The 57,671-nt window shown below is 47.6% G+C and carries 54 protein-coding genes and 1 other RNA gene (1 of these 55 running past the window's edge); 28 read left to right on the top strand and 27 right to left on the bottom strand.

All coding sequences use genetic code 11. The features are described 5' to 3' along the window. From Q4Q57_RS14550 to Q4Q57_RS14540, 3 genes are all read left to right on the top strand, one after another. Nucleotides 1-289: the 3' portion of a YifB family Mg chelatase-like AAA ATPase gene (locus Q4Q57_RS14550; RefSeq protein ID WP_006083468.1), read on the top strand. Its footprint begins 1,238 nt before the window's first position; the window shows 289 of its 1,527 coding nt (coding positions 1,239-1,527); its start codon lies off the left edge, out of view; the stop codon is at nt 287-289. A gap of 109 nt (nt 290-398) precedes the next feature. Next, on the top strand, nt 399-1,295 hold the full coding sequence (locus Q4Q57_RS14545; protein ID WP_311891217.1) for an acyltransferase: 897 nt from the start codon (nt 399-401) through the stop codon (nt 1,293-1,295). Between the two features lie 13 nt (nt 1,296-1,308). Beyond that, nucleotides 1,309-2,253 carry an acyltransferase gene (locus Q4Q57_RS14540; protein WP_012588763.1) on the top strand — a complete coding sequence of 315 codons (945 nt, stop codon included), beginning with the start codon at nt 1,309-1,311 and terminating at the stop codon, nt 2,251-2,253. A gap of 18 nt (nt 2,254-2,271) precedes the next feature. Here the strand turns inward: Q4Q57_RS14540 and Q4Q57_RS14535 are convergent, their stop codons facing one another. Next, nucleotides 2,272-2,766: a DUF523 domain-containing protein gene (locus Q4Q57_RS14535; protein WP_311891216.1), complete on the bottom strand. Its 495-nt coding sequence runs from the start codon at nt 2,764-2,766 to the stop codon at nt 2,272-2,274. A gap of 300 nt (nt 2,767-3,066) precedes the next feature. Here Q4Q57_RS14535 and Q4Q57_RS14530 point away from each other — a divergent pair, with 300 nt between their 5' ends. The 6 genes from Q4Q57_RS14530 (at nt 3,067) to Q4Q57_RS14505 (ending at nt 14,965) form a co-directional block, all read left to right on the top strand. Next, the gene (locus Q4Q57_RS14530) at nt 3,067-3,834 is read left to right on the top strand and encodes a GntR family transcriptional regulator (RefSeq protein WP_311891215.1); all 768 of its coding nucleotides are present in this window, start codon (nt 3,067-3,069) and stop codon (nt 3,832-3,834) included. 56 nt (nt 3,835-3,890) lie between these two features. Then, nucleotides 3,891-4,769, top strand: coding sequence for a methylisocitrate lyase (prpB, locus tag Q4Q57_RS14525; protein WP_311891214.1), 879 nt, complete (start codon nt 3,891-3,893; stop codon nt 4,767-4,769). Nucleotides 4,770-4,865: 96 nt separating this feature from the next. Further along, nucleotides 4,866-5,993 carry a 2-methylcitrate synthase gene (gene prpC, locus Q4Q57_RS14520; protein ID WP_220591338.1) on the top strand — a complete coding sequence of 376 codons (1,128 nt, stop codon included), beginning with the start codon at nt 4,866-4,868 and terminating at the stop codon, nt 5,991-5,993. Between the two features lie 80 nt (nt 5,994-6,073). Then, nucleotides 6,074-8,677: a Fe/S-dependent 2-methylisocitrate dehydratase AcnD gene (acnD, locus tag Q4Q57_RS14515; protein ID WP_311891213.1), complete on the top strand. Its 2,604-nt coding sequence runs from the start codon at nt 6,074-6,076 to the stop codon at nt 8,675-8,677. Between the two features lie 160 nt (nt 8,678-8,837). Beyond that, nucleotides 8,838-10,055 carry a 2-methylaconitate cis-trans isomerase PrpF gene (gene prpF / locus Q4Q57_RS14510; protein ID WP_311891212.1) on the top strand — a complete coding sequence of 406 codons (1,218 nt, stop codon included), beginning with the start codon at nt 8,838-8,840 and terminating at the stop codon, nt 10,053-10,055. 383 nt (nt 10,056-10,438) lie between these two features. Beyond that, a complete protein-coding gene (locus tag Q4Q57_RS14505; RefSeq protein WP_311891211.1) occupies nt 10,439-14,965 on the top strand; it encodes an EAL domain-containing protein in 4,527 nt (1,508 codons plus the stop codon). Nucleotides 14,966-15,050: 85 nt separating this feature from the next. Here the strand turns inward: Q4Q57_RS14505 and Q4Q57_RS14500 are convergent, their stop codons facing one another. After that, entirely contained in the window at nt 15,051-16,142 is a 1,092-nt protein-coding gene (locus Q4Q57_RS14500) for a branched-chain amino acid aminotransferase (protein ID WP_311891210.1), read from the bottom strand. A 553-nt stretch (nt 16,143-16,695) separates the two neighbouring features. On the opposite strand from Q4Q57_RS14500, the gene Q4Q57_RS14495 reads away from it, so the two are divergent. After that, complete coding sequence (locus Q4Q57_RS14495; RefSeq protein WP_259483672.1) at nt 16,696-16,968, top strand: Rho-binding antiterminator; 273 nt, start codon at nt 16,696-16,698, stop codon at nt 16,966-16,968. A 12-nt stretch (nt 16,969-16,980) separates the two neighbouring features. After that, nucleotides 16,981-17,322 (top strand): hypothetical protein, encoded by a 342-nt coding sequence (locus tag Q4Q57_RS14490; RefSeq protein WP_259483671.1) that lies wholly within the window; start codon nt 16,981-16,983, stop codon nt 17,320-17,322. 138 nt (nt 17,323-17,460) lie between these two features. Here Q4Q57_RS14490 and Q4Q57_RS14485 read toward each other — a convergent pair whose 3' ends face one another. Both Q4Q57_RS14485 and Q4Q57_RS14480 read right to left on the bottom strand, forming a co-directional pair. Next, nucleotides 17,461-17,814: a RidA family protein gene (locus tag Q4Q57_RS14485; RefSeq protein ID WP_311891209.1), complete on the bottom strand. Its 354-nt coding sequence runs from the start codon at nt 17,812-17,814 to the stop codon at nt 17,461-17,463. Nucleotides 17,815-17,894: 80 nt separating this feature from the next. Next, nucleotides 17,895-19,388, bottom strand: a complete 1,494-nt coding sequence (locus Q4Q57_RS14480; RefSeq protein ID WP_311891208.1) for a Na+/H+ antiporter NhaC family protein — start codon at nt 19,386-19,388, stop codon at nt 17,895-17,897. 179 nt (nt 19,389-19,567) lie between these two features. Between Q4Q57_RS14480 and Q4Q57_RS14475 the strand changes: the two genes are divergently transcribed. Next, a complete protein-coding gene (locus tag Q4Q57_RS14475) occupies nt 19,568-19,789 on the top strand; it encodes a cell division protein ZapB (RefSeq protein ID WP_006083484.1) in 222 nt (73 codons plus the stop codon). Here Q4Q57_RS14475 and Q4Q57_RS14470 read toward each other — a convergent pair. The 7 genes from Q4Q57_RS14470 to Q4Q57_RS14440 form a co-directional block, all read right to left on the bottom strand. Continuing rightward, complete coding sequence (locus Q4Q57_RS14470; RefSeq protein ID WP_106649149.1) at nt 19,786-19,998, bottom strand: DUF1107 domain-containing protein; 213 nt, start codon at nt 19,996-19,998, stop codon at nt 19,786-19,788. The genes Q4Q57_RS14475 and Q4Q57_RS14470 overlap by 4 nt on opposite strands. A gap of 462 nt (nt 19,999-20,460) precedes the next feature. Next, nucleotides 20,461-21,069 (bottom strand): thiol:disulfide interchange protein DsbA/DsbL, encoded by a 609-nt coding sequence (locus tag Q4Q57_RS14465; RefSeq protein WP_311891207.1) that lies wholly within the window; start codon nt 21,067-21,069, stop codon nt 20,461-20,463. A 130-nt stretch (nt 21,070-21,199) separates the two neighbouring features. Next, the gene (locus tag Q4Q57_RS14460; protein ID WP_311891206.1) at nt 21,200-22,222 is read right to left on the bottom strand and encodes a serine/threonine protein kinase; all 1,023 of its coding nucleotides are present in this window, start codon (nt 22,220-22,222) and stop codon (nt 21,200-21,202) included. A gap of 2 nt (nt 22,223-22,224) precedes the next feature. After that, complete coding sequence (locus Q4Q57_RS14455; RefSeq protein WP_071940629.1) at nt 22,225-22,557, bottom strand: DUF3630 family protein; 333 nt, start codon at nt 22,555-22,557, stop codon at nt 22,225-22,227. A gap of 13 nt (nt 22,558-22,570) precedes the next feature. Continuing rightward, on the bottom strand, nt 22,571-24,025 hold the full coding sequence (locus tag Q4Q57_RS14450; protein ID WP_311891205.1) for a protein adenylyltransferase SelO family protein: 1,455 nt from the start codon (nt 24,023-24,025) through the stop codon (nt 22,571-22,573). 9 nt (nt 24,026-24,034) lie between these two features. Then, nucleotides 24,035-24,346: a hypothetical protein gene (locus Q4Q57_RS14445; RefSeq protein ID WP_311891204.1), complete on the bottom strand. Its 312-nt coding sequence runs from the start codon at nt 24,344-24,346 to the stop codon at nt 24,035-24,037. Between the two features lie 144 nt (nt 24,347-24,490). Continuing rightward, a complete protein-coding gene (locus tag Q4Q57_RS14440) occupies nt 24,491-25,324 on the bottom strand; it encodes a hypothetical protein (protein ID WP_311891203.1) in 834 nt (277 codons plus the stop codon). A 274-nt stretch (nt 25,325-25,598) separates the two neighbouring features. Here Q4Q57_RS14440 and Q4Q57_RS14435 point away from each other — a divergent pair, with 274 nt between their 5' ends. The 4 genes from Q4Q57_RS14435 to Q4Q57_RS14420 all read left to right on the top strand — a co-directional run bounded on the left by Q4Q57_RS14435 (nt 25,599) and on the right by Q4Q57_RS14420 (nt 28,213). After that, nucleotides 25,599-25,958 (top strand): DsrE/DsrF/TusD sulfur relay family protein, encoded by a 360-nt coding sequence (locus Q4Q57_RS14435; protein ID WP_006083495.1) that lies wholly within the window; start codon nt 25,599-25,601, stop codon nt 25,956-25,958. Between the two features lie 147 nt (nt 25,959-26,105). Then, on the top strand, nt 26,106-26,504 hold the full coding sequence (locus Q4Q57_RS14430; protein ID WP_259579338.1) for a nitrous oxide-stimulated promoter family protein: 399 nt from the start codon (nt 26,106-26,108) through the stop codon (nt 26,502-26,504). Nucleotides 26,505-26,561: 57 nt separating this feature from the next. Beyond that, nucleotides 26,562-27,476 (top strand): hypothetical protein, encoded by a 915-nt coding sequence (locus tag Q4Q57_RS14425; protein WP_311891202.1) that lies wholly within the window; start codon nt 26,562-26,564, stop codon nt 27,474-27,476. Nucleotides 27,477-27,628: 152 nt separating this feature from the next. Continuing rightward, a complete protein-coding gene (locus Q4Q57_RS14420) occupies nt 27,629-28,213 on the top strand; it encodes a YSC84-related protein (protein ID WP_261273294.1) in 585 nt (194 codons plus the stop codon). A 95-nt stretch (nt 28,214-28,308) separates the two neighbouring features. Here the strand turns inward: Q4Q57_RS14420 and Q4Q57_RS14415 are convergent, their stop codons facing one another. The 6 genes from Q4Q57_RS14415 to Q4Q57_RS14390 all read right to left on the bottom strand — a co-directional run bounded on the left by Q4Q57_RS14415 (nt 28,309) and on the right by Q4Q57_RS14390 (nt 33,366). Continuing rightward, nucleotides 28,309-28,914 (bottom strand): hypothetical protein, encoded by a 606-nt coding sequence (locus Q4Q57_RS14415; RefSeq protein ID WP_311891201.1) that lies wholly within the window; start codon nt 28,912-28,914, stop codon nt 28,309-28,311. 95 nt (nt 28,915-29,009) lie between these two features. Then, the gene (locus Q4Q57_RS14410) at nt 29,010-30,047 is read right to left on the bottom strand and encodes an acyltransferase (protein WP_311891200.1); all 1,038 of its coding nucleotides are present in this window, start codon (nt 30,045-30,047) and stop codon (nt 29,010-29,012) included. Between the two features lie 2 nt (nt 30,048-30,049). Further along, nucleotides 30,050-31,447 (bottom strand): hypothetical protein, encoded by a 1,398-nt coding sequence (locus tag Q4Q57_RS14405; RefSeq protein WP_311891199.1) that lies wholly within the window; start codon nt 31,445-31,447, stop codon nt 30,050-30,052. Between the two features lie 193 nt (nt 31,448-31,640). Beyond that, a complete protein-coding gene (locus Q4Q57_RS14400; protein WP_220593088.1) occupies nt 31,641-31,991 on the bottom strand; it encodes a YkvA family protein in 351 nt (116 codons plus the stop codon). A 49-nt stretch (nt 31,992-32,040) separates the two neighbouring features. After that, nucleotides 32,041-32,799, bottom strand: a complete 759-nt coding sequence (locus Q4Q57_RS14395; RefSeq protein WP_311891198.1) for an AraC family transcriptional regulator — start codon at nt 32,797-32,799, stop codon at nt 32,041-32,043. Between the two features lie 24 nt (nt 32,800-32,823). Then, entirely contained in the window at nt 32,824-33,366 is a 543-nt protein-coding gene (locus tag Q4Q57_RS14390; RefSeq protein WP_113941436.1) for a YbhB/YbcL family Raf kinase inhibitor-like protein, read from the bottom strand. A 470-nt stretch (nt 33,367-33,836) separates the two neighbouring features. On the opposite strand from Q4Q57_RS14390, the gene speFL reads away from it, so the two are divergent. From speFL to Q4Q57_RS14375, 4 genes are all read left to right on the top strand, one after another. Further along, on the top strand, nt 33,837-33,953 hold the full coding sequence (gene speFL / locus Q4Q57_RS22110; protein WP_100199882.1) for a leader peptide SpeFL: 117 nt from the start codon (nt 33,837-33,839) through the stop codon (nt 33,951-33,953). Nucleotides 33,954-34,273: 320 nt separating this feature from the next. Continuing rightward, entirely contained in the window at nt 34,274-36,436 is a 2,163-nt protein-coding gene (gene speF / locus Q4Q57_RS14385) for an ornithine decarboxylase SpeF (protein ID WP_220776812.1), read from the top strand. Between the two features lie 86 nt (nt 36,437-36,522). Then, complete coding sequence (gene potE, locus Q4Q57_RS14380; protein ID WP_106649127.1) at nt 36,523-37,842, top strand: putrescine-ornithine antiporter; 1,320 nt, start codon at nt 36,523-36,525, stop codon at nt 37,840-37,842. A gap of 117 nt (nt 37,843-37,959) precedes the next feature. Continuing rightward, the gene (locus Q4Q57_RS14375) at nt 37,960-39,114 is read left to right on the top strand and encodes a porin (protein ID WP_311891197.1); all 1,155 of its coding nucleotides are present in this window, start codon (nt 37,960-37,962) and stop codon (nt 39,112-39,114) included. A 443-nt stretch (nt 39,115-39,557) separates the two neighbouring features. Here Q4Q57_RS14375 and Q4Q57_RS14370 read toward each other — a convergent pair whose 3' ends face one another. After that, complete coding sequence (locus tag Q4Q57_RS14370; RefSeq protein ID WP_409438194.1) at nt 39,558-40,133, bottom strand: gluconokinase; 576 nt, start codon at nt 40,131-40,133, stop codon at nt 39,558-39,560. 70 nt (nt 40,134-40,203) lie between these two features. On the opposite strand from Q4Q57_RS14370, the gene gntU reads away from it, so the two are divergent. Then, on the top strand, nt 40,204-41,547 hold the full coding sequence (gntU, locus tag Q4Q57_RS14365; RefSeq protein ID WP_006083518.1) for a gluconate transporter: 1,344 nt from the start codon (nt 40,204-40,206) through the stop codon (nt 41,545-41,547). Between the two features lie 60 nt (nt 41,548-41,607). On the opposite strand, the gene gntR is transcribed toward gntU, so the two are convergent. The 3 genes from gntR to Q4Q57_RS14350 all read right to left on the bottom strand — a co-directional run bounded on the left by gntR (nt 41,608) and on the right by Q4Q57_RS14350 (nt 46,081). Beyond that, entirely contained in the window at nt 41,608-42,606 is a 999-nt protein-coding gene (gene gntR, locus Q4Q57_RS14360; RefSeq protein ID WP_311891196.1) for a gluconate operon transcriptional repressor GntR, read from the bottom strand. A gap of 405 nt (nt 42,607-43,011) precedes the next feature. Further along, entirely contained in the window at nt 43,012-45,453 is a 2,442-nt protein-coding gene (locus Q4Q57_RS14355; protein ID WP_006083520.1) for a YgiQ family radical SAM protein, read from the bottom strand. A 217-nt stretch (nt 45,454-45,670) separates the two neighbouring features. Continuing rightward, nucleotides 45,671-46,081 carry an MAPEG family protein gene (locus Q4Q57_RS14350; protein WP_006083521.1) on the bottom strand — a complete coding sequence of 137 codons (411 nt, stop codon included), beginning with the start codon at nt 46,079-46,081 and terminating at the stop codon, nt 45,671-45,673. A 157-nt stretch (nt 46,082-46,238) separates the two neighbouring features. On the opposite strand from Q4Q57_RS14350, the gene Q4Q57_RS14345 reads away from it, so the two are divergent. Both Q4Q57_RS14345 and Q4Q57_RS14340 read left to right on the top strand, forming a co-directional pair. Continuing rightward, a complete protein-coding gene (locus tag Q4Q57_RS14345) occupies nt 46,239-47,459 on the top strand; it encodes a threonine/serine exporter family protein (RefSeq protein WP_311891195.1) in 1,221 nt (406 codons plus the stop codon). A gap of 191 nt (nt 47,460-47,650) precedes the next feature. Further along, nucleotides 47,651-49,294 (top strand): hypothetical protein, encoded by a 1,644-nt coding sequence (locus Q4Q57_RS14340; protein WP_311891194.1) that lies wholly within the window; start codon nt 47,651-47,653, stop codon nt 49,292-49,294. Between the two features lie 65 nt (nt 49,295-49,359). On the opposite strand, the gene Q4Q57_RS14335 is transcribed toward Q4Q57_RS14340, so the two are convergent. The 5 genes from Q4Q57_RS14335 to rsmI form a co-directional block, all read right to left on the bottom strand. Next, nucleotides 49,360-49,608, bottom strand: a complete 249-nt coding sequence (locus tag Q4Q57_RS14335; RefSeq protein ID WP_220776805.1) for a hypothetical protein — start codon at nt 49,606-49,608, stop codon at nt 49,360-49,362. After that, nucleotides 49,602-50,111, bottom strand: coding sequence for a hypothetical protein (locus Q4Q57_RS14330; RefSeq protein WP_311891193.1), 510 nt, complete (start codon nt 50,109-50,111; stop codon nt 49,602-49,604). Before Q4Q57_RS14330 ends, Q4Q57_RS14335 begins: the two co-directional genes overlap by 7 nt. Before the next feature lie 9 nt (nt 50,112-50,120). Beyond that, entirely contained in the window at nt 50,121-50,444 is a 324-nt protein-coding gene (locus tag Q4Q57_RS14325) for a DUF883 C-terminal domain-containing protein (RefSeq protein WP_311891192.1), read from the bottom strand. A gap of 361 nt (nt 50,445-50,805) precedes the next feature. Beyond that, an RNA gene (gene rnpB, locus Q4Q57_RS14320) (RNase P RNA component class A) lies at nt 50,806-51,157 on the bottom strand. Between the two features lie 65 nt (nt 51,158-51,222). Then, the gene (gene rsmI / locus Q4Q57_RS14315; RefSeq protein WP_006084494.1) at nt 51,223-52,065 is read right to left on the bottom strand and encodes a 16S rRNA (cytidine(1402)-2'-O)-methyltransferase; all 843 of its coding nucleotides are present in this window, start codon (nt 52,063-52,065) and stop codon (nt 51,223-51,225) included. Between the two features lie 88 nt (nt 52,066-52,153). Between rsmI and Q4Q57_RS14310 the strand changes: the two genes are divergently transcribed. The 4 genes from Q4Q57_RS14310 (at nt 52,154) to dolP (ending at nt 55,647) form a co-directional block, all read left to right on the top strand. After that, on the top strand, nt 52,154-54,058 hold the full coding sequence (locus tag Q4Q57_RS14310) for a penicillin-binding protein activator (protein WP_311891191.1): 1,905 nt from the start codon (nt 52,154-52,156) through the stop codon (nt 54,056-54,058). Continuing rightward, the gene (locus tag Q4Q57_RS14305; protein WP_006084496.1) at nt 54,055-54,381 is read left to right on the top strand and encodes a YraN family protein; all 327 of its coding nucleotides are present in this window, start codon (nt 54,055-54,057) and stop codon (nt 54,379-54,381) included. The genes Q4Q57_RS14310 and Q4Q57_RS14305 overlap by 4 nt, the downstream gene beginning before the upstream one ends. Nucleotides 54,382-54,490: 109 nt before the next feature. Next, on the top strand, nt 54,491-55,084 hold the full coding sequence (locus Q4Q57_RS14300; RefSeq protein WP_006083530.1) for a phosphoheptose isomerase: 594 nt from the start codon (nt 54,491-54,493) through the stop codon (nt 55,082-55,084). After that, nucleotides 55,081-55,647, top strand: a complete 567-nt coding sequence (dolP, locus tag Q4Q57_RS14295) for a division/outer membrane stress-associated lipid-binding lipoprotein (protein ID WP_106649115.1) — start codon at nt 55,081-55,083, stop codon at nt 55,645-55,647. Before Q4Q57_RS14300 ends, dolP begins: the two co-directional genes overlap by 4 nt. Nucleotides 55,648-55,739: 92 nt before the next feature. Here the strand turns inward: dolP and Q4Q57_RS14290 are convergent, their stop codons facing one another. Then, nucleotides 55,740-56,624, bottom strand: coding sequence for a DMT family transporter (locus tag Q4Q57_RS14290; RefSeq protein WP_261273279.1), 885 nt, complete (start codon nt 56,622-56,624; stop codon nt 55,740-55,742). A gap of 120 nt (nt 56,625-56,744) precedes the next feature. On the opposite strand from Q4Q57_RS14290, the gene Q4Q57_RS14285 reads away from it, so the two are divergent. Then, on the top strand, nt 56,745-57,617 hold the full coding sequence (locus Q4Q57_RS14285) for a LysR substrate-binding domain-containing protein (protein ID WP_172481227.1): 873 nt from the start codon (nt 56,745-56,747) through the stop codon (nt 57,615-57,617). Nucleotides 57,618-57,671 lie beyond the last annotated feature (54 nt).

Below are 57,671 nucleotides of genomic sequence, written 5' to 3'. Positions count from 1 at the left end.
GAAACTAGCGCGTGAGCTGCAACTCGCCCGCGCTGGCGTGCTCAATAGTGAACTCACAGGGAAACAATTGAAACGCTTTAGCGGACTCAGTGACGCTGATTTAGTGTTTTTGGAGCAAAGCGTGGTAAAGCTTGGCCTCTCGGTTCGCAGTTTTCATCGTATACAAAGAGTTGCGCGCACGATTGCCGATCTGGAACAAGTGCCTAACACAGAACGCCGCCATATTGCCCAAGCACTGGGTTATCGCGCTATGGATAGATTACTCGCCCGCTTATCCCAGCAATATTAAGTTTGCCCGGGAATAAATGTTAACAAATGCACCGACCAGCAGTGCCTAAGATTGAGCCAAACGCCGACACCGAGTAACATAGGCCTCCAATTTTTGTCAGGGGGCTCGGATGGGAACGCTGTTTTCACAGATAAAAGGCTGTATCGCATTTTTAGGCTACGTTATAAATACCGTCTTTTGGACAATCCCAATCCTGTTGGTCAGTTTTATAAAACTGATACCTATCAGTTCGTTAAGGACTGCAACTAGCCATGTACTCGACTTTTGTGCCAGCGCTTGGATCAGTGTTAATGGCGTAATTGAACGCTGCTTACATCCCGTTAAGATTGAACTGAGTGGTGACACCGACTTTTCCACTAAAGAGTGGTACATGGTGATAGCCAACCACCAGTCTTGGGTGGATATCCTGATCCTGCAGCGGATTTTTAATCGAAAAATCCCTTTCTTGAAGTTTTTCCTCAAGCAAGAACTGATTTTTGTGCCGATTTTAGGCCTAGCTTGGTGGGCGCTCGATTTTCCGTTTATGCGCCGTTATAGCACGGCACAGCTACGTAAAAACCCTAAGCTAAAGGGCAAAGACATTGAAATTACACGTAAAGCCTGTGCTAAGTTCAAGGCTAAACCGGTAAGTGTGATGAACTTTGTCGAAGGCACCCGCATCAGCAAGGCTAAGCATCAAAAGCAGAACTCACAGTTCCAACATTTGTTAAAACCTAAAGCAGGCGGCATGGCCTTCGCACTATCGGCCATGGGTGAACAGATCCACAAGCTCGTCGATGTCTCCATTTATTACCCAGACGCAGTGCCAAGCTATTGGGACTACCTGACAGGCAAGTTGCCAAGCGTTAAAGTACACATCAAGGTTTCTGATATTGATCCTGCGATGCGCGGCGATTATATGAATGACCGCGATTTTAAAATTGGCTTCCAAGAACAACTGAATCAACTCTGGCTCACTAAGGATCAAGTGTTAAGCCAACTCGCTAGCCAAGCGAATAAAGAATAAAGGTAACGCCACTATGTTGAATTTCCTGCCCGGGCCAGTGTTGTTTATGCTGAGCTTAAGCTTGCTGATCATTAATACCGCCGTTTGGGGCTCGCTTATCAGCATAGGCGGAGTCGTAAAACTCGTGATGCCAGCGCAAAGTGCACGTAATGCGGTGACTGCGGTTATGAATCGTTTTATGTGGGCGTGGGCCTGCTGCAACGGTGGCATCTTGTATTTGATCGCTAAAATTGAGTGGGACGTCGAAGGGCTCGAAGGACTCGATAAAAACAGCTGGTACTTGCTGATCAGCAACCACCTCAGTGGCTTCGATATCGCCGCGCAAACTTATGTGTTACGCAACCATATTCCTATGTTGAAGTTCTTCCTCAAAAAAGAACTCATCTATGTGCCGATTATGGGACTGGGTTGTTGGGCGCTGGATATGCCATTTATGAACAGAACCAGCCCAGCAAAACTCAAGAAGAATCCAAAGCTTAAGGGCAAAGATTTAGCGACCACACGCCGCGCCTGCGAAAAATTTAAAAATATGCCCACGTCAATCATTAACTATGTTGAAGGCAGCCGGTTTACCCGTGATAAACATCAACGCCAAAACTCGCCTTATCAACATTTGTTACGCCCTAAAGCAGGTGGAATCGCTTTTACCCTATCGGCCATGGGTGAGCAATTTACTAACCTGCTGGATATGACAATTGTCTACCCAGATGCGCCTGACGATATTCTGTTTGGGGTGATGAACGGCAAGGTCAGCAAGATTATCGTGCGGATCAACGCCCTGCCCGTACCTCAAGTCGATCCAACGCGTTACTTCTCTGAGTCTGAGTATCGCGTCGAGTTCCAACGCTGGTTAAACCAAGTGTGGGCGGAAAAAGATCAACAAATTCATGCGTTACTGCAAACAAATCAAAATGTCGCGGATAGCGCCACCAGCACTAATCACACTCAAGCGAGCTAGATCTGCTCTAGTTCTTTTCTAACTTTGCTCTAGTTCGGCAACCCATGCCGCTGCAGCGGATAACTCACATTCATTGAATACGGTTATCCCTGCGGCGCTGAGTTTTTCAGCCGTTAATTCTTGCCCCGCGATTAATTGTTTCGCAAATTGACCATCGTAAATCTGCCTATTACCGCAGGATGGACTGCGAGCTTTTAGAATCGCCACTTTAATCCCTTCTTGCTGTGCCAGCTTAAGGGCGATATCGGCTCCCAGACTAAAAACGTGGGTCACATCCTCACCCTGAGCGGTTAAGATACGCTGTCCAACTCGCTCCGCAGGTGGTCTGGGTGTCGGCAAACCGCCAGTACATTCAGGACAAATCGCCACAATCCGCCCTTGCTCAAGCCACGTCTGTACAAGTTTGCTCTCCATCAAGTTATGACCACCGTCGTAGCGCACCGCTTGCCCGAGTAAACAACTACTCACTAACACTTTTTCCACTGTCACCTCCAAGCGTGTCATTCCGCCCATAGCATAACGCGAAGGACAAACATGCAAAATGCATTTGGACGATTTCCCCCAAAGCCATCAACACCTGCAACAAGAATGGACGGCAAAAACCACTTCATTGTTGACAATTTAATATTTAAAAATTCATAATCTAAAATATTAAAAACGAACAAATTAAAATAAAACGATAAAAATCAATAATAAAATCAGAATCCCATTGAAATATAGACTTACGTCTAAGTAAACACATTGTTGACAATCTGTCGAAGGAGGGCTATTTTTTACCCATTGTCGACAATCCTATTAATAGTGATGCGCTCTATGTTGAAGCAAGACACGACGTTCGTTTCTGATGACACTCAAGTTCCCCACCTGCATAAGGTCAAATCGACCTCGGCAGATAAAACGTCGACCACACTCGCCGATCAAATTTTGGTGCAGATCCAAACCAGCATCATCAAGGGCGAACTGCCTGCTGGCAGTAAAATTAACGAGCAAGCGCTGGCCGAAAAATACGGCATCAGCCGCGGCCCGACCCGCGAAGCCCTGCAAACCTTAGAAAGACAACGCTTAGTAGTGCGCGCACCCCATGTTGGCGCCCGCGTCGCTCAGCTGACAGTTAGCGAACTTAACGATTTATATCAACTGCGTAGCGTGCTTGAAGGCATGGCCTGCGAACTCGCCGCTAGTCGTATCACCCCAGAACAATTAGCCAAGTTAGAAGATTTGCTCGCCATGCAGGAAGCAGCGCTCGCAAAAGGTGATACCTACTTCCAAGAGGAAGGCGATGTCGATTTTCACTACCAAATTATTCAAGCCAGCGGTAACAAACATCTGCAGGAAACCTTAGTCGGCGGCCTGTATCACCTGCTGCGCATGTACCGCTACCAGTGCACCAATAAAAATCGCCCCATTAAAGCCATTGCCGAACACAGACGCATAGTCGAAGCAATTGCCCAGCGCGATGGTGAACTCGCCAGTTTGTTGATGCGTCGCCATATCGAACAGGGGCGTAAAAATACAGAATTACGCTTAATTGAATTGCAAGCCAATGCAGCCGCAAAAGAAACCTTAGCCAATATCAGCTAAGTTGATACGGCTCAATATGTCACTTCCCATAAATGGAAAAGGATAAGGACAAAACCATGACCCAAAGCGCAGGATTACGTTTTCGCCAAGCTCTTGCTAAGGCTAAACCGTTACAAATCATTGGCACCACCAATGCCTATTTTGCCTTGATGGCAGAGCAAACTGGCTTCCAAGCCTTGTATCTTTCTGGCGCTGGCGTTGCCAATGCTTCATACGGTTTGCCTGACTTAGGTATGACCTCGATGAACGACGTGCTGATCGATGCAGGTCGTATCACCTCAGCCACACAAGTGCCTTTACTGGTCGATATCGATACTGGCTGGGGCGGCGCATTCAACATTGCTCGCACCATCAAAGAGTTTGAGAAAGTTGGCGTCGCCGCTGTGCACATGGAAGACCAAGTGTCGCAAAAGCGTTGCGGCCACAGACCTAACAAAGCGGTCGTGAGCATAGAAGAAATGGTCGATCGCATTAAAGCGGCCGTCGATGCCCGCACCGATCCTAACTTTGTGATCATGGCGCGTACGGATGCGGTTGCCGTTGAAGGCTTAGAAGCGGGTATCGAACGTGCGCAAGCGTATATTGCCGCCGGCGCTGACATGATCTTCGCCGAAGCCTTAACTGAGCTAGACCAATATCGCCACTTTAAAGCGCAAGTCAAAGCACCGATTTTGGCCAATATGACTGAATTTGGCCAAACTCAATTGTTCAATAAAGAAGAACTCGCCGAGGCGGGTGCCGACATGGTGCTCTATCCACTGGGTACGTTCCGTGCAGCCAACCAAGCGGCGCTGAACGTGATGCAAGCGCTGATGAATGATGGTCATCAACGTAACGTGCTCGACACTATGCAGACCCGTAAAGACTTGTATCAATACTTGGGCTACCACGCCTTTGAAGACAAGTTAGATCAACTGTTTAGCCAAGATAAATAACCGACAAGCTGCCGCCCTACATCAGCAGCCTTAACCAATAAACGCCAGTGCTCGGCGCTGGCAATAATCAAATAGCGTTAACGGAAGGATTACATTATGTCAGAAGGTAAAAAGTTAAGCGGCGCAGGACTACGTGGCCAGAGCGCAGGCGAAACCGCATTAAGCACAGTGGGCGTGTCAGGCTCGGGCCTCACTTACCGCGGTTATGATGTGAAAGATCTCGGTGAAAATGCCACCTTCGAAGAAGTCGCCTATCTCATTCTTTACGGCGAGTTGCCCACTCAAGCCCAGCTTGATGCCTACAAAACCAAACTCAAAGGCCTTCGCGGTCTGCCACAAGCCTTAAAAGAAGTGTTAGAGCGCATTCCTGCAGACACTCATCCTATGGATGTGATGCGTACTGGTTGCTCTATGCTGGGCAATTTAGAAGCCGAGCACAACTTTAGCGAACAGAGTGAAATCACCGATCGCCTATTAGCTGCCTTCCCATCAATCATCTGTTACTGGTATCGCTTTAGTCACGATGGTGTGCGTATCGACACTGAAACCGATGACGACCAAATTGGCGCGCACTTCCTGCATTTATTACACGGTAAAGCGCCGTCTGAACTGCATGCAAAAGTGATGGACGTATCCTTGATTCTTTATGCAGAACATGAGTTTAACGCATCAACCTTTACAGCGCGTGTCTGTGCTTCCACCCTGTCAGACATGCATTCGTGCGTCACTGGTGCCATTGGTTCACTGCGCGGCCCGCTGCATGGCGGCGCAAACGAAGCGGCGATGGAACTGATCCAAGACATGAAAGACGAAGCCGATGCGCGCGACATCTTAATGGGTAAACTCGAGCGTAAAGATAAGATCATGGGCTTCGGCCATGCGATTTACCGCGACAGCGATCCACGTAATGCCATCATCAAAGAATGGTCAGAAAAACTGGCGGCAGCCAACGGTGACGACCGTCTATACCGCGTATCAGTTGCCTGTGAAGCTCTGATGTGGGAACAGAAAAAACTCTTCTGTAATGCTGACTTTTTCCACGCCAGCGCGTACCACTACATGGATATTCCGACTAAATTGTTCACGCCTATCTTCGTGTGTTCACGGGTAACGGGCTGGGCGGCGCACGTGATGGAGCAACGCTCTAACAACCGCATCATCCGCCCGAGTGCCGATTATGTGGGCGTAGCGCCACGCAAAGTCGTCCCCATTGCCAACCGTTAAGCCAAGCTAACGACTCTGGCGCGAGACTTCTGTTAAAGGTCTGTCTCGCGCCAACTTCATTTTCCGAAATGGATGATGTTATGAACACAGCTATGAATACCCAATATCGCAAGCCCTTACCCGGCACCAAACTCGATTATTTCGACACCCGCGAAGCCATAGAAGCGATCGCTCCAGGCTCTTACGCTAAGCTACCTTATACCTCGCGCGTGCTGGCTGAAAACTTAGTCCGTCGCTGCGATCCGGCCGTTTTGACCGACTCGCTAAAACAAATTATCGAATTTAAGCAAGAACTTGATTTCCCTTGGTTTCCTGCCCGCGTGGTCTGCCACGACATTTTGGGGCAAACCGCCTTAGTTGACCTTGCAGGCCTGCGTGATGCGATTGCGGCAAAAGGTGGCGACCCCGCTAAAGTGAACCCAGTTGTGCCAACCCAGCTGATTGTGGATCACTCACTCGCTGTCGAATTTGGTGGTTTTGATAAAGACGCCTTCGCCAAAAACCGCGCCATTGAGGACAGACGCAACGAAGACAGATTCCACTTTATTGATTGGACGCAAAAAGCCTTTAAAAACATTGATGTTATCCCTCAGGGTAACGGCATCATGCACCAAATTAACTTAGAGCGTATGTCGCCTGTGGTGCATTCACGCAATGGCGTGGCCTTCCCTGATACCTTAGTTGGCACCGACAGCCACACGCCGCACGTTGATGCACTGGGCGTTATCGCCATAGGTGTCGGCGGCTTAGAAGCCGAAAGCGTCATGCTAGGGCGCGCATCCTATATGCGTCTACCGGACATTATCGGTGTCGAGCTCACGGGCAGACCGCAGCCTGGCATTACAGCTACCGATATCGTATTGGCCTTGACCGAATTTTTACGCGCACAAAAAGTTGTCTCTTCTTACTTAGAGTTCTTCGGTGAAGGCGCAGCGGCGCTGACACTCGGCGATCGCGCCACCATTTCGAACATGACGCCTGAATTTGGCGCCACCGCCGCCATGTTCTATATCGATCAGCAAACGCTGGATTATTTGACCTTAACCGGCCGCGAAGCCGAGCAAGTCAAACTGGTTGAAACCTATGCAAAAACTGCAGGTTTATGGGCCGACAGCTTGACCGAAGTGCACTATCCACGGGTACTGCGTTTTGATTTATCCTCGGTGGTGCGCACGATTGCAGGGCCATCAAACCCACATGCACGGGTGCCAACATCAGAGCTTGCTGAGCGCGGAATTAGCGGCGTAGTCGAAAACGAACCCGGCTTAATGCCCGATGGCGCAGTGATTATCGCGGCGATTACCAGCTGCACTAACACCAGTAACCCTCGCAACGTGATTGCCGCGGGTCTGATTGCCCGCAAAGCCAACGCCAAAGGCTTAAGTCGCAAACCTTGGGTCAAAACCTCACTCGCTCCCGGATCAAAAGCGGTGCAGTTGTATTTGGAAGAAGCCAAGTTATTGCCTGAGCTTGAACAGCTCGGTTTTGGCATTGTTGGTTTTGCCTGCACGACATGTAACGGCATGAGCGGCGCGCTGGATCCTGTGATTCAAAAAGAAGTGATCGACCGCGACTTGTACGCCACCGCTGTGTTATCGGGTAACCGCAACTTTGATGGCCGTATTCATCCCTATGCCAAACAAGCCTTTTTGGCCTCGCCGCCATTGGTCGTCGCCTACGCGATAGCTGGCACCATACGTTTCGATATCGAAAAGGATGTGCTGGGATTAGATCATGATGGCAATCCAGTCAAACTTATCGACATTTGGCCATCGGATGAAGAAATCGATGCCGTGATTGCGACCAGCGTTAAACCTGAGCAGTTCCGCAAAGTGTACGAGCCTATGTTCGATTTAGCCGTCGATTACGGCGAGCAAATTAGCCCGCTGTACGATTGGCGTCCGCAATCTACTTATATTCGCCGCCCTCCTTACTGGGAAGGCGCATTGGCGGGTGAACGCGCACTCAAGGGCATGCGACCACTAGCGGTGCTGGGTGACAACATCACCACAGACCATTTATCGCCGTCTAACGCCATTATGCTCGACAGCGCCGCGGGCGAATACCTGCACAAGATGGGCTTACCTGAGGAAGACTTTAACTCCTACGCCACCCACAGGGGCGATCACTTAACCGCCCAACGCGCAACCTTTGCCAATCCCAAGCTTAAAAACGAGATGGCAATCGTTGACGGTAAAGTGCAACAAGGTTCACTGACGCGTATCGAGCCCGAAGGCCAAGTGACCCGCATGTGGGAAGCGATTGAAACCTATATGGAACGTAAGCAGCCGCTGATCATCATAGCAGGCGCAGACTACGGCCAAGGTTCGTCCCGCGACTGGGCCGCCAAAGGCGTGCGTTTAGCGGGCGTTGAGGCCATTGTTGCCGAAGGTTTCGAGCGCATTCATCGCACTAACTTAGTGGGTATGGGCGTGTTACCGCTGGAATTTAAAGCCGGCGACAACCGCGCGACTTACACCATCGATGGCACCGAAGTGTTCGATGTCCTCGGCACGCCAGCACCACGAGCGGATTTGACCGTCGTTATCACCCGTAAAAACGGTGAGCGCATCGAAGTGCCAGTAACCTGTCGTCTCGATACCGCCGAAGAAGTCTCAATCTACGAGGCGGGCGGCGTATTGCAACGCTTCGCGCAGGACTTTCTCGAATCGAATCAGGCTTAAATCGAATCAGGCTTGAGTCGAGTCTTGAATCAAGGCTCGGCTCAAGTAAAACGCGAATATCAGCTAAAGATAAGCTAGCTAAACCGAGCGCCAATAACTTCCCCAATTAAGTTACTGGCGCTCATTTGGATTCCATTGGGAGTCCTTTTGGAGTCAATCTATGAATGCTTCAACAACCCACGCGCCACAAATCAAAATCGCTGCGACCTATATGCGCGGCGGCACCAGTAAAGGCGTGTTTTTCCGTCTGCAGGATTTGCCGAAAGCCGCACAAGTTGCTGGCCCTGCCCGTGATGCGCTACTGCTGCGAGTGATTGGCAGCCCAGACGCTTACGGCAAACAAATCGATGGCATGGGCGGCGCCACCTCAAGCACCAGTAAAACTGTGATCCTCTCCCCTAGCACTCAAACCGATCACGATGTCGATTACCTGTTCGGCCAAGTGGCCATCGATAAACCCTTTGTCGATTGGAGTGGTAACTGCGGCAACTTAACCGCCGCCGTCGGTGCCTTTGCCATCAGTAATGGCTTAATTGATACGGCCCGCATTCCACAAAATGGCGTCTGCACTGTGCGTATTTGGCAAGCCAACATAGGCAAAACCATTATCGCTCATGTGCCCATCACCAAGGGTGAAGTGCAAGAAACCGGTGATTTTGAGCTCGATGGTGTGACCTTTCCCGCGGCTGAAGTGCAAATCGAATTTATGAACCCGGCTGCAGACGAAGATGCCAATTCTAACGGAGGGAGTGGCAGCATGTTCCCGACGGGCAATGTTGTCGATGTGCTAGAAGTGCCGGGTATTGGCAGCTTTAAGGCCACTATGATTAACGCTGGCATTCCCACCATTTTTATCAATGCTGAGGACTTAGGCTACACAGGCACTGAGCTGCAGGATGATATTAATAGCGACACAGCGGCACTGGCAAAATTCGAAACCATTCGCGCCTATGGCGCAGTGCGTATGGGCTTGATTTCACATATAGATGAAGCCATTACACGCCAACATACGCCCAAGGTTGCCATTGTTGCTAAACCCAAAGCCTATGTGTCATCGAGCGGCAAACCCGTCAATATCGATGATATCGACTTGCTCGTGCGCGCCCTGTCGATGGGCAAACTGCACCACGCCATGATGGGTACGGCAGCAGTGGCAATTGGCACAGCAGCAGCGATCCCAGGCACCTTAGTTAACTTAGCCGCTGGCGGCGACACTAAGGACAAAATAGATGCGGTGCGCTTTGGTCATCCCTCTGGCACCTTGCGCGTTGGCGCTGAGGCGTCAATGGTCAACGGTGAATGGACAGTCGTCAAAGCCATTATGAGCCGCAGCGCTCGGGTGCTGATGGAAGGTTTTGTGCGCGTGCCCGCTGCGTAACTTTATCTAAGTAAAACAGTTCAACCAAAGACCTTGCTTCTCCCCCTTCCGGCAAGGTCTTTTTCTATTCGCCCTCGTGATTTTAGTGACCCCACGCACTGGTTTTCGCTGCATTTGTCGCAGCATCATATGTTGGCCTATCTTAAACAGTGCTAAGCTTCTTAAGCTTAAACACGGGAAAAAAAGCTCGTCATAACCAGCACAAAGACACTGAAACAGTATATTTAAGCTATCGCATGATCGGTGATAGAATCGCGCCCATCGATTTTGGTTATTTTTAAACCAAGTCAGTTATTTAAACTAAATTTTTACAACAAAATGGCATTTAAGGTCTAGGCTAAGAACTAAACTAAATAGAAACCTAATCAGGATGGGGCCGTTTTTTGGTAGGGGAAAATTTGAGTCAACTAATCCACAGGCTTGTGCTAAGCGCGCTTTGTATCCTAAGTTTGTGGGGGATATCGTGCAATGGATTAACGCAACCCTTGAGTGCGGCTTTTACACAGCTTAAATTTGAACATATTCGCAGTGAAGATGGTCTCAACCAGAATACAATTACCAGCCTGTTTATGGACAGTGCTGGCATGTTGTGGATTGGCACTCAAGATGGTTTGCATGCCTATAATGGTCATAACTTCAATATTTTCACCCACTCACCCAACGATCCTAACAGTATTTCTGAAAGTTATGTCTCTGACATTATTCAAGATTCAGAAGGCTATATTTGGGTTTCCACATTCAGCCAAGGGGTCAATCGACTCGATTTGAGTACAGGGACCTTTGAGCACTTTGGCCAAGAACAAGGTCTGACCGATCCCCGCACCACCAAACTCAGCATAGTGGGTAATACACTCTGGATTGGTACTAAAGCAGGACTATTTTCCCTATCGACCAAAACCAAACGCATTACCCAAGTGAGTTTAGGTAATAGCGTCGAGCCCTATATCACTAGCTTAGCCAATGTTGAAAACACTTACCTGCTGGCAGGTACCCAAGATAGCGGCACCTTTGCCGTCAGTGCAAATACCATCACTCGCTTAAACGTGCCGCAAAATGTTACTGCCTATCAAATTAAAGCGAACTCAGCCTACTCGATCACCTTAGCCCTAGGTGGACAACTATGGCACTACAACTTGGCCTCGCAGCAGGGCGAAATCCTCTGGCAGACTGACGATAACGTGCCTTACATTAAGGATTTTATCCAAACCGAACAGGGTGATTTTTGGATCGTCGGGCCTGAAGCGGGTCTCATTCAACTCGAGAGAAACGATAAAACATTCACTGCGACCTATCATAGGTATGATTCTAAGCGCACCAACAGTATCAGTGAAAATAACATACTGAGTGTACTACAAGATCCCTTTGGCAACTTATGGCTAGGCGCCAGTTATTCGGGATTAGATAAAATTAATACCCGTCGCCAGTATTTTCAGCATATTTTCGAATACACCGCAGAGCTGTCGCAACAGAGCAACAATATTCGCACCTTATTCCGCAGCAAAGATGATGCCCTCTGGATAGGCACTGAAGGCGCAGGGCTTAAGCGCATGTTAGCTAACGGTAAATATGAGCACTATACGGAGCGATTTGCTAACGCCTTAGGGGTGCATCAACGCAATTTAAACCTCACCCTGCGAGATATTGCCCAAGACAAAGCGGGCGTGCTCTGGTTTGCCACTAACTATGGACTTGGTCGGCTATCGCCAGAGGGAGATTTCCAATTACTCAAGGTCTCAGCAAGTACAGACCAAGGCTCTGAAGCCAATTACATCCGAAGTTTAGAAATTGATGATCAAGGCCATCTCTGGGTCGCAACGACCCACGCCCTCTATCGCAAGGCTATCGATACCGATGAATTTACTTTTATCTCATTGGCACATATTGATAATTTCCATCCGGCACAAAACCAGTTTTTAATCCTAAGAGCGCACAAAGATACGCTTTGGATAGGCACACTCGATGGCCTGCTGAAACTGGATATGAAAACGGGCATAGGTAAATCTTACTTCCACCAATCCTCAGATAAAAAAAGTCTAATTAACAACCGTGTCCGCGATATTTTGGTGACTCAGGCGGGTGAGGTGTGGTTCGCCACCCATGGCGGGATCAGTAAGTTACCCTCACAAGATGCCGATGCAGGCTTTACTCATTACACCCGCGAGCAGGGATTACCAAGCGATACTATTTACGCCTTACTTGAGGACCAAGAACATAATATTTGGTTTAGCAGCAATGCCGGCATAGGCAAACTTGACCCTAAAACCAATCGCGTCATCATATTCAACGAACAGGAAGGATTGCAGGCACTGGAGTTTAACGGCGGCGTAAAACTCCAGGACAGCGATGGTGATCTTTGGTTTGGTGGCATTAATGGCATCAATCGTTTCAATCCAGAGTCGATTCCAGATCAACGACCCGATGTTAAAGTCGCGCTCACTGGCTATAGCATTGCGGGAAAAGGCCATACGATTCTCGATTTAAGCCGCCCCCCTAGCATAGTGATGGACTATAGCGATCAGCTAATCAGTTTTGAGGTGACCTCATTGGATTTCAGCTACACGGGTAGAAACCGTTTCAGCTATTATCTCGAAGGGTTTGATAACAGATGGCATGAGCTACCCACAGGCAATGAAATCACCTTCACTAACATCAATCCTGGCCATTACCGATTACATGTTCGTCATGGGCTGCAATACAACTCAGAAGGTGCCTACGCGCTGCTTGTCGATCTGAATGTACAAGCCCCCTTCTATCGCACTCAATTCGCCTACGTCCTTTATTTCTTACTCACTTTAGGACTGCTGGCTTGGGTCATTCTCTGGCGTAAAAAGAAACATCAAATACAACGTGAATTTGAAACCAGCATTCGCGCCTCAGAGGAGCGGCTAAAACTGGCACTTTGGGCGTCTGGCGATGGCATGTGGGACTGGAACATACCCGAAAACCAAGTCTATCGTACCAATATGGACTCTTCGATTCCCCATTGGAACAGCAGCAATATTGTCCATGAGAGCATGCACTCTGAAGACAGAGAGAGATTCAAACTTGAGCTAAACGAGCACCTTCAAGGCCGCTCGCCTTTCTTCGAAGCCGAGTACCGTGTCGAACGCTCACCGGGTAATTGGGTGTGGATTTTAGACCGTGGCAAAGTGGTTGAAAAAGATAGCCTAGATAACCCAATCCGCATGACAGGGACTAACCGTAATATTACCTCTCGTAAGCTGATTGAGAACGAGCTGGTATTGTCCTCGCAAGTGCTCAACAGTATGAATGAAGCGGTTGTCGTTGCGGGCCTAGACTATCGCATTCGCTCGGTTAACCCTGCCTTTTGTGCCATTACTGGCTACACAGAGCGCCAAATCACCGACAGGCATTTCATTCATTTAGCCTTTGGGCGCCAACAGCGTGAATTGTTCAATACAATTGAACAACAGCTACTGCGCCATAAACATTGGGTCGGGGAACTGTGGATCCGCAATAAACAACGGCAGGCGATTTTAGTCTGGCTTGAGATCAACCAAGTTATCGATATTAAAGGTGAAACCAGTCACTTCGTCGCGGTATTTACCGATATCACACAGCGGAAAAAAGCCGAAGAAGATCTGCGTTTCCTCGCCAGTTTCGACACCTTAACGGGCCTGCCTAACCGGACCTTATTCCAAGACAGGCTCAATCACGCGATTACCCAAGCGCATAGAGCGAATAATATCGTCGCCTTACTGTTTTTAGATCTCGACCGCTTTAAACATATCAACGACTCCATGGGTCACCATGTCGGCGATTTACTGCTCAAAGCCGTTGCCAGAAGACTGCAAAATGCAGTGCGCGATGGCGATACGGTCGCACGCCTAGGCGGTGATGAATTTACCATTATTTTAGAAGGGGTGGCGAAAACCAAAGCCGCTACTTTGATCTCAGAAAAAGTGCTCAGAGCATTCCAAACGCCCTTTTTATTAGACGATAAAACGCTGACCATTTCGACCTCTATCGGTATCAGTCTCTATCCAAACGATGCCGACAACGCCGACTCGCTGATTAAATTTGCCGATACTGCCATGTACCACGCAAAATCATCAGGCAGGAATAACTTCCAGTTTTATACTTCTAAGTTAAATGAAATTGCCACGCGCCATGTGCAACTCGAAAGTGGGTTAAAACAGGCGATTCAACGCAACGAGTTGAGCTTAGTTTATCAGCCTAAGTTCTGTTTAAAAGATGCTTCGCTGACTGGGATAGAAGCGCTTTTACGTTGGCATCACACTGAACTTGGCCCCATTTCCCCCGTCGAGTTTATTCCGCTGGCGGAAGAAACCGGCATCATCACCCAAATTGGCCATTGGGTGATCAATCAAGCCTGCCAGCAATTAGCCGAATGGAACAGCTTAGGATTCAATGGTATCACTGTCGCCGTTAACCTATCGGCGCGCCAACTTAAGGCTGATATTATCTCCACCATAGAAGTGGCCTTGGCAGTTTCTGGTCTACCAGCACAATCCCTTGAGCTTGAACTGACAGAGTCGATGATCATGGGCAATCCGCAGGAGTCGGTCAGTATTTTGTCAAAACTCAAGGCCCTAGGCTTAACCATAGCGGTGGATGATTTTGGGACGGGTTATTCGAGCCTGAGTTATCTCAAACGCTTCCCGATAGACACGCTGAAAATTGATCGAGAGTTCGTCAGAGACATCACCAATGATCCCGACGATGCGGCCATCACCAGCGCGATTATCGCCCTCGCCCACAGTTTAGACCTCAACGTTGTCGCCGAAGGCGTAGAGACCCAAGAACAACTCAACTTCTTGGCGATGCAGGGTTGCGATCAAGTACAAGGTTTCTTACTCAGTAAACCCTTAAGTGCTGCAGACTTTTTAACTTTACTCAAGAATCACTCTAAGCCACAGCCGATTTGATTTGAGGCGAAGCCTACAAATGTCATCGCAAAATTCAGCCAATAAAAAAGGCTCCTAGGAGCCTTTAAACATCACCACAAATTCCTTACTTTGCTAAACGTTCAACACGCTTAACCCAGCCTTCAGGACCTTGAATGTGGCCCTTTTGGATTTCGGTATACAGTTTGTAGATGCGCTGAATATGCTCGCCCACTTCACCATTACCAACTGTGACTATGTGGCCATCTTCAAAAATGTAGGAACCCACGGCTGAAACCACGGCTGCCGTACCAAAACCACCCGCCTCGATAATTTCACCCGATTCGATATCGGCGATAAATTGATCAAGCATGACAGTCTCTTGGCGCACTTCACATCCGAGCATCTCACCCAATTCCATAATGGATTGCGAGGTGATCGACTTCAAAATAGTGTCTGTGAAGGTTGGAATAATCACAGTGCCATCTTTCAGAATGTGGAAATGATTCATCGCGCCCGCTTCTTCAATCTGTTGATTGGTCGAATCGAGATATAACACTTGCGATGCACCAAAGGCTGCCGCCGCTTTACCCGCACGCAACGAAGCCGCATAGTTACCCGCGGCTTTTGAGGCGCCAGTGCCACCCGATACTGCACGATGGAAAGTTTTGCTGATCAGTAAGCGTATGCCTTTGTTCACGCCAGCCGCATAATAAGCGCCACTTGGGCTTAACACGACACAGAAGGTATAACGCGAACTTGGGCTCACAGAGAGGCGGTCTTCGGTCGCAAAAATAAAAGGACGAATATACAGACACGCGCCTTCTTGCATCGGGAACCAGAGGCGATCGACATCGATCAACGCATTGATCGCATCCATCTGCATTTGTTCATCGATATTGGGAATACAGACGATATCGGCGGAGCGATTCATCCGCTCGGCATTCTTATTAATGCGGAAAGTATAAATCTCGCCATCTTCGTGCATAAAGGCTTTCGCGCCTTCGAAGATCGACTGGCCATAATGCAACGCCATTGCACCCGGTGCCATTTCAAATGGTCCATAAGGAACGATGCGCGGATCGCACCATTGTCCATCATGATAATCCATCAAAAACATATGATCGGTTCTGAGGCTACCAAAGCCCACATTCCCCTCGGGCTTGAATTGCTCAGTACGGCGCTCGGACGCAGGTTTTAAATTGTAAGTTATTTCCATCGCATACCACCTTGATTACTGAACAAGCAGACTAGGGAGCGACAGGAATAAAGTCAAGAGGGGCGCGCATATCTATACCCAAACAATCTGAAGATGCAGGATTCAGCGGCTGATGTTAACGGAATGGTAACGCACTTTAGGCAAGGCCCTTTATTGCTCCTGCATAAATGGCATTCACGCCATCCATGGCGATTGCGGTTATTTGCGGACCTAGTGGGCTAAGTTAAAAATAACCAACACAGCATAAAGTGCATTAAAACCCGCCGGGACGGAGCGCCTAGGGAACTCCACTTCCGTGTTGCATCAATTCAAAAGGTGACCGACATTCTGTCATTGATGCGCCTTGAATTGAAGCACCCTAGGCGCTCTGAAACTCGTATCTTCAGGTAGCTTGGGTATAAAGGTCTAAGCAATAAAAAACTCGCTAACATGCTTGGCTCAGCCTTTCACACTGTCTTAGATACTAGATAAAACAATCAGCATTGGGTCACGCATAATGCCAATGGCAAGTATTTTTGCCACAATGGGGTCGAACTCCCGATGAGATAAACCTATGTCTGACTATAAGATGATCCCCTGTGAGCACTACGATTACCTCGAACTTGCCTGCCTGCGCGGTTATCAACTCAAGATTGAGTTGATTGATGGCACGCAGTGCCAAGGTCAAGCCATCACCACGCAGACCAGAGCCGACAAAACCGAGTGGCTTGTTATCCAGCAGCAACAAAATAAACAATCTCTTAGGCTCGACCATATCGTCGCTATCACGCCTGTCGATGTGAATGCTGAATTTGGCAGGGTGCTGATTGCCACTAAACAAGGTTAGCGAGGACAACACATGGCAAAGATAATGTTAGCGGTTGAAATCGGTCACTGGACTGGTGGGCATAATGGCCAATATCCCCAGCTGATTGAGTTTGATACGGCGCATCTTGATAGACCCTTTCAGGTTAGCGATGGTTGGGGGCATGGTTTAGGTGGCGCGGCTTACTCACTCGCACAATTTATCAACACGCCTTATTACCTAAAGCTCAAAACTGAGGCTCCTTGGGCGTTTGCCATTATCGAACAGGGCTTAGCGCAACAGAATATTGATGCGATCGCCGCGGCACTCTCAATGCAATATGTGGATCATCCACCGCTTGTGCCTAAACATTTAATGGAATACTTATTAGGTTAAAGCTGAAAGATTTAGCTAGAAGAGAGTGAACGTGATGAACAATGCAGGTTTAGATAGCGAGGTGTATTGCGGAAAAGCTTCACCGAGTCATGACACTCGGTGACAGGATTCTAAACTGGACGAAAAATAGCTCCGCGCTTAAACAGCGACCGCCGCTATTACAGACACTTCAACCAAATATTCCGGCTCAGCAATAGCAGCTTGCACGCAAGCGCGGGCTGGCGCATGGCCTTTAGGCACCCAAGCATCCCATACGGCATTCATCGCATAGTAATCACCCATGTCTTTCAGATAGATAGTCGCTGACAACAAATGCTCACGCGAACTCCCCGCCTGCGCCAACAAGGTATCGACTTCTTCAAGCATAGTGACGGTTTGCTCAGTGATATCTTGATACTTATCCTTCGCCACTTGGCCACACAGATACACAGTACCTTGATGAGTGACTATGCTGCTCATGCGGGTGCCAACGTCTAAACGGGTAATGCTCATATTGATCATCTCTTAAATCAGTACATTGAAATAAAGGGTTCAGCTCAAACCGAATAGGCCATTTTAACGATAAACAGGCGTTATGTCTGCGGTACTAACTTAGGCCAAGGCGAATAGAAGCGCGCCATCAAGGCAAATAAACCGAGACCACAGCTCACCACGGCCAACCACACTAACGGCGTCGCCACGTCTAAATTCACTAATTGGAATCCAATCAGGGCCGAACACGCCGCGATTAACGCAAAGGGCAACTGAGTCACCACGTGGTCATGGGGAGCGCAACCTGAACTGGTCGCACTGAGCACGCTGGTATCTGAAATGGGCGAGCAGTGATCGCCAAAAACTGACCCCGCCATCACAGCGCTCAATACTGGTAACAACAGATGAGGATCAAGGTTATGAGCAATCTCAGCACCAATCGGGATCATAATCGCAAATGTGCCCCAACTCGAGCCCGTCGCAAAAGCCATTATCGCGCAGAGTAAAAACATTCCCGCCACCAGCAAGTGTGGAGAAAGATAAGATTTAGCCCAAGCGGCCAACAATTTCGCCACGCCAAGATCTTGGATAACAGCGCCAATCATCCAAGTGCAGAGCAAAATTGCAATAGCAAAGGCGATCATGCGCACACCGTGGCTCAAATCCCCCACTAACGCCGTTAAGCGTCGCCCAGACAAGCCCAACATAATCAGAGTGACCAAGGTCGCCAACAAACAAGCATCGCGCATAGAGGCGCCAATATCGGCCTTAGCCAGCCAGAGCGACACATCCCAAGAAGAGACCTGCTGGGCACCAGACCACAAAGTTAATCCCACCGAAGCCAATAACAGAGTCAGCATAGGAATAGCGAGTAGCCAAGGATTGCCCTTGGCCTCGACTGTACTAGAAGATTCCACCACGGTAGCGGCGACAAAAGAGCGAAAACCCACGCCATACCAAGCGACAAGCACGGACAAACCTAAGGTCACTATGGCGTAAAAATTAAATAAAGCCACATCGATAAAGGCTTCCAGCGGTGACACGGGCAAAAAGCTGATCCCCGCAATCAGAGCCATCACATAGGGGCCCCAGCTAGAGAAAGGCAATAGCGCACACAGAGGTGAAGCGTTGGAATCGACCAAATAGGCGAGCTGCTCATGACGAATGCCATAACGCTGGCTCAATGGCTGACAAACATGGCCGACGGCAAGGCAACTGAAAATTCCATCAATAAACACTAACCAACCAAGGAAAACGACGCCCAGACGTGCCTGACGTTCAGTGCGGATACGGCTATAAAGCCAATCACCAAACTGACCCACGGCGCCGCCACGTGCTAATAACTGCGTCATGCTGCCTAGCAGCAACATGGCCAATAGCACATTGAGGTGCCACGCTTGCCAAGCACCTTGGGCATAGAATTGTTTAACGCCGATATCAAGCAAATACCGCCCAGTTTGCAGTGGGTCAAATTGGGCGAGCAATAGCGCGCCAGAGACGATGCCGACGCCTAACGCCACCAGTGTACGACGTAAAAACAGGGCTAAGGTTAAGGTCAACAGTAGCGGGAGTATGGCGAGCAGACTAGGCGACATGGACCATTCCGATAAAAAATAAAACCAAGAATACTAACGAGTTAATAACAAATGCAAAAAAACTTAATTTAGAACCCAGTAATAGGGTGTTTTTTGACCAAACGACAAGAATCGCTATTCCTTAAGTTCTAGGCACTGCTAGAATCACAGTCCCATCCAGAAACCATAGGACTCTCCAGATGAGCCTTGAATTACTGTCCAAACTGGAAACCAAAATCCAGGCTGCACTCGAAACGATCGAGCTTCTAAAAATGGAGCTTGAAGAAGAGAAGCAAAAAGCGTCTACGCTGAGTGAGCACAATCAACAATTGAATGCGCAAAACCAGCAACTACAAGAAGAACTCACTTCTTGGAACGAAAAAGTGACTGGCCTTGTTGGCTTGTTAAACAGCGAAATCTAAACAGCCTTTGTTTGATGATGCTGCGCTTCGATCAGTTCGTTCAATTCTAAAATAGCCTGCTTCACTTTTGGCAGGCTTTTTCTTGGCAGCAAAAACCGTCCCTTCTCAAATTCCAATCGTCCTAAGTCTTTAACCCAAATAACACCAGTGAGAAAAATACGCGCATGCTTAACGATAAGCTTAGGTGCGTAGACAGGAAAAACTCTCATATGACCACCTACAAGCATTCTTGTTGTTATTGATTACAGTTGTTTGACAGAAGCTTTACCACTTGAGTTTCATCGTTAGCGTGCTTTTTTTCATAATTTATTGCCAAAAACAGTTAATCATCTGATTTAGTTAACTTATCAATTTGCCACGCTGTAACCCAAATAAACAAAACGCCATAATAATGTCACTTGCCATTTTTTTGACGCTCTGCTAAATTAACAGCGTTACTCAGGGTAAAAATGAGTCCTCTGGCTCAAGTCCGTACTTTCTTTTACAAGAAGTACGGTTTTTTTTGCCTATTTTTTGCCTCGCTTTTATTCAATAAGTTCAAGCGACTAACCTCAAAATCGCCTAGTCTGCGCCGTACCGCAATAAAAAAGGAGCCCTCAGGCTCCTTTCAAACTCAGTATATTCAGCATTATTACAAACCCGCATGACAGTGATGTGATAACGCCATAAAACTATTTTTTGGTTAAGTAGAAAGCGATATCTAACAGTTCGTCGTAGGATTTAATCGCGCCAGTCTCAACACGATACTTACCGTTAACGACAAGAGCAGGTACGCCTGTCAGCTTAGCGTTTTCAGTATCACGCTTCATTTTCGCCATTTGCGCCTTCACCATGAAAGATTCTGCCGCCGCATCGAAGGTTTTACCATCGACACCGTTAGCCACGAAAAGGGCACGAATATCGGCAAGGTTAGTAAAGTGTTCTTTTTTCTCATGAATGGCAGAGAATAACGCCGCATCCATTTTTTCATCGACATTTAACTGATGTGCAACAGCAAATGCGCGTGACATTTCAACGCCCATTTCTTTACCAATAAAATCAACGTGTGCTTGGTTAAACGCTACACCTTCTGGCTTTTCGGCGAGAATTTTTGGCACAACTGTTTTAGAGAAATTAAAGCAGTGTGGGCAATAGAAAGAGAAAAACTCGGTGATCTCAGGCTTAGCGGTTGCTGGGCCATCGTTAATCACTGTGTAATGCACACCTTCTTGGTATTCCACAGCCGATACAGCCAGTGGCGCCAGTAATAAAGCCGCGGCCATAAGTAATACTTTTTTCATGAACATTCCTTAAATCATTTTTGATAAATTGGCTGGAGACTAACATATTCCATTTTTTGAGTGTAACTCAAGCTTAAGAGTTCAATCTAATGTCACAAGATACGTCTGTGACATTAGATTTTGCTCAATACTAATAAGGCACTAGGCTCAGTGGTGGCTCGCCAAGAGCAAAAAGTTGCTCCTTAAATGCCAAGATCTGCTGTTCCCAATACTTTTCATCCCCAAACCAAGGGAAGTTCATCGGGAAAGCTGGATCGTCCCAGCGACGACCAATCCACGCGTTGTAGTGCACCATACGCAGCGCCCGCAGCGGTTCAATCAAGGCTAACTGTCTGGTATCAAACTCACAAAACTCTTCATAGGCTTCGAGTAATATCTCGAGCTGCATCAACTGCTGCGCTCTATCACCCGTTAACATCATCCATAAATCTTGAATTGCTGGCCCCATACGCGCATCGTCTAAATCGACGAATCCGGGACCGTCTGGCGTCCACAAAATATTGCCTGGGTGTAAATCGCCATGCAAACGAATGGCCGCAAAATCTTGGCGCTCCCAAATCGCATTCGCCTTAGCCAACACCTGCTCTACTACGGTAAAGAACGGTAAGCGTAGGCTGTTAGGCACCAGATTGGATTGCTTTAACCACGCGAGCGGCTCGGCGCCTAAAATCTGCGGATTCAAGGGTTCACGTTCAGTAAATACCGTTTGCGCCGCGTACTGATGTATACGACCGATGAATCGACCAACTAATTCCAGCTGTTCTAAATTATCGACTTCAAAGGCACGGCCACCCAAGGAAGGAAACAAGGTAAATCGATAACCTTGATACTTGTGTAACGTATGACCTTCGATGATCACAGGTACCGCAATCGGGATATCTTCTGCCGCAAGTGCGAGCGCATAATCATGCTCCTCTTGGATCTGCGCGTCGCTCCAACGGTCGGGTCGATAGAACTTCACCACATAACGCAGCCCTTCATCGCTGCGAAACTGATAGACGCGGTTCTCGTAGCTGTTCAGCGCAAGCAGGCCTGTTTCCGGGTACACGCCCAAACTTTCGATCGCATCTAAGATCAAATCCGGCGTTAGGGCTTGAAAATGGAACTCAGCGCCGCTAGAACTCGTGGTTGGTGGCGTCATATTCTGACTCATATTCAGTTCACTCTTAGGTGAGGTTGCAGCAAAGTGGCTAAGTATTCCAGCACCTCAAAATCGGCTTCTCGTTCGGTCGAGAGCCAGCAAATGTTGCCGTAAAACTCATAATTGAGCCATAACTGGCTGCCTTCAAATTCTAATAACCATTGATGCCTGTCGGCGCCCCACTGACGCTCGCGCACAGTGCAATCGAGCGCCGCGGCTAAGGGTTCGGCAAAGTCGGCGAAACGATCAAAATCGATATCCGCACTGACCGCTAAACTTAAGGCGCTTCTATCTAAGCGAATGGTATCTAAGCTAATGGCTTTTAGATGCGTGCTTGGTAATTTCATGCTTGTTATCCAATCAACTACTACATGACATGATCAAACCTTGGCCCCAGTCCGGTGGACGCTTGGCCAAGTCTTCATGTTCTGCGTGTTCAGCAAAGGGCTGAGTTAAGATTTTTTGCAGCAAATGCAGCGGCGCAAGATTACCCTCTTCTACCGCGATTATCGCCTCTTGGGCTAAATAGTTACGCAAAATATATTTGGGATTCACACTATTGCGCTCAATTTGCCACGCAGGGATATCAGCCACCGCGCCCAATCGCTGTTGATAGGCTTGATACCAAGCATCAAACTGGCTGACATCGATAAAGTCATCCCGCAGCGCACTGTGTTTGCTGGTCGGATCTAACTTACCTAATTGACGCCAAGTCTGAGTGTAATCAAGCTGATTTTTCTCCATCAGCACAGTGAATCTACCTATGAGGTCGAGATCCTGTTTGTCCTGCTCTACCGACGAGACATCAACTACTGAAAGACCTAGTTTTGCCCGCATCAAGCGCAAATAAGGCTGCACTAGCGCCTCTTGGTATTGATTAAGAATGGCAATTAAGTCATCGGATGGGATCACGGGCGTGAGCGCCTGCGCTAAGCGTTGCAAGTTCCACAAACCGACACCCGGCTGCTGACCAAAGGCATAGCGACCTTCGGTATCCGAATGATTACAGATAAAATCTTCTTGGAATGTATCGAGGAATGCAAAGGGACCGAAGTCAAAACTGTCACCCAGAATCGACATATTGTCTGTGTTCATCACGCCATGGGCAAAACCGACCGCCTGCCAGTGGGCAATCATCTTGGCGGTATCTTGCACTACCTGTAAAAACCACGCTTTGTAGCCTGCGGCATCACAACTCAAATGGGGATAATGCTGAGTAATAGTGAAGTTGAGTAATTGAATCAGCTTATCGGCACGGCCGCGTTCACTGTGGCAGAAAAACTCGAAATGACCGAAACGAATATGGCTACGGGCTAAACGCACGGTAATGGCTGCGGTTTCTTGGCTCTCACGCCATACGGGCAGGTCAGAGCCAATCACGGCCAAGGCGCGGGTCGTCGGCACGTGCAAATGATGCAACGCCTCAGAGACTAAAAACTCACGCACGGCAGAGCGCATCACAGCTCGACCATCACCACGGCGCGAATAAGGCGTCGGACCGCCGCCTTTAAGGGCGACATCCCATGCGCCATTTGGGCCAATCGCTTCACCTAAAATGATCGAGCGTCCATCCCCTAACCGCGGCGTATAACCGCCAAATTGGTGGCCGCTATACACTTGGGCATAATAAGTTGCGCCATCGACGGCGGCATTGCCAGACAAGCCCAATAACAGCTCATCGGTGGGTTGGCTTAAGCCAATCAATTGCGCAGCGTCATCACTCCATGCCAGCCATTCAGGCTTAGTTATCCCTTGTGGGTACACTTGCGAGTAAAACTCAGGTAACTGTGTAAAAAAATCCTGTTTAAACTTCATCTTGTCCACCTATTGGCTCATGGTCTTGCAAACCAGCACCGACTTATCGTCGAACTCACATAGGTGCCCACATTGATACACCCCAAGGCCAAAGCCACTCACGCCAGAGCTGCTTAGACGCTGCATGCCGTGGGCCTTGCTCTGGCATTGCGCTAGGGTGTCGTAGTAGCCATTAATATCCTCAGCCTGCAAAGGCGTCACCGGAATGGCACTCACATCGGGATAATAAAATAGGGTCCATTCTGGGGTTTTAGTACAGCCACTGAGTAGCAATAATCCAAGCCCGAATAAGACATTCTGTAAGGCATAGCTTAGTTTCATTTTTCCCCTATCAAGCCCATAAAAAAAGCGAACCTTAGTTCGCCTTTTGCGCATTCAGTTAGCAGGGATTCTACACTGCTTAGACGAGGGAAATAACCGCTTTTCGTTTAAGGATTTACCCGCTAAGCGCTCCCATCCAAAGTGTTAAGCCGTGGCGGCTTTAGCCTGTGCTTTCTCAATCCGATTTATCCGGCCCTCAAAGCCAGTGACAGTGCCATCGCTCAGCCCAAGCGCTAATGCTTTACGACAAATGACAATAGCGGCATCGAAGGCTTGGGTATCATTCAGCAAGGTGGCTAAATGCAAGAAACCGGAAGATTTGAGCTCAGTATCTTTGCCTTGCTCGGCGCTAGCTGCTTTGAACAGTGCGACATATTCTTCAGCTAACTGAGCGCCATAGTTGAGATAATCTGCCGATTTACGCTGCTTGTAGCACTCAGCGACCATATTTTGCAGCGCGGTATAGCGAGCACTGGCTGACGTTGCCCCTTGATACTCCTCAAAGGCCCGAACTAAGGTTACATTCGCCCAAGCCCCTGGTGCACCGACCTCTGAACGCTTGCTCGATGCTGGCTCTGCTTCCGTCTTAACATCACCTTCGGTGTCAGCTTGTTCATCTGTTGGCGTGGTGCCTAAGATGATCACCGCCTCTTCATTATGGGCCGCAGGAATATCGACTTCGATGATATCTGTGTCTAGCGCCACCGAAATGTTCGCAGGGTCGTCAGTCTCACGGGGCATTAATTCCGCTTCCACTTCGATGACGGGCTCAACTTCCACCACGCGAGCGTCCTCTGCCGGCTCAACAGGCTCGGGGTCAGCAGCGGAGGAAATTGGTACTTCTTCGGTAGGAACAACAGGTTTTACCGTGGTCGACTTGGGTTTCATCGCCTCTTGTTCTTCTTTCGCCAATCGCTGCGCGCGAAGGAATAAAAACACCCCGACAGCAATTAGTATAAATACGACTATGATCTTCATTCTTGTTCACCTTTGATGGCCGCTTCTCGTCAGAAGCCGTGTCAATTGGTTTGCCAAAATCCATTAGGACAGTGTCCATGGCAACCGAGTCTAGCTAAAAATTGAGCAGAGATTAACCGCTATTAAAGTCCATTGTGTCGGTGTAAATCAAGTATTTATGCCTTTTTATACGAGCTTGCGCTCAAATAGTTATAGCCAATTGCGCTAGACTGACGGAACCGCGTTGCCTTATCACCCCAATCGCCCAGTTTACGACAAATATAAGGAAAACCTGATGCAAAGTATTCTTATCGTGGCCCACGCTAGCCCCTACGGGACAGAAAAGCTATTTAACAGCCTACGCATCGCATTAGCACTGAAGGATCAGGATGAACAAGCCGTCGATCTTAAACTCTTTCTCATGTCTGATGCCGTGTTTGGCGCACTCAAAAATCAAACCACACCCGACTTAAGCTATAACCTACAACAGATGTTCGAGATCCTCTCAGCGCAGCAAGTGCCGATTCTGCTTTGTAAGACCTGCGCTCAAGCGCGAGGCGTCACGGCGGAAATGATCATCGAAGGCGCGCACATAGGTACGCTACAAGATTTAACCCGCTGGACACTGGCTGCCGACAAAGTGATGCATATCTAAGGTTTACTTTTAGGTGCGGATGCTAAGATGGCAGGATTGTTTAAAGCCCCATTTTGTGCGCACCTTCATAAATTGGCGCTTTCGTTTTGTCAGCGCCAATTTCACTGCCTATGATGGGATATCCGAGTAACAAGCTAAGGTATTCCAATGGGCACAGCCACACTACTTACGGGCAAACTCCTGTACGAACACCAGACCATTGCCGCTATGGTGGCGATTTATTGCAAAGCGAAACACCAAGGCCAAGATTCAACAGGTCTATGTGCAGATTGCATCGAGCTATTGGATTATGCCGCGACACGCCTAGATCGCTGCCCCTACGGACAAAGCAAACCTACCTGTAATAAATGCCCAGTGCATTGTTACAAACCCGCGCAGAAACAAATCGTCAAAGAGATCATGATCTTCTCCGGTCCTAGGATGCTGTTACCGCATCCCATTCGTGCAATCAAACACTTACTCGCAGAACGCGTTCCCGTTCCAAGCGTTGTGCCAGAAGCAGCTTCAAATCGGCATCGGCGCATAGCCAACCAGCAGAAAAACTAACGGCGATACTTTTACCGAGCCGATTTCCCTGATATAACAGGGCTCGAGGTATCGCATATGAACGATTTTAATACTTTTTTCGCTCAAGCTTACTGGTGGTTGTCGTTATTTGGAGGCGTACATTGCCTCGCGTTAGCTATTTATATTCGCTACTTTTATCACCCCGACACTAACCAAAAACTCCTCGCCGCTTTCTTAAGTCTCATCGCCCTATACTTCTTAACGGGTTTGTTGAATCGCGATAACAGTCCAATTCCGATCCATATTCTATTCAACCTGATAAACCCCATCTATTTTTTGCTTATGCCTTTGCTCTATCTCTATTGCAAACGCAGTTTAGTTCCGACCCATAAACCGCTAGGATTTTCAAAACATTACTGGCCGTCGGCTTTTACCTTAGTTTTCGCCATTCTAGATATCGGCCTAAGATTGACCGCTTATCCCAATGGAGAATGGCAGCCTTTAACCCAAATGCTGAAGGAAATTAGCATTAGCCAATGGGGCGCCATACTGCCCGCACTGCTATCAGTACAAACCTGTTGTTACTTTGTCGCGTTGTGGGTACTGTTTCGTCGGCATAAACGCAATCAAACTGATGTCACACTCACCCAAGAGGCACTCGGTACCATTCGATTTCGTTGGCTGATAGGTTTGACCTTGGCCATGTTGTTGAACTGGTTGATCCGCGTATTTGTGGTGATTTTACCCTTCTATCTAGGCGATAACTTGTCATTGCTCTCCCATGCGTTACCTAGACTCACCTTACTGCTGAGCATGTATATGTTGGCCGTATACGGCCTGAAACAAATCACCCGCTCTGCCTATCTAAAAGGTCGCATGGCAAAACCCCTATCACAACCACGCCCAATCGCGATTGAAAATGTGCTCACTCCTGAGGAGTATGAATTCTTGCATCAAATTCAGCAGGACGACGCAGAAAATCCCCAAGCTTCTTCAGCACCTAAGAACTAATTAGCGAAACCATACTCCAATCATCACCACCAATATCACTCCAAGCATTAAGCCGAACACTGAACCTAAGCTGACACATATGTCACTTTTGGCTGTCATTTGTGTCGATAAAGGCTAGTCTGGAGCAACCGAAGACTTGAAGAGGCGTTACCATGAAATCATTTTTAACTGCCATTGCGGCATCGACATGCCTTATCGTGAGCCTATTTGCAGCGCCCACTGCACATGCGGATGAAAGCTATGATCAGGCGGTAGCCAATTTCCAAAAAGCGAAAGAAACCAGTAAGTTTTTCGACACAGCCTATGGCTATGCGTTATTCCCGACTGTGGGTAAAGGCGGCATAGGCATTGGCGCAGCCTATGGCAAGGGCCGAGTCTATCAAGGCGGTGTTTATATGGGTGATTCGAGCCTGACTCAATTATCCATCGGTTTTCAATTAGGTGGACAAGCCTACAGCGAGATCATCTTCTTTAAAGATGCTAAAGCCTATGAAGCCTTCACAAGCGGCAGTTTCGAGTTTGATGCCCAAGCCTCGGCGGTTGCCATCAACATGGGTGCAAGTGCTCAAGCGGGAACCACGGGCAACTCAGCAGGCGCAGGCCAATCGGGTGGTAATCGCTCAGCAAGCGGCTCTTACATTAACGGTATGGCGGTATTTACCGCAGCAAAAGGCGGCTTGATGTTTGAAGCAGCACTTGCGGGTCAAGCCTTTAGCTTCGAACCTAAAGCTAACTAATGCGAGTCATTAAACGGTTAAATCAAACGGCGAGCCTCAGTGCTCGCCGTTTTGTTAGATATGCTCTAACCTATGGTTCAAAAGTGCGCGCGACACTACTCATGCCCCCAAGGTTTTGGCGGTAATGCGACGGGTTGAGTGAGATCAAAATCGACTTTGAAATCGCGGTTTTCGCGCGTGAGTTGATAGCTAAACGTCGTTGGGGTGATTTCCATGTGCCACACATTCGTGATCGACTGGGTTAGCCCATTCTTAACGAAGTTATCGATAGATTCCCGATCAATGGGGAACGATTGTTTCAACACTGTCCCATCATTCATGGTATCGCCGCCATACATAGTCACAGCATCTTCGCTGCCATCTTGATGGCGATGGTCGTGTTTCAACTTAAGTCCTTGCTGCGTCTTGGTCAGCACCCAAGTACGTGAATGGTCATCACCCACATGGAACGGGATCTTAAGCTCAGTGTCGCTGCATTCGCGCACGTGCATAATTAAAGACTTACCGCTAAAGGCCGAGTCCGCAGTGTCACCCGAAACCACTTTTCCCGCAAAAGCTTGGCCACAATGGGCGGCAATTTGCGCAAAGAAAGTATTCTGGGTCTCAGTGGATATGGGCTCAGCTTGAGCCGCTATGGATGGTAAGGCAATCGAAGACAAACTGGCGAGCGCGAGACTTTGTAGGGCAATTTTGGGCTTCATCATGTTCTCCATTTTTTTAGATGAAAAACACCCTAACACTAGGGAATAAATTCAAACTGAATTTTCCCTAGTGTTAGTGATGATAAGCCAAGTGATTACCAGCCGATATACGTGCGTGAACGGTTACCGAGACGCTTCTTGATAAAGCGAGCCGTAATAATACTGCCCATCATCAGGAAGATAAAAATCCCCGCGGAGAAGAGCACGCTAGTGACCCAAGATCCCGGCGGTAAACGGTAACGCATTAAGGTCGCAGTGGCGTTAAACATCATGTCGAACAGCGGATGAATAAAGAAAATCGCAAAACTCATCTCAGCCACTTCCACTAACCAAGGCAACCGACTGCGCCCCGACAACCATTCGCAGAAATTCAGCACTAACACACATAAACAGAGTTTTTGAATAAACTGCCAATCAATGCCGTTATATTCAAACGGAGCCTTATGGTAGTTACCAATATGCTGCACTATGTAAGTTTGCTCGACTAAACTCACCACTAAAAAAATCATCGCGAGGGCAGTAAAGATAGAACCAAAGCGCGTCACAATATGTTCATCTTGCGAATATAAAATACCAATCAAATAGAAAGGCATAAAATACACCACTGAGTGGATGAAATTGACGTTACCTATGGGTCTATGCAGCAGAATAGCCACCACACAACTCAGTACAAATAGCGTCCAACGCATCTGCTGTGAGCAACGGATAAACCACAAAAATATTGGCGAAAATAAAAACACCGCCATGATGAATGGAATATACCAATGCGGATACAGGATATAACCGTTACGTATGGTGTAAAAAATACTCAGCAAGAGTTTGTCGAGCGACTGGTGCTCCATAAAAATCCAGCGCAAACATAAACAGAATAAACCGATCAGAGAGACGACTAAAAAAGGATAAAGTACGTTCTGTACTTTGTTCTTCATGAACTTGCTGTAGTCGAAATCCTTATAAAAAATACGATGGAAAAAGTACCCTGAGATAAACACGAACAAGGCCGTGCCACCGCGAAATAGGTTTTCCAATAACAGCGGAAAACCTTCTCCAGAGTTGTAAATACTGTGGCCAAGCACGATAAAGATAATCGCAATGCCACGCATGTAGGTAAATTCGAGCTGATTTTTTCTCATTATTAATTCATCGCACAGTAGAGGGTTCTTCCATCAACAACACTCGCAGAAACCCTAATAGTTCCATGGACTTCTGCTTCATTGAATACCAGATACTGACCCTCACGCTGGAAGGGGAATGCCAAAGGTAACAGAGTTGCAGCCTCAATGCCCTCACAATAATTTTGTACAGGAACATCGAGTAATGGACTGCCACTCACTGACAAGTTACTAAATTGCGCGCTCATCCCTAGGTAGGCTTGTGTCATTTCATCTTGGTACGGCACAACATAAAAACCAGAACGCACATCACCCACATCAATAAAACTACTGCTATCACTGACGCTCGGCATCACCAATAACGGTACTCTAACGTCCTGCGCATTCAATAATAGCTGCGACAATTTCGCTTGAGTGGCGGGATAATACGCCAGCATTTCCTGTAACGGCTTCTTCTGTTTATTGTCTTTTCTTTCCAGCGGCTGCAATGGTTTCACGCGATTTAACAGTAAATCTAGCGGTAACATGCCCGACATGACAGACTCTTTCCACACATAAGGATCTTGAGTGCTATCCAACAATATGCCCGCCAGAGCACCGATATTTTCCGCCTCCGCAGTCCAACCACCCAACATCTTTCTCTGCTGGTAATAGTCGTGCACATATTGGGTCAATATTTGCTGATAACCGAGTAAGGTTTGATTTTGGCTCAAGATACGTGCGCCAGCGGCCAATTCAACATACTTAGCGCTGCCTTCGACGAGGTCGTTGATGTAACCGACTCTATCCTCGTTCGGCGCAATTTGACGCCATTGCTGCAACCAATAGGCCGCATGGCTCAAGTGTAATGACTGCTGTTCGGGCTGTGCCAGCGCCGCCATTAAGGCATCAAATAACTGTAAACGGTAATAGCGGGCATCGAGGCTGAGCGGGAACACTTCGCCCTCGTAACGCCTGCCCTCTTCTAACACGCGCCATTCGGATTGTGCATAAAAGTGGAAAGCTTCATGCAGACCATTACTGGCCCAGATTAAAAAGGCTAAATCCGTGGGCTTAGTGTCAGCGCTAAATTGGATGTTTGGCGATTCGAGTTGGATTAATACCCCTGGCTGACCTTGATATTGCGGAAAGCCGAAATTAATAGACAAACCAGACTGCAGGTTGACTGACTCTAAGACACTATTATCTTGAATGATTTCACCGCCTGGCTGACGTAGCCAAACGTTGCCGCCATAACTAAAGAGGTGCACTTTATCTTCGAGGCGAAAACCCGGCCACAAAGCTTCGCTCTGGCGACTATTCTGCGCCATAAAATCGAGGTAAAGACGGGCGAGTTGTTCCGGAGAGGCCTCATCGGCAAACGCGGGGGTAGCGGCAGAGACACCTAAAAACCATAGGATCACTACCATAATATTTTTCATTTATCTGCCTAAACAAACACAAGGGGTTTACAAAACAGCGTTAGCATATAGCGCAATCAAGCAATAGTGAAACGTTTGCAAAAAAATATTTTTACCCCAGAAAATCTAAGTAAAAACCAAATCCACGACTCCTAATAAAATCATATTTTTAGCGCAATTTAGCATCACTTAGGTCTTGTCGCGCCCATTAGGCTTAAACCTTAGGTTCCGTCGGTTTATCGCCAAACCAGAGCGCCAGTTTATCCGCCGCGAGGGATTTCACTTCGTCATCGATATATAAGGTCACCATAGTCAAAGCTGCGGCAAGGGCACCTAAGTCATCGGTAAAACCCACTAAAGGTGTGAGATCGGGGATCGCATCTAAGGGAGAAATAAAATACGCCAAGGCGCCGAAGATGACAGACTTGGCCCATTTAGGGGTATTTGGCTGCTGCGCAGCATAATAAAGCCACAGGGCACGCTCGATCACTTCCCTGCCCGCCTGACGGCTAAAAAGTTTAACCTTGTTCCAAAATCCGCTGTCGGTAAATTGTTCATCCACCATCATATCGCTCCTGCAGCTTGAGATTGTTTGAGTATCAATCTATTCCTTCTCACAGTGTACGACGATAAGCCGCTGGGGTCAGGCCAAATTGCTGCTTAAAACGTAAGGAAAACTTTTCCGCCGATTGATAACCACAAGCTAAAGCCACTTGTAGTAATGGCTCGCCCGAGTTTTGCAACATGGCCAAACCATGGCTCAGCCGGACTTCAACTAATAATTGCCTGAAACTGGTGTCTTCTAATGCCAATTTACGCCTAAGGCTGGCCGTGCTCATGTGTAACTTGTCGGCAATATCCTCCTGCTGCCATGACGCCGAAGGACTCACACTCATCAAGGCCAAGGCCGCTTGAGTCACGCTGCGTTGGGTGTGTCCATACAACCAGTTCACACTGCGTTTATCTGGCAAACTTAACAGTAATGCAGCCAAATAATGCAGTTGAACAGGATCGGCCAGAGACAAGGTCAAACTCTGTAATAGCGCATTCCAAGCTAAGTCCACCGCGCGTGATATATTTTGGACTGGCATAGGGTCACGCCAATCGGTAGCACTTGATAAAATGCCTTGGGGTAAATCGTGGGGGAGTAATAACTGCACCGCCCGATAACGCCCAAGAAAAGGTCGATTAACAAAGCTAATATGCGAACCAGCAGGAATTAACAGTAACTGCCCTTGGCCTACTAAAACAGATTCATCTTGCCAGAGCAGAGACTTTTCACCATAGATAACCCGAATAATCGACGGCTGATGTACAGGGACTTGAGATAAAGATTGTGCCTGCTTCGAATCATATTCAAACATACGGATCATGACACCAGCCTAATTATCAATGGATTATCGATTATATACCGCAGTCAACTTGGCGCTGCCGAGCGCTTGTGCCCTGAGCATAAAGCCCAATAAGGCAGGGCTAGCATCCTTTGGCAATTCTAAAGCACTGGGTAATGCCCACACAGTAAATTCATACCTGTGAACGCCATGACCTTGGGGCGGGCATGCGCCACCAAAATTTGTAGTGCCAAAATCGTTCTTCAAGGCAATAGCACCTTTGGGCAGTGCATCAACATGCGAGCCCGCACCTTGTGCGAGCGAAGTTTGCGCTAAGGGTAAGTTATATACGGCCCAGTGCCACCAACCGCTGCCCGTTGGTGCATCAGGATCATAAGCTGTCACTGCAAATGCTTTAGTTCCTGTGGGCACGTCAGTCCAAGTCAGTTGCGGCGAAATATTTTCCCCTTGGCAACCAAAGCCATTAAACACTAATTGCGATGTCAGTTTATTGCCCTCGCTCATATCTTTGCTCGTTAATGTCATAGCACTTGCCTGTCCAACGAATAACCCAAGCACTAAACTCGCCCCTAACCACCCTTTATTCATGTCTATCTCCTATTCATGTTCGACCTGACTCACTTTACGTCAATCAAAAAAATAACATCTGCCCTAAAACGACAACTTTCTGCCCCAAATGCTCAAATGTGAGAAAAAAACTGTCATTTTTGCAATTTTTTAGCATGAAGGTGATTTTGAAAAGAGAATTTATGCATAACCATGCAAGGGTGGCATGCGGTATAAATCGAGATACTTATTACCACAGCATGTTAATTAAGATTAGAAAAAAGCAATAAGAAAATTTATGCAAAAAAATATTATTTAAATAACACTGACAATATTTACTTTCATAATTTAGATAAAGATACTTAAGTATGATTGACTCAATTTAATATTGATAAAACAAGTTAAATTTAAGTGCCAATTATTAAAAAGTAAGACATAGGTCATGATTTTATTTATAACTCGCATATAAACTTCACTACGTAATAAAACCTAACTGTTTTCTCTAAGTCATAATGGAGTCGTATATGAAGAGGAAATCTAAAATAATGGCGCATATCCGGCGCACGCGGCATATCATGATGCCTAGTCAACGTGACTATTTCGATCATTCCTTTATCTTCCTCCGCTAATCTCAGCGCAGGTTGTAGGCCAATAAACAGGTCTAAAGTGCTATTGCTCTAAATTTTGCAAACACTTAATGTACTGTCTTTTTTTGGTTTATTATCTTGCGTCACTATCAAAGCATTCTTTTATCAGTGCAGTTTTACTGCGGCTAAGCTATTTATACGCCCAATAAATATATTTTAGTTTTATTTATTTCGCGACATTGGCATAACCACATCTAATTTGCACACGGAATAGCTATATCTAATTTTCATGCCATTAATGTTTTTAATTAGGTATAGGCACACTTGTATCTATTTTTTAAAAAGTAAAAGGGAAATTAACTATGAAATCATTAAAAGTAGCCGCTAGCTTATCTGTTAGATCTTGTTTCGATATCGACAGAGAAGTCGTCAATGTACTAACCACAGATTTTTGTGATGTGGGCGCGGCTGTAGTCTCTGTTGATGATGTTAGAAATGGTATTGTTGAAAAGATTAAAAACACCGGATTGAAACTACCGATATTCGTTTCAGTTTGCTGTGAAGAAACTTTCCCGGACGATGTTTGCTCATCGATTACTGGGGTATTTGAACTCTGCGGCGATAACACTGACTTCTACGGAAAACAGGTTGAAACGGCAGTCAATAAATATGAACAAGCACTATTACCGCCTTTCTTCGGCACCTTGAAAAAGTACGTTGAAATGGGTAATTCCACCTTTGCTTGCCCGGGTCATCAGGGCGGACAATTCTTCCGTAAGCATCCTGTGGGCCGTCAATTCTTCGACTTTTTTGGCGAAACGATTTTCCGCGCCGACATGTGTAATGCCGACGTGAAATTAGGTGATTTACTGATCCATGAAGGCGCACCACTCGATGCACAAAAATATGCAGCCAAAGTCTTTAATGCCGATAAAACCTATTTTGTACTTAACGGCACTTCATCCTCAAATAAAGTGGCGACTAATGCGTTATTAGCTAAGGGCGATCTCGTTTTATTCGACCGCAATAACCACAAATCAAACCACCATGGCGCGTTAATTCAAGCAGGTGCCACGCCGATTTATTTAGAAACCGCGCGTAACCCCTTCGGATTTATTGGCGGCATCGATGCCCATTGCTTCCAAGAATCCTATTTAAGAGATCAAATTCGCGAAGTCGCCCCAGAAAGAGCCGATGAAAAACGCCCCTTCCGTTTAGCGATTATCCAACTCGGCACCTATGACGGCACTATCTACAATGCTCGACAAGTTATTGATCGTATTGGCCATCTTTGTGACTATGTCTTATTCGACTCGGCTTGGGTCGGTTATGAACAGTTCATCCCTATGATGAATGACTGCTCGCCACTCTTGCTCGAACTGACGCCTGAAGATCCTGGCATTATCGTGACTCAGTCGGTGCATAAACAACAGGCGGGTTTCTCGCAAACATCGCAAATCCATAAAAAAGACAAGCATATCAAAGGACAAGATAGATATTGTAACCATAAACGCTTCAACAACGCTTTTATGATGCATGCCTCTACTAGCCCCTTCTATCCATTATTTGCGGCGCTAGATGTGAACGCGAAAATGCACGAAGGCGCGAGTGGTCGTTATCTGTGGCGTGAAGCGGTAAAAGCGGGTATTGAAGCACGTAAGCTACTGCTTAAAAAATGTAAATATATCAAACCATTTGTGCCCACTATGATAGATGGTCGCCTATGGCAAGATTATGAAACTGAACAAATGGCCGATGACTTACGTTTCTTCGAATTCGAACCCGGTCAGAAATGGCACTCCTTCGAAGGTTATGAAAAAGGCCAATACTTTGTTGACCCTTGTAAATTCCTATTAACGACACCCGGTATAGATGCAGAAACCGGTAAATATACCGAATTCGGTATTCCAGCCACTATTTTGGCTAACTTCTTACGGGAAAATAATATTATTCCTGAGAAGTGCGACTTGAATTCAATTTTATTCCTGATGACACCTGCAGAAGATATGGCCAAGATGCAACATCTGGTCTCGCAAATATCTCGTTTCGAGAAATTAGTCGATGAAGATGCGCCTTTATCTGAAGTATTACCTAACGTCTACAACGCGAATAAAGCCCGTTATCAAGACTATACCATCCGCCAACTTTGCCAAGAAATGCACAATCTTTATGTCAGTCATGACGTAAAACAACTGCAGAAAGAAATGTTCCGTAAAGCGCATTTCCCAACCAAAGTGATGGACCCACAGGAAGCAAATCTAGAATTTATTCGTGGCAAAGTCGAACTCGTTCCGCTGTCGCAAATTGAGGGAAGAATTGCCGCAGAAGGCGCGCTTCCTTATCCACCAGGTGTGCTGTGTATGGTACCGGGTGAAATTTGGGGCGGTTCGGTGCAACGTTATTTCCTCGCTCTCGAAGAAGGTATCAACCTATTACCTGGATTCTCGCCAGAACTGCAAGGTGTTTATCTTGAAAATACCGCAGACGGCAAAATTCAAGCTATGGGATATGTATTAAATAAATAATGAAAACTGACTGCAGAGTTAATTAACCCCGCTCTGCAGTCAATTTCAAACCTCCTATAATAAGTCACCTAAATTAGGTTATTAATATGAGTAAATCAGCAAATAAAATTGGTGTAATCCAATTAACGATTATCACCATAGTCAACATGATGGGCTCAGGCATTATTATGCTGCCAACCCAACTCGCTCAAGTCGGTACCATTTCAATTTTATCTTGGCTAGTCACAGCGGCGGGTTCTACAGCCCTCGCGTTTGCTTTTGCCAAGTGCGGTATGTTCAGTAAGAAATCCGGCGGTATGGGCGGATATGCTGAATATGCTTTCGGCCGCTCAGGCAACTTTATGGCCAACTATACCTATGCCGTCTCGCTGCTCATCGCCAACGTCGCGATTGCTATCTCGGCTGTGGGTTATGCCGCCGTATTGCTCGAAGTCAACTTAAGCCCTATGGCAATTTGTCTTGCGACCATTGGCGTACTTTGGCTAGCAACCGTTGCCAACTTTGGCGGTGCTCGCATCACGGGCCGTGTGAGTAGCGTGACTGTATGGGGGATCATTCTGCCCGTGATTGGCGTGTCGTTAATTGGTTGGTTCTGGTTCGACATCGACCTCTACAAAGGCGCATGGAACCCGCATGATATGCCATTCTTCAAAGCGTTAGGCGGTTCTATCGCAATGACTTTATGGGCATTCCTCGGTCTAGAATCGGCCTGCGCCAATTCAGAAGCCGTCGATAATCCAGAGAAAAACGTCCCTATCGCTGTGATGGGCGGTACCTTAGGTGCGGCGGTGATTTATATCGTCTCTACTAACGTGATTGCAGGTATCGTACCAAACGCTGAACTTGCCATGTCGAATGCGCCCTTCGGTTTAGCCTTCGCGCAAATGTTTAATCCTGTGGTCGGTAAAATCGTGATGGCCTGTGCCATTATCTCTTGTACTGGCTCACTTTTAGGTTGGCAGTTCACTATTGCCCAAGTGTTTAAAGCCTCTGCCGATGAAGGATTCTTCCCTAAAATCTTCTCTAAAGTCAGCAAAGCCGATGCGCCAATTTGGGGCATGACAATTATTGTTTCTATCCAAACCGTCCTTTCATTAATGACTATTAGTCCATCGCTAAGTAAGCAATTCGAAGCCTTAGTGAACCTCGCCGTTGTCACCAATATTGTGCCTTACATACTGTCGATGGCTGCCCTTGGGGTAATGCAAAAACAACTTAAAGTGCCTGCCCATAAGGCCCGTATTGCTAACGTGATTGCCGTGATCGGTGCCTTATATAGCTTCTATGCCCTGTATAGCTCAGGCGAAACCGCAGTAATGCTTGGCGCCATGGCCACCTTCTTCGGTTGGACTATCTTCGGTGTGATTTCCAACAAAGCAACGGTTAACGATACACGTCCAGCCTAAATCCGGCTAACGCACTATCAAAACGATTAACAACAGTATCTAAAAGAACAGTTACTCAGGGATCATAGGCCAAGCCTATGGTCCCCTGAAGAATACTTGCTCATTATCGGGGGATTTATGAATAAGACTTGTCTTGCTTTAGTGTTACCTATGCTATTAACAGCCACCAGCAGTCAGGCGGTTGAGCTTTATAAAGATCAAAAAAACACATTAGATTTAACCGGTTGGCTAGGGTTCGCGACCCTGAATGACAGCCACGACACCTCAGTTATTGACGATTCTTCGCGCCTCAGATTTAGTTTCGAGCGCAGCGAAAGAAACGGCTGGACCGCCTTTGCAACCACGGAATGGGGGATCAATATGGTCTCCAGCGACGATGGTCTAGTGATGCAAGGAGGCAAACTCGCCGCCGAAAAGACCGATGATTTTCTCTATAACCGCTTAGGTTATGTCGGCATGTCCCACGATGTCTGGGGGAGTTTGAGCTTTGGTAAACAATGGGGCGCCTATTACGATGTCGCCGGCACTACAGATTTACCTAACGTTTTCGCAGGTTACAGCGTTGGCGCTTACACCTTTGGCGATGGCGGCCTCACAGGCACTGGCCGTGCCGACTCCGCCTTTATTTACCGCAATAGTGTCGGCCCAGTGCAAATTGCCCTGCAATATGCTGCCAAAACCAATGGCGATGTCAGCTTAAAAAATGATGACGGCAGCGAAATGAGTAACTCTGAGCTGAGTTTCGACAGCAGTTACGGTGCCAGTATCACCTATGCGGCAACCGACAAATTCAAGCTACTCGCAGGCTTTAACCGCGGTGATTTTGAAGGCCACTTAGGTAATACCCAAGTCGATGAAACCAATGAAATCATCGGCATTGGTGCCATGTATGGTGACTATTACCACTATGCCGAAGGACGCGAAGCCAGCGGTCTTTATGTGGGTTTTAACGCTCACCAAAGCAAAAGCAATGAACTGGTCAACGGCGATCTCTACGACGCCACTGGTGCAGAGTTGATGACGGCCTATCAATTCGACAACGGTTTTGTACCTATGCTCGTGCTCAGTTATTTAGATTTAGACACAGATGCAACTACGCCTATTCAAGGTAATTGGACCCGCCAATTTGCCATGCTGGGTCTGCACTATCGCTATAGCAAGGATACTGTGATGTTTGCTGAAATGAAGTTAGATTTCAGTGATATGGATGATGCCGTGCTTGAAGCGCAGGAAGACAACAGCTTCGCAGTCGGGATTAACTACTTCTTTTAAAGCTTAAGGAAATCTAGCCAAGGTGACGACAGCACTTATTCGACTTTGACATTCCTTGGTCGTAAATAGCAGGACTGTTTTGAATAACAGTCTTAAGTGGCTGTTTTAGTCACATGTTAAATTGAACCATGTTTTGCAGGACAGGCAGCTCGCGTCATCGCTCATATGCGTGGGCTTATTTGAGGCTGAGGTGCGGCGCACGTTCCGTCTACAACGCTCGCCGTAACACTCATTGGATGGTACCGGAGGCTTACCATTATCTCTACGCCACTCCAAGTCAGTTTCTGGAGTGGCTTTTTTCAATAAAGAACTGCCAGATCCACGTTTGCTACGAGCTTCAGCGGTACTTTAAATCCCGACGACTGTCGTTCAGCTCCCCTTCGCGTTAAAGACTAATCTGCAACAGATTGATAAAGCAGCCAAGCCTCGCGTTAAGAGCCTGCCTAGGCTTCGCCATTTATCGCATTGATACAGCGCTGTACCACCTCTTCAAAAGTACCGTCTATGCTCACTTGGATAACATCAGCTTCATCGGTGGCGGGCATTTCCAGCGTGTCGAACTGACTCTTGAGTAGTTCAATCGGCATGAAGTGGGCTTTTCTGGCAAACATGCGCTCTTTGACTAATTCAAAATCTCCGTACAGATGAATAAACACCAGCTTACTGTTGTTCTGACGGATCAAGTCACGATACTGGCGACGTAGCGCAGAGCAGACAATCACCCCCTGTTCACCTTTTTGTTCAATGCTATACACAGCATCGTTGATGCGCTCAAGCCAAGGTGCCCGATCGCTGTCATTGAGCGGTGAGCCAGATTTCATCTTGATAATATTGGCTCTAGGATGCAGATCATCACCATCGATAAATTTCGTCTCTAACGCCTTTGCGACCGCAGCACCAATCGAAGATTTGCCACAACTAGAGACGCCCATGAACACATAGCTATTGCCTTTTTTTCTCTCAGTCACTTTGTTAACCTCATGCCAATTCTCGAATTTAGTCACTTCCCACTCTATCATATTACGGGTAACATGTTACCGGTAACCTACAAAAATGTGGACAACTTAACTAACAAGGAAAAGTCCTCTTATGTCTGATATGTCATTGATTCTGACAGCGCTGGGTTCAATCGCCCTGCTACTGTTCTTAGTGATGAAAGTGAGATTACATGCAGTGGTATCACTAATACTGGTGTCGATCATTGCCGGCCTTTTCTCCGGCATGAACCCAGCCGATATCACCAATACTATTCAACAAGGTATGGGGGGAACACTGGGCTTTGTGGCGGTGGTGGTCGCTTTGGGGGCGATGTTTGGTCGCGTCATGGAAGAGACTGGTGCACTAGATCAGATAGCCCATACACTGCTGAATAAATTTGGTAACGACAAAGCCCACTGGGCGATGACCTTTACTGGCTTTATCTGTGCGCTACCCCTCTTCTTCGACGTTGCTGTGGTACTGCTGATTGGCATCGCCTTTGCCGTGGTTCGTAAAGGGGGCGGTAGCGTGGTCAAAATTGGTATTTCGTTGCTCGCGGGTATTGCCACCTGTCAGGCGTTTCTTATCCCTGCACCTGGGCCTATTTTGGTCGCTTCCCAGCTCAATGCCGACTTTGGCTACATGATAGTCTTTGGTCTACTGGCATCGATTCCGGCGATGATTCTAGGCGGTCCACTCTTTGCCAGTCTCATCTCGCAAAAAGTCCATGTTGAGCTACCAGCCCACGAACAGCAAGAAAAAGGCGAACGAGAAGGCGGACCTATCCCCTCATTCGCGTTATCAATCAGTATTGTGATTTTTCCACTGCTGCTTATCGGTTTGAAGACGGTAGTGTCGCGCTTTATTGATGAAAAATCCGATCTGCATAATTGGCTCGCCTTGATAGGTCATCCCTTCACCGCCATTCTGCTAGCCTGTTTAATCGCATTTTATGTGCTGGGCGTGAGACGTAACATTCCCAATGACCGCATCATGGAAATCTGTAGCAGTGCGCTCCAACCTGCTGGGGTTATTATTCTCGTCACCGGTGCTGGCGGCGTGTTCAAGCAAGTGCTGATTGATTCGGGTGTCGGCGATGCTTTAGGGAATATGCTGGCAGGTTCGGGATTACCGATTGTGATACTGGCATTTATTTTGTCGGCTTCGGTGCGCGTGATCCAAGGTTCGGCAACCGTGGCCATGTTAACGGCTTGCGGCCTTATCATCCCGATACTTGAACCACTAAACTTAGATGGTGCTCAATTGGCGGCGATTACGATTGCCATTGGCGGTGGTTCGATTGTGCTCTCGCACGTTAATGACTCAGGCTTCTGGCTCGCCAACCGTTTTCTTGGATTGTCAGAAAAACAAACGCTGCAAACGTGGACGGTAATGGAAACCATTATTGGCACGACGGGCGGCATAGTTGCAGTCATCATCTCAGCGTTTCTCTAACGCTAGCCAGTGATCAAAAACATTAGGCATTAGCCGTTAAGCGAAAGATCGAGGGGAAGTCTACAATGTTTCCCCTAGATCAATACGATAGCCCAGATCGATAACCGATTCGGCTATCTCTTTGCCATTTAACCTGTCTAATAACTCAGTGGCAGCAATTCGACCGATCTCCTTTCTCGGGGTAATAATGCTCGCCAATTTTGGCGTCATAGATTGGCCGATATCATGGCCATGAAACCCTGCAACGCCAATTTGTTCAGGGATCTTAATGCCTTGTCTTTGGCACTCAAATATCACCCCCGCCGCTAAATCATCGTTGGTGCAAAAAAAGCTATCCACATAGGGATATTTCGCTAAGGTTTGTTGCAATAACGACGCACCCAAGGAAAACGACGAAGCCTCATTGGTGGTCATCGTCAAAGGTGTGAGCTTGGCTTCCTGCATCGCTAATTCGTAGCCTCGCATCTTAAGCTGAGTGCGAATATCCATGCGCGCGCCTAAGTAAGCAATGTGGCGATAGCCTTTTTCAATCATGGCCTTAACCATTTCGCATGCGGCCGCTGTGTTATCAAAACCCACACACTGTTGAATCGAAGGCGACACGCTATCCATCATTTCGATGACCGGAATGCCCGCCGTTTCAATCATTCGCACGGTACGCGGTGTGTGGTAACTTTCAGATAAAAGTAAGCCATCGATATTGTAAGAGAGCAGTGATGCCACCCGCTCCTCTTCTAATTCGGGCTGATATCCGTAGTGAGCTAGCATAGTTTGATAACCGCGCTGACCAGCCACATTCTCGATACCGCGTAATACTTCAGCAAATACTTGGTTGGTTAACGAAGGCACCAATACGCCAATGGCGCGACTAGTTGCTTGCGCCAAAATTTCCGGCGCGCGATTAGGTATATAACCTAAGGTTTCTAGCGCGATAGCTATCTTTTCTTGCGTGCTTTGCGCCACCCTTGTTGGATTTTTTAAATAGCGGCTCACCGTCATTTTGGTGATCCCAACTTGATCGGCAACGTCTTGAAGAGTGGGTCTACGCTTTTTATTCATAGTATCTAATGTTAGTTAACAAGCCGCGGGTATGGGTGAGATGTATAGCTAAAATATCGAATATAAACAAATAGTAGACATAAGCATCAGACGAGATTTTATAATAGTTCGCCCTGCGATACCAGTTAGGACTCTTTTATCGCGGCGCCGCTCATTGTAAGCATTTATCGGTAAAGATGATGAGGGGCTGATAACAAAAAGCTCAAGTGCTAGCCCGTATATGCATTAACTTATTTCAGACTGAGCTAAGGTGAACATACTGGCAAAATTGTGGCGAAATCAAAAAGGATTGTAAAAAAGGAGAATAAAAAGAAAAGTATCGCGGGATGATCGTGCTAGCTAGGCCGCTCCAAACTTATGTCAGGAGCGGCCTTTGCACATTATTTGTGATGGCTAAAAAAGTGATTACTTAGCCTGTTGGCGACCTTGGGATGGCTTACCTGCTGGTTTACCACCACTTTTTGATGGACTTCCACCTTTAGCCTGAGAACCGCTTTTAGCTTGAGAGCCGCCAGCCTTAAAACCAGACTGGCCGAAAGGCGCTTTCGCTCCTGGACGGCTCGAATGGGCTCCGCTAGGTTTAGAGCCACTGGGTTTAGCTCCTGTTGGCTTAGCAGCATTCGCTGTAGGTTTTCCACCTTTTGCGGCCGGTTTTGATTCCGCACCAACTTGAGCTTGCGCGCCGCCTTTAGCCGTACCTTTAGATTTGCCATCGCCCTTGCGGTCATCAAATTGATTACCCGAGAAGCGCGTAAAGGCTTTTTGGCCTTGGTTGGCATCTTTCATCCACTTAGGTCCGCGCTCATTTCGACCTTCTGGTGGCACTAATTGATGCGGACTATTACCGATCAAGTCTTCACGCCCCATGGCGGTTAAGCCTTCACGGATTAATGGCCAACCTGCAGGATCGTGATAACGCAGCAATGCTTTATGCAAACGACGTTGACGGCCTTTCTTCGGCACTGATACCACTTCACTGGTGTGCTTGACGTTTTTCAGCGAGTTTAACTCAGTATGATAAATCGTGGTCGCATTCGCCATCGGTGACGGATAGAAGTTCTGCACTTGGTCGAGCTTGAACTTACGTTCCTTCAACCACAGCGCTAAGTTCACCATGTCTTCGTCAGTCGTGCCCGGATGCGCCGAAATAAAGTAAGGGATCAAGAACTGCTCTTTGCCCGCTTCCTTCGAAAACTTATCGAACAATTCTTTAAACTTATCGTAGGCGCCCATGCCGGGTTTCATCATCTTGCTGAGCGGACCTTCTTCGGTATGCTCAGGGGCGATTTTTAAGTAGCCGCCCACATGGTGCTGCACTAACTCTTTTACATAAGCCGGATCTTCGATCGCCAAGTCGTAACGCACGCCAGAGGCGATCAATACTTTCTTGATGCCAGGTACAGCACGCGCCGCGCGGTACAAGTCGATAGTGTGTTTATGATCTGTGCCTAAGTGGCCGCAAATCGATGGGAACACACAAGAAAGACGGCGACAGGTTTTTTCGGCCTTTTCGCTAGTACAACCTAAACGGTACATGTTGGCGGTAGGGCCGCCTAAATCTGAAATTACCCCAGTAAAGCCTGGCACTTTTTCCTGAATATCTTTGATTTCTTTAACAATCGATTCTTGTGAACGACTCTGAATGATTCGGCCTTCATGTTCGGTAATCGAACAGAAAGAACAACCACCAAAACAGCCACGCATGATGTTGATAGACGTCTTGATCATGTCGTAGGCAGGGATTTTTTCCTTGCCATAGATAGGATGAGGAATGCGCTGGTAAGGTAAATCGAATACGGCATCCATCTCATCGGTATTAAGCGGCCATGCGGGCGGATTCACCCAAACGGCGCGATCGCCATGGGGTTGGAATAACGCACGGGCACAACCAGGATTTTGCTCTTGGTGCAAAATCCGTGAAGCATGGGCATATAAATATTTGTCTTCGGAGACTTTTTCAAATGCTGGCAGCAGCACATAGGTTTTATCCCATGGCTTAGGTTTAGGCGGCTGAACGCTAATTGGTTTAGGGGCTTCGTTATCGAATATCTTCACATCCGACGGGCCAGACAAGTTAGCACAACCCACATCATCGGCGCCGTAAGGATTCGGCAGCGGCTCTATCTTATGCAGTTGGTCAATCTTGCGCGAGTCCATACCGCGCCATTCGGGCAGCGGCTCTTTACGGATAACCGCTGTGCCGCGCACATCGTGCAGCGAGCTAATCGGTTCGCCGGCAGCTAAGCGGCGTGCCACTTCAACTAAAGGACGCTCGGCGTTGCCGTACATCAGAATGTCGGCCTTGGCATCGAAAATCACACTGCGACGCACTTTGTCCGACCAATAATCGTAATGGGCGATGCGGCGCAAACTGGCTTCAATACCGCCAATGATCACAGGCACATCTTTAAAGGCTTCTTTACAACGCTGGGTGTACACAGTCACAGCGCGATCTGGGCGCTTACCGCCAATATCGCCGGCGGTATAAGCATCGTCAGAACGTAAGCGACGGTCAGCAGTGTAACGGTTGATCATCGAATCCATGTTGCCGGCGGTGACGCCAAAAAACAGGTTTGGACGACCCAATTGCATAAAGGCGTCTTTGCTCGACCAATCGGGCTGGGAAATAATGCCGACTCGGTAACCTTGGGCCTCTAACATACGGCCGATCACTGCCATGCCAAAGCTTGGGTGATCCACATAAGCGTCGCCTGTGACTATGATAATGTCACAGCTATCCCAGCCAAGCTTATCCATCTCCTTGCGGGACATAGGTAAGAAAGGCGCAGTGCTGTCGCCTGTAGCCCAATACTTGGGATGACTAAAGAGTGTGGATTCAACTTGCATCGATTATGACCCGAAAACGTAATGTCAAATAAAGGCGCCACTGAAAATTAAGTTACACCAATTTAGGGACGCGGAGTATAGCAGGCAACGAGGGATAAGTGCGATTAAAAAAACATCAATCAAGGCGTTTTTCGGGGTATTTGAGCCTGAAGCCTAATACCCCTAAATCCGCTATGGATATGGCTTAGGGCGGAATCAACCGCCCAATCCCAAGCGTCTAGAGACCCTTTCCTAATCCTTGAACAAAATGCAGCAAATTCACCAATGCCAGACTGATGATCACTAGCCAAGTGAGCAATACGCCCCAGAAACGTCCAAAATGGTAACCGCCTTGGCCTTGGGTTAAACCGATAGCATGGAGCAGGCGCGCCACTATCCACACAGTTCCAAAGCAGTGAAGATAAAATACGGGTAAGCCACCGGCTTCGGCCACCAGCATGAGAATCAATACGATAGGCGCATTTTCGATCAGGTTTACATGGACGCGATTAGCTAAGGCAAGCGCATTGTTACCGCCATCCCCTAGGCCAATCTTGTGACTTTTTCTGACTTTCACCACTCGATAAGCTAAAGCGACAATTAATAGCCCAGTGAGGCTAGCGTAAAGACCCGTTACCATCAAAGACATATCTATTTCCCCTTATCAAAAAGCTGACTATAGCCCGAGCTGCAAAAATTCAGCAATTTATTTGTATTAAGGTTAAAAGCCGTTAACCTTTTATAGACAAGATAGGTTAATATGCGCGCGTTAATCCCTACAACTTTTTATACAGTGAATACCCCGATTGGATAACGACGAGTTTATCGAAAAACGCAGATTTATCATCAAGCTAGGCAAGGCATTGCATAAGTTTGGCACACCCGCTTATCGCCTAGAAACCCACTTACAAACCGTTGCGCGCACCTTAGGTATCGAAGGCTACTTCCTTATCTCGCCAACTTCGATGACCTTCGTTTTACAACACGATACAGATCAAGAATATAACCATGCCGCTCGAGTGAAGCCCGGCGAACTCGATTTAGGCTCCCTCGCCCGCACTGATGAATTAGTTGACGAATTAACCTCAGGTAAGCGCACTTTGGCCGAGGCCTTAGAGCGCTTAGAAGAAATCGCCAACAAACCCAATCCCTATGGCCCAGTGTTAACTTGTTTTTCATTTGGTACTTCTGCCGCAGCCTTTGCCATGTTGATGGGCACGGGTTGGAACGATGTATTTTGGTCGGGGTTATTAGGCTTATTCGTTTATGGTTTGGTATACCGCGCCGAACGCTCGGCACGCATGGCCGAAGTGCTCGAACCCTTCGCCACCATTCTTTGTGCTATCGCCGCCTGCGGCATAGCGCGCATCGATCCCAACATTAATATCCCAGTGGTGATCCTCTCCTCGATCATTATTTTTATTCCCGGCTTAGCCTTAACCTTAGGTCTGGCCGAACTCGCTGCGCGGGATTTGATTTCCGGCACGGCGCGCATCATGGATGCGATTATGCAATTGTTTAAACTGTACTTTGGTGCAGTGCTCGGCATGGCGATTGGTAAAGCCGTGTTTGGCGAAGCGATTCATATCGAGCCAGAAGGGTTGCCGCGCTGGGCAATTTGGTCGGCGGTGCCGATTTTATCTATGGCGTTAGTGTTTATCTTCAAGGCACGGATGCAAGATTCACCTTGGGGCGTATTAGCTGGAATTGTGGCGTTTTTCTCGGCCATGCTCGGCGGGCATTATTTTGGTGATTCGGTGGGCATTTTCTTTGGCGCCTTGGCTGTCGGGATTTACTCCAACCTCTTCGCCCGCTGGATGAAAGCTCCCGCCTCCATCGCCCTGTTGCAAGGCATAGTGATCTTAGTGCCCGGCAGTAAAACCTATATCGGACTCAATGCCTTAATCTCCGGTGAGACCATGCTCAATCAATCCCATATTGGCTCGCAAATCTTTTTGATTTTTATGTCGCTGATCGCGGGATTGATTTTTGCCAACGTCGCCGTGCCGCCAAGGCGAACATTGTAACAATTGTGAATTCGGCTGGAGCCCACGCCCAGCCGCCACCTCAAAACAATCTTAAGCTAACCTTAAGTAAAATCAGAAACTTATTAAAATGTTTTCTTGACTAACCTCCACTTTTTATGTGTTATTAAATTGTGAATTGCAGAGTGAAGTTATTTTCGCTGCAGTCGTCAATTTCATGGGAGTGGTCTTTTATGCAGAAATTCATTCAGTATGCATGCATCCTACCTTGTTGTGTTGGCAGCCTTATCAGTGCTGCCCAAGCAGAAGACGCTAAGCTCGCCGATCCCGCAACACAGGCTCAAGAAACCAAAAAAGTCAGCAAGATTGTCGTAGTTAACAATCCTATTTTTGATGAATCCGATCCCGATGCTTTTTTCATCCACCGCTGGGCGAACGCCCTGCATATCAACACTAAAGAATACGTGGTGCTCGATAAACTGACCTTCGGCGAAAATGATACTGTCACCCAGAAAGATCTCGATGAATCGCAACGGCTATTACGGGCCGTGCCCTATATCCGCGACGCCAAAATTTATGTTGCCGAAAAAGATCCCCTCGCCGATACCGATCCCACGGTTGAATCCGTTGTCGTCGAAACATGGGATAACTGGTCATTACTGCCAACTGCGAGCCTGAGTAGTTCAGGTGGCGACACTCGCTATTCCTTCGGCGTTAAAGAAGATAACTTACTCGGAACAGGTATTCGCACTCGACTCAAGTACCAGTCCAACGAGTCCCGCAATGGCTATAAATTTGCGTTCGAAGCTCCGCTGAGCATTATCGAACACGGCACAGTTGCTGCCGAGTTTTACGACAATAGCGACGGCCAAGCGAAGCACGTTTATGTCAGTAAGCCCTTCTATTCACTCGATACCAATACCATGTATTCGGCTGAGTTTTTAGACGATAACCGTATCGATACGATTCGACAAAATGGGCAAGATATAAATGAATTCGAACACACAGTCGACTACCTCAATCTAAAATATGGTTGGTTAATCAATAAAAACAGTGAGCATCTTTCTCGCTTTATTACTGGTGTTACCCAAGACAAACATGAGTTTGCCAATTCAGATCTCTACCCCAATTCGATGCTGCCTCAAGACAGGGACTTTATGTACCCTTGGGTCGCATACGAGTTTATCCAAGATGATTTCCACGTACTGAATAACGTTCACCTGATATCTAACAACGAAGACTTTAACTTAGGCTGGCATCACTATGTGCAACTCGGCATAGAAACCAACGACATAGGAGATAACAATCCTGTCGGCTACCACGTCAATTGGCAAAGCACTGGCGGCTATAAGTTCGACGACCAACTGTGGCTGTTAGAAATGGGCGGCACTAGCACAATCGGCACAACCCAAAAAGACACTTACAAGGTCGATATCCAAGCCGAATACTTCTATCAAATCAATCCTAAGTGGACAGCCTACGGCAAAGCATGGGCTAGCCTTTCAAAGAACACTTATCTGGATCTGAGCAAAGGGCTGGGAGATGAAACTGGCGTACGCGGCTATCCCAACGAATACCAACAAGGGGACAATCAGTGGTTATTGACCGCCGAGATACGTAATTACCCCAATATCAACTTATATCAATTGGCTGAATTGGGTTGGGCAGTGTTTGCCGATCTGGGTCAAGCCTCCGGCGGACAATTTGCCGAGAATAACGAAGTCAGCGGTCCACTGGGGAGCATAGGCATAGGCGCGCGAATTTATTCCTCTCGCTCCAGCTATGGCAACGTCGCCCATATCGATTTTTCACTCCCTTATACAGGCGAGTCAGTCAACAGCTGGGAATGGCGATTCCTAGTAAAAAGCAGTTTTTAGTCGCTGATTTAGGAACTGCGAATCCGACAAAGCCAAACGCTAACCGCCATAGGAAGGCTGGGCAGTTAGAGTTTGGTCATCCAACGCAAACCAAAGGTGCTACGCAGCAGTTTTACTGTGCTGTTGTGGCGCATTTGAAACAGACAGCCAAGGCTAAAACTGACGATTAAGCCAGGTGTCGACCCAATAAAAGCACGACCGCTTTGCGCTAGTTGTTGTTTCCTCACCTGCAATAACTCATGCTGCAGCCGACCTTGCTCCGTCAGTACAGTGAGCTCTAATTGCTGCTTTTTAAGTAACTTTTGCACTAGCATTGTTGATCTTCCTGTTGTTTGTTGGCTGACTTTTGAGTAGAAAACAACAACCGTAACTGCTGCCAAGTCTTTGAAAAACCGGCTTGCGACAGCACATAGCTCAGACTACGCCAACACCAGATCAATAACACAAACTGCAATACCACTAACACGCTCGCGGTAATCAACAACGAGCCGCTCAGTTGAAACAACATATAGCCCAGCAGTAATAAAACACTGCCCCAGAATAGGGTAATACCCGTCCCAAAACAGACAACCAAAGCCGCAGCAATAATCAAGCTGCGACCCGTTAACTGCCATTCTGCCGTTGCTATTTTTCCTGCCAAATTTAACTGATTGATATAGGCTTGCTTCACCGAGCTGCTCAGTGCCGCTATTTCAGCCAATTGCTCAATGGCCTGATCAACCACTTTATTCTGGGCAGCGGATGCATGCTGCCCAGTGAGTTCAGCATGCTGGACTGGTCTTTGCTCTGGCGCCTCTGACTGTGCACGGTTTTGCATAAACCCACCCTAACGACGGCGTAACAAGGCAGTCAACACTACACCAGCTGCAAACGCTATCCCGGCGGTGGCCAGCGGATTTTGCGCTGCCAGCTCACGGGTTTTACTGTAAGAGCTTTGCAGTTGCTGTTTGATTTCCTCTTGCTTGTGCGCCAGCGTTTCCTGCGAGCTAGCGGCGGTTTTACGCAAAGTATCCTCTGCAACAGCGGCTTTCTCTGCCACAGCGTCAACGGCATGATGCGTCACTTCGCTGGCTTTCGCTGTGGTTGGCGAATTTAACGCGCCGCGATCTTTACTGTTAGTTTGTTCTGATACACTTTTTGAACTGGCCATTAGCAGACTCCTTGATGAACTGAGTGCAATGCAACAAAATGCTGCACTTTGCATATAAACCAATGCAATGGCTAAGCCAATTGATATAAACAAATAAAAACAAATATTTAGACTAAAATACTTTATATCCGTGCCCTCAGTTAACGGTAGATGTTACCTACATAGGGTAATTTTTACCTGCAGCGAAGGCTGATAAAGAGAGCGACAGAACAGACAACTAAATAGGATATAGATTGGATACGGACGGGGAATTCAACACTTTGATTTTTAATCATTTAACAAGTCACGGTCGCTTAAAGCTGCAACCGTTAAAAAACAAAAAGCCCGTTTGTCATTACGACAAACGGGCTTTTTATTGAATGAGGTGAGTTGGCCGATAAGCCGGGTCCTGTCTTGGACAGTCATTCATCTAGGCCTGCAATCGCTCACAGGCTCAAGCGACCTACCCGGTTCCAACGCGAGCCACGCCATACGGAACCCTATTTGGTCTTGCTCCGGGTGGAGTTTACCTTGCTACGAACTATTGCTAGCCGCACGGTGCGCTCTTACCGCACCCTTTCACCCTTACCGACCTGATAAATCAGGCAGGCGGTCTACTCTCTGTTGCACTTGTCGTCGGTTCGCACCGCCCAGGCGTTACCTGGCACCCCGCTCTTTGGAGCCCGGACTTTCCTCCCCGTTCTTGCGAACGCGGCGACTGTCTGGCCAACTCGGCGCGGATTATAGCCTAAGCCACCCTGATGCACCACAGATAATCCGCTCGTAACCGTTTTAGCGCTTATAAATCAGACTCTAGGCCGTATTTATACAGAGCATTCTTTTTAAGTCCATGAATTTGCGCGGCAATTGCTGCGGCTTTCTTCAATGGTAATTCTTCACATAAGAGTTTGAGCGTATTAATAGCGACCGTGGGAATCGCTTCGTCATCACTCAAATGGTAGCCATGCACCATAAGCACGATTTCACCCTTCTGCTGATTCGGGTCAGTACTTACGGTGGCAAGCACTTCTGAGACAGGGCCAGATAAAAAGGTTTCGAAGGTTTTGGTCACTTCGCGCGCCATCACCACATGGCGATCACCGCCCAGCACTTCGACCATAGTCGTTAGACTGTGCTCGATGCGGTGGGGTGATTCGTAAAAAATCAGCGTGCGCGGATCTTCTTTCAGTGCCAATAACTTATCGGCGCGGGCTTTTTCTTTTGATGGCAGAAAACCCTCAAAAGAAAAACGATCCGATGGCAAACCTGAGGCGCTTAAGGCGGTAATCGCCGCGCAAGGGCCGGGAAGAGGGATCACATTAAACCCAGATTGGCGCACATGGGAGACTAAGTGGTAACCAGGATCGGAAATCAACGGCGTACCCGCATCGGAAATTAATGCTATCGACTGTCCAGCGGCAAGCTGATCGACAATCCACTGGGCACGCGCACGCTCATTGTGGTCATGCAAGGCCGTGGTTTTAGTGGTAATGCCAAAGTGGCTCAATAACTTACCGCTGTGGCGAGTATCTTCACAGGCGATCAATGAAACCTGATTCAGCACTTCTATTGCCCGTGAGCTCATATCGCCCAAATTACCTATGGGAGTAGGAACTATGTAGAGTGCGACGCTTTGGTCCATATATACCTCTGTAATGACAGTGCCAAGACTTTCGTCAAGCGCGAGAGAAGGTTAAACTAGAGGCCGCATCTTACCAGAGTGAAGCCCAGTGTTAAAAAGCCTGAATACAACTAAGTTCGTTTCCGTGGCCATTTTATCGGTAATCTTGGCGGGTTGTGGTGTTTCATCGCCCAATTCCACTGGAACAACCGCCACAGTGGCTACCTCATTAGCATCCGCACCTTTGACGGCAAATGTCTATTTGGCGCAAGCGGCCAATAGTAAAGATCCGCAGCAGCGCGATACTAATCTGCTGCTAGCAGCCCATGCCTATATTAATGCCAATGACTATGCCGCAGCGCAGAAGCTACTTAAATCGATACAGCCGAGCTTAACTCAAAGCCCAACATTACTGGCCGAACATAAATACTTAACTGCACGTGTGCTTGAACACACGTCTACCTACAGTGATTCCCTTAAAACCTTAAATTATCCAAGTAATTGGAGCCTGCCAAGCTGGCAGATGACGGCCTATCACCAGTTTAAAGCGCATTTATATCAATTGAATAAACAGCCAATTGAACAAGTTCGCGAGTTGAGTTTACTGACTACTTACTTGCCACCCGCCCAAGCCAACGAAGTGAATAACACCATTTGGCAAGTGCTGCAGCCGATGCACGAACAAACTATAAAGACGTTTACCCAAGATGCTAAAACTCCAGTGTTTGCGGGCTGGTTACAACTGGCTTATATCGCTAAGCATTATGCCGTCGATCCCACCCAGTTAGTGCGCTACTTAGGTGAATGGCAGAAACAAAATCCTTATCACCCAGCTGCAGCCAAACTGCCCGCCGATTTGGATAGAGCCTTAAACGCTAAACCATTTACGCCGAAAAATATTGCCGTGCTGTTGCCGCTGACGGGTCCAAGAGCGAACGCCGCCAATGCGATTCGCCAAGGCATATTAGCCAGCTATATGGCAAAGCAAAACGATCAAGTCGCAGTGAATTTTTACGACACGGCCAACGATGCGGCGAGTGCCTATCAACAGGCACTGACAGCAGGAGCCGAGTTTATTATTGGCCCATTACTGCCGACTGAAATCGAACAAATACAAGTAATGAATGCAGCAAATACTGCCACCACTAATGCGCTGACCAATACGGCTAACCCTGAAAAAACAGCTAATACGGTTGCTGCAGCTCCTGCGGTGCCTGTACCACAACTCTTTTTGAATCAAGTTGATAAATTCACCCCCGATCCAAACAAATTCTACTTTGCGCTATCACCAGCCCAAGAAGCAGCCGATGCCGCCGAGCATTTATATCAAGATGGCGTCACTATGCCATTGCTGCTCGCCAGCAATGATGCCCTTGGCAAACGTATGGCCAAAAGCTTTATTCAAGCGTGGAAAAAGAAGAGCGATAACGTCGTCGAAGTCTATTACTACGATGGTGGCGACCAAATGAAAACCACAGTGCAAGATGCCCTTGGCGTACGTGATAGCCAAGCCCGTATCGCACGCATCAAGGAGCTGCTGGGTAACTCAGTGCAGGCTGACTTCCGCTCACGCCAAGATATTGATGCCATTTATATGATTTCAACACCGCAGGATCTGACTCTGCTCAAGGCCTTTATCGACGTAAACTTCAGCGTATTCACTCAACCTGTGCCCTTGTATACCTCAAGCCGCAGCCGAGTTGAGAACGAAAGCACACAAACGGCGCAGGATTTAAATAACCTCACCTTAAGTGACGCCCCTTGGCTGATGCAAAACGGCGAAGAAAACCTTATGGTTAACACATTATTTTCGGGCTGGAATAACAGTCAGAAACGTTTGTTTGTTATGGGTTATGATGCAATGGACTTGATCGGCCGCTTAGCACAAATGCGCTCATTTACGGGCTACCAATTCAATGGCCGCAGCGGCGCTTTATCGGTTAACCCAGATGGCATAGTAAACCGCCAATTAAGCTGGGGACGTTACCAAAGAGGCAGCTTCCGCCAGCTATGACACTCGGACAACAGGCAGAAGCGCACGCACAACGTTACCTTGAACAGCAAGGGTTAACTTTTGTCGAACGTAATGTCCGCTATCCGTTTGGGGAAATTGATTTAATCATGCGCCATAAAAGCCATTGGGTATTTGTTGAAGTAAAATATCGCTCGGCAACCCAATATGGCGGCGCATTACAGGCTTTAAGCGCGGCGCAAATAACGCGGATTCGCAAAGCGGCCAACCATTATTTGCAACTCAATCGGCTCGATGTGCCCTGTCGTTTCGATGTCATCGCCATGGAAGCCGATCAAATTCATTGGCTCGTCGATGCCTTTTAAGCGCCAATAGTGCGAGAGTAGCGCCACAAATTATTTTTAACGTCTGTGCCTCAACACGCTTGTGGAAATATGGCATGATAGCAACACTTTATCCTGAAAGGATTTATCCATGTTAGAACGCATTAAAGACAGCTTTACTGAATCTATCCAGACAAAAATCGATGCAGCCGAAGCACTGCCAGAATCAATCGCCAAAGCGGCCGAGATGATGGTGCACTGTCTTTTGGGTGGCAATAAAATCCTTGCTTGCGGTAACGGCGGCAGCGCTGGCGATGCACAACATTTCTCAGCTGAATTGCTAAACCGCTACGAGATTGAGCGTCCACCCTTACCGGCCATCGCCCTGTCTACTGACACTTCAACCATCACAGCTATCGCCAACGACTATAGCTATGATGAGATTTTCTCAAAACAGATTTTTGCCTTAGGCCAACCGGGCGACATTCTGCTGGCAATCTCCACCAGCGGTAATTCAGGTAACGTAATCAAAGCCATGGAAGCCGCATTAAGCCGCGACATGACTATCGTTGCCCTAACGGGTAAAGATGGCGGCGCTATGGCTGGCCTGCTGAGCGTGGGCGATGTGGAAATCCGCGTGCCTTCTAACGTCACCGCACGAATTCAAGAAGTGCACTTACTGGTAATCCACTGCCTGTGTGACAATATTGACCGCACACTCTTCCCGCAGGACGAGCAGCAATGAGACACGCTGCCCCACTGTTAATGGTTTGCTTGCTGCTACAAGGCTGCGCCGGTGCCGTTATGGTGGGCGCAGTGAGTGGCGCCATGATGGCCAATGATGAGCGCACTGTTAAGACACAGATTGATGATACTAATACGGATTTTAGGATAACTAGCGCACTGCTAGAGCAAGAAGATCTTAAAAAACAAACCAATATCACTGGCGTGTCCGTCAATGGCAATGTGCTTATGATAGGCCAAGCCCCTAACTCCATGTTAAGGGATAAAGCCATCAAGGTTGTGCAAGACCTTAAGCTAGGCGGCAAGATCCACAATCAGATCCGCATTGGCAACCCGACTTCTTTCACTACACGCAGCAACGACACTTGGGTCACCACCAAAGTGAAGGGCCGCATGTTAAACGAGAAAGATTTAGATGTGACTCGCATTAAAGTCATCACTGAAAATGGTGAAGTCTTCTTACTTGGTGTTATCCATCGCTCCCAAGCAGATTTAGCTGTCGATATCGCCCGCAATACAGCAGGCGTGCGTAAAGTGGTGAAAGTATTTGAATATACAGAGTAACTTTACAATTCAAGTATGTTGAAATGTGAGTATTTTGGCAGTGAAGCCTAAGTCGCGAGTCAACTCGCATACTTAGGCTTAAACGCTCAGCGTTATTTCCCCGTTAGTGTATCTGCAACCTTAGGCGTCGATTTTGATAACAGCGACCCTAACCAAGGTAAACACAACGAAGGCAACACAATCAAAGCAGCGCCGAGCCAGCTTAAGTTATCCAACCACTCATCGAATAACAACCAGCCTAAAAAGACAATAAATAACAAGCCAGTGTATTCCGCAATCGCGATATCGCTTGCCTGTGCTTTACGGTAGGCCAGCACGCAAAACCAATGATACACAAGTAAAAATGCGTTGCTCAGCAATGCCACGCCCACCAGCTCCCAACTCAAACCTTCGATGCCCTGAAACGCCGCAATGACTAACGTCGCTGGAATACCCAGCAAGTTATACAACATCAGCGTTAACACGGGATGCTCTGCATTAGGCACTTTTTTCAGCGCTAACTGATTCACCGCAAAGGTAAAAGCCGAAAATAGCACAGCAATGCCATACCAGTTCATTTCACTCGGCCGCAGGATAATCAAAATACCAACAAAACCTAAGCCAGTGCAGATGGTCTGGGCAACAGTGATCCGCTCCCTCAGGAAAAAATACCCCATCAAGATGATCATCAAAGGTGCCGAGTAAAACAATGAGCTAACCGTCGCGAGTGGCAATGCCATCAAGCCAATAATTAAAAAAAGCGCGCCAACTGAGCCTATGTTGGCACGCCAAAGGTGAACTGAAATATGTGTCGTCATCGGCCGCTGTGAATACAACCACACTGGCAACAACATAAAGACTGAGGAGATTTGCCTGACAAGAAGGAAAGTCGAGGCATTCGCATCGTCCGGCAACCACTTTATCGACACATCATAGAAGGCACTAAATAGATTACCTACTATCAATAAAATCAAACCTATAACAACTGGGCGTTGCATTTTTTAACATCCATAAATCTCAATGGCGGCATGATAATCCTCCCAAAACTTAAGCTGAAATGATGCTTTCTCATGCTGGATGAATTAAATTCATACTAAAGCCTTTAGATATTGAAAATAATGAGAAAGCTACCACCATTACGCGCACTGCAAGTGTTTGAGGCCGCCGCCAGACAGCAGCATTTTTCTAAGGCAGCCGATGAACTGTGCATCACCCAAAGTGCGGTGTCTCACCAAGTACGAGTATTAGAAGAGTATTTTGGCGAGCAACTGTTTGACCGCCAGGGGCGTAAACTGCAGTTAACCCCGAAGGGACACGGACTATTTCTAGAGTTAGAGCGGATATTCAACGAGTTAAGTGATCTTAATTTGAAGGTGCGCGACACGCCCAATCAGCAGCTGTGCTTAGCAGTTTACAGTTCCTTCTCGGTGAAATGGTTGATCCCCAGACTCGCCGATTTTCGCCGCCAATATCCGAGCGTAAAAATCCGCCTTGAGATGATCACCCAAGATCCTGATCTCAGCACTAGCACGGCAGATATCTTTATCGCAGGAAAACTGAATCAACGCGGCTATTGGCAACAGTTACTACACAAAGAACGGCTAATCCCAGTGTGCAGCCCAAATTTCTACCTTAAATGGCGCGACATAAGCCTGAGCAATTTCCAGCAACAAGCCCTGCTGGTTGTCGATGAAGGCCCACTCGGACTCGACTGGCACAAGTGGTCATCGGCGCACCAAATCCCACTCGATAACGAACAACAACATGTATTTAGTCATATTGTGATGGCGATTGAGGCGGCGATTGCAGGCCAAGGCTTAGCCCTAGCGCCGGACTTTATGGTGGCAGGTGATATCACCACGGGGCGTTTGGTCGCCTTGAATCTTCCCGATGTGCATACTGGATTTGAATTTACTTTCTTTTGTAAGCAACGCCGTTTATCAGAACCTGCAATTGCCGCCTTCTCCTCTTGGCTAAAATCACAGGCCTAAGGTGAGCATACAGACACAAAAAAGCCGACGCTGACGTCGGCTTAATTTATCGAT

It is taken from the genome of Shewanella sp. SP2S2-6, assembly GCF_031931965.1.
GTDB classification, from domain to species: domain Bacteria; phylum Pseudomonadota; class Gammaproteobacteria; order Enterobacterales; family Shewanellaceae; genus Shewanella; species Shewanella baltica.
This window is presented reverse-complemented; position numbering and strand designations above follow the sequence as displayed.

Excerpts from the sequence above, each read along its gene's own strand:
- Q4Q57_RS14420 (WP_261273294.1), top strand. The coding sequence starts at position 27,629 with ATGAAATCATTTTTAACTGCCATTGCGGCATCGACATGCCTTATCGTG.
- Q4Q57_RS14445 (WP_311891204.1), bottom strand. The coding sequence starts at position 24,346 with ATGAAACTAAGCTATGCCTTACAGAATGTCTTATTCGGGCTTGGATTA.
- Q4Q57_RS14480 (WP_311891208.1), bottom strand. The coding sequence starts at position 19,388 with ATGTCGCCTAGTCTGCTCGCCATACTCCCGCTACTGTTGACCTTAACC.
- Q4Q57_RS14355 (WP_006083520.1), bottom strand. The coding sequence starts at position 45,453 with ATGCAAGTTGAATCCACACTCTTTAGTCATCCCAAGTATTGGGCTACA.
- Q4Q57_RS14470 (WP_106649149.1), bottom strand. The coding sequence starts at position 19,998 with ATGAGAGTTTTTCCTGTCTACGCACCTAAGCTTATCGTTAAGCATGCG.
- acnD (WP_311891213.1), top strand. The coding sequence starts at position 6,074 with ATGAACACAGCTATGAATACCCAATATCGCAAGCCCTTACCCGGCACC.
- speFL (WP_100199882.1), top strand. The coding sequence starts at position 33,837 with ATGGAGTCGTATATGAAGAGGAAATCTAAAATAATGGCGCATATCCGG.
- Q4Q57_RS14545 (WP_311891217.1), top strand. The coding sequence starts at position 399 with ATGGGAACGCTGTTTTCACAGATAAAAGGCTGTATCGCATTTTTAGGC.
- Q4Q57_RS14440 (WP_311891203.1), bottom strand. The coding sequence starts at position 25,324 with ATGAAGATCATAGTCGTATTTATACTAATTGCTGTCGGGGTGTTTTTA.
- Q4Q57_RS14350 (WP_006083521.1), bottom strand. The coding sequence starts at position 46,081 with ATGTCTTTGATGGTAACGGGTCTTTACGCTAGCCTCACTGGGCTATTA.
- Q4Q57_RS14475 (WP_006083484.1), top strand. The coding sequence starts at position 19,568 with ATGAGCCTTGAATTACTGTCCAAACTGGAAACCAAAATCCAGGCTGCA.
- prpB (WP_311891214.1), top strand. The coding sequence starts at position 3,891 with ATGACCCAAAGCGCAGGATTACGTTTTCGCCAAGCTCTTGCTAAGGCT.
- Q4Q57_RS14535 (WP_311891216.1), bottom strand. The coding sequence starts at position 2,766 with ATGGGCGGAATGACACGCTTGGAGGTGACAGTGGAAAAAGTGTTAGTG.
- Q4Q57_RS14500 (WP_311891210.1), bottom strand. The coding sequence starts at position 16,142 with ATGGAAATAACTTACAATTTAAAACCTGCGTCCGAGCGCCGTACTGAG.
- Q4Q57_RS14530 (WP_311891215.1), top strand. The coding sequence starts at position 3,067 with ATGTTGAAGCAAGACACGACGTTCGTTTCTGATGACACTCAAGTTCCC.
- Q4Q57_RS14400 (WP_220593088.1), bottom strand. The coding sequence starts at position 31,991 with ATGGTGGATGAACAATTTACCGACAGCGGATTTTGGAACAAGGTTAAA.
- speF (WP_220776812.1), top strand. The coding sequence starts at position 34,274 with ATGAAATCATTAAAAGTAGCCGCTAGCTTATCTGTTAGATCTTGTTTC.
- gntR (WP_311891196.1), bottom strand. The coding sequence starts at position 42,606 with ATGAATAAAAAGCGTAGACCCACTCTTCAAGACGTTGCCGATCAAGTT.
- Q4Q57_RS14305 (WP_006084496.1), top strand. The coding sequence starts at position 54,055 with ATGACACTCGGACAACAGGCAGAAGCGCACGCACAACGTTACCTTGAA.
- prpF (WP_311891212.1), top strand. The coding sequence starts at position 8,838 with ATGAATGCTTCAACAACCCACGCGCCACAAATCAAAATCGCTGCGACC.
- gntU (WP_006083518.1), top strand. The coding sequence starts at position 40,204 with ATGTCTGATATGTCATTGATTCTGACAGCGCTGGGTTCAATCGCCCTG.
- Q4Q57_RS14390 (WP_113941436.1), bottom strand. The coding sequence starts at position 33,366 with ATGAATAAAGGGTGGTTAGGGGCGAGTTTAGTGCTTGGGTTATTCGTT.
- Q4Q57_RS14290 (WP_261273279.1), bottom strand. The coding sequence starts at position 56,624 with ATGCAACGCCCAGTTGTTATAGGTTTGATTTTATTGATAGTAGGTAAT.
- Q4Q57_RS14540 (WP_012588763.1), top strand. The coding sequence starts at position 1,309 with ATGTTGAATTTCCTGCCCGGGCCAGTGTTGTTTATGCTGAGCTTAAGC.
- Q4Q57_RS14340 (WP_311891194.1), top strand. The coding sequence starts at position 47,651 with ATGCAGAAATTCATTCAGTATGCATGCATCCTACCTTGTTGTGTTGGC.
- Q4Q57_RS14325 (WP_311891192.1), bottom strand. The coding sequence starts at position 50,444 with ATGGCCAGTTCAAAAAGTGTATCAGAACAAACTAACAGTAAAGATCGC.
- Q4Q57_RS14495 (WP_259483672.1), top strand. The coding sequence starts at position 16,696 with ATGTCTGACTATAAGATGATCCCCTGTGAGCACTACGATTACCTCGAA.
- Q4Q57_RS14450 (WP_311891205.1), bottom strand. The coding sequence starts at position 24,025 with ATGAAGTTTAAACAGGATTTTTTTACACAGTTACCTGAGTTTTACTCG.
- Q4Q57_RS14415 (WP_311891201.1), bottom strand. The coding sequence starts at position 28,914 with ATGAAGCCCAAAATTGCCCTACAAAGTCTCGCGCTCGCCAGTTTGTCT.
- Q4Q57_RS14435 (WP_006083495.1), top strand. The coding sequence starts at position 25,599 with ATGCAAAGTATTCTTATCGTGGCCCACGCTAGCCCCTACGGGACAGAA.
- Q4Q57_RS14425 (WP_311891202.1), top strand. The coding sequence starts at position 26,562 with ATGAACGATTTTAATACTTTTTTCGCTCAAGCTTACTGGTGGTTGTCG.
- dolP (WP_106649115.1), top strand. The coding sequence starts at position 55,081 with ATGAGACACGCTGCCCCACTGTTAATGGTTTGCTTGCTGCTACAAGGC.
- rsmI (WP_006084494.1), bottom strand. The coding sequence starts at position 52,065 with ATGGACCAAAGCGTCGCACTCTACATAGTTCCTACTCCCATAGGTAAT.
- Q4Q57_RS14375 (WP_311891197.1), top strand. The coding sequence starts at position 37,960 with ATGAATAAGACTTGTCTTGCTTTAGTGTTACCTATGCTATTAACAGCC.
- Q4Q57_RS14465 (WP_311891207.1), bottom strand. The coding sequence starts at position 21,069 with ATGAAAAAAGTATTACTTATGGCCGCGGCTTTATTACTGGCGCCACTG.
- Q4Q57_RS14335 (WP_220776805.1), bottom strand. The coding sequence starts at position 49,608 with ATGCTAGTGCAAAAGTTACTTAAAAAGCAGCAATTAGAGCTCACTGTA.
- Q4Q57_RS14395 (WP_311891198.1), bottom strand. The coding sequence starts at position 32,799 with ATGATCCGTATGTTTGAATATGATTCGAAGCAGGCACAATCTTTATCT.
- prpC (WP_220591338.1), top strand. The coding sequence starts at position 4,866 with ATGTCAGAAGGTAAAAAGTTAAGCGGCGCAGGACTACGTGGCCAGAGC.
- Q4Q57_RS14330 (WP_311891193.1), bottom strand. The coding sequence starts at position 50,111 with ATGCAAAACCGTGCACAGTCAGAGGCGCCAGAGCAAAGACCAGTCCAG.
- Q4Q57_RS14485 (WP_311891209.1), bottom strand. The coding sequence starts at position 17,814 with ATGAGCATTACCCGTTTAGACGTTGGCACCCGCATGAGCAGCATAGTC.
- Q4Q57_RS14300 (WP_006083530.1), top strand. The coding sequence starts at position 54,491 with ATGTTAGAACGCATTAAAGACAGCTTTACTGAATCTATCCAGACAAAA.
- Q4Q57_RS14460 (WP_311891206.1), bottom strand. The coding sequence starts at position 22,222 with ATGAGTCAGAATATGACGCCACCAACCACGAGTTCTAGCGGCGCTGAG.
- Q4Q57_RS14430 (WP_259579338.1), top strand. The coding sequence starts at position 26,106 with ATGGGCACAGCCACACTACTTACGGGCAAACTCCTGTACGAACACCAG.
- Q4Q57_RS14455 (WP_071940629.1), bottom strand. The coding sequence starts at position 22,557 with ATGAAATTACCAAGCACGCATCTAAAAGCCATTAGCTTAGATACCATT.
- Q4Q57_RS14410 (WP_311891200.1), bottom strand. The coding sequence starts at position 30,047 with ATGAGAAAAAATCAGCTCGAATTTACCTACATGCGTGGCATTGCGATT.
- Q4Q57_RS14370 (WP_409438194.1), bottom strand. The coding sequence starts at position 40,133 with ATGATAGAGTGGGAAGTGACTAAATTCGAGAATTGGCATGAGGTTAAC.
- potE (WP_106649127.1), top strand. The coding sequence starts at position 36,523 with ATGAGTAAATCAGCAAATAAAATTGGTGTAATCCAATTAACGATTATC.
- Q4Q57_RS14285 (WP_172481227.1), top strand. The coding sequence starts at position 56,745 with ATGAGAAAGCTACCACCATTACGCGCACTGCAAGTGTTTGAGGCCGCC.
- Q4Q57_RS14490 (WP_259483671.1), top strand. The coding sequence starts at position 16,981 with ATGGCAAAGATAATGTTAGCGGTTGAAATCGGTCACTGGACTGGTGGG.
- Q4Q57_RS14405 (WP_311891199.1), bottom strand. The coding sequence starts at position 31,447 with ATGAAAAATATTATGGTAGTGATCCTATGGTTTTTAGGTGTCTCTGCC.